Raw genomic sequence first — 57,671 nt, 5'->3', positions numbered from 1 at the left:
GAGGGTATTTCGCATTAACCGTTTCACAGTTAGCGTGCACACGTGGCCACCCACAGCGAGAATCTGCGCCACCGGCTGGACCGGGCAACCGCGCACCTCGATCCGCCGTACGCGGTGGTCGACCTCGACGCCTTCGACACCAATGCCGCCGCGCTCGTCGACCGGGCCGGCGGCAAGCCGTTGCGGGTCGCCAGTAAGTCGGTGCGCAGCCGCGACCTGATCACCCGCGCGCTGGCCCGGCCGGGCTGGCACGGGGTGATGGCATTCACCCTGCCCGAGGCGATCTGGCTGGTCCGCAGTGGGATCACCACCGACGTGCTGGTGGCCTACCCCACGGTCGACCGAGGCGCGCTTGCCGACCTGGGGGCCGATCCGGCGCTCGCCACCGCGATCACCCTGATGGTCGACGACACCGATCAACTGGACTTCTGCGACACGGTGTCGCCTTCCGGACGCCGGTCCGAGCTGCGAATCTGCCTCGATCTGGACGCCTCGTGGCGGCTACTCGGCGGGCGGGTGCACGTCGGCGTACGCCGTTCACCCGTGCACAGCGCCCGGGAGGCCGGGCGACTGGCCGCCACGATCGCCCGCCGACCGGGCTTCCGGCTGGTCGGGCTGATGTCGTACGAAGCGCAGATCGCCGGTTTGGGTGACGCGCCGCCTGGGCGGGCGGTGCTCGGCGGGGCGATCCGGCTGGCCCAGCGCGGTTCCTACCGCGAGTTGCTGACCCGCCGGAGCGCGGCGGTGGCCGCCGTACGCGAGCACGCCGACCTGGAGTTCGTCAACGGCGGCGGCACCGGCAGCGTGGCCGCGACCGGTGCCGATCCCGCGGTGACCGAGATCACCGCGGGATCGGGCCTGTACGGTCCGACGCTGTTCGACGCGTACCGCGCCTGGCGGCCCACCCCGGCGGCCTTCTTCGCCTGCGGGGTGGTCCGACGCCCGACACCCGACCTGGCCACCGTGCTCGGTGGCGGCTGGATCGCCTCCGGCTCGGCCGACCGCAGCCGACTGCCCCGGCCGTGGCTGCCCGCCGGGCTCAGCCTGCTCGACGTCGAAGGTGCCGGCGAGGTGCAGACCCCGCTTACCGGCTCGCCCGCTGCCCACCTGCGCATCGGTGACCGCGTCTGGTTCCGGCACGCGAAGTCGGGCGAGCTGTGTGAACGGGTGAACGAGCTGCACCTGGTGGAGGGCGACGAGGTGGTGGCCACCGTGCCGACCTACCGGGGCGAGGGCCGAGCCTTCCTCTGACCGAACGGCCGCCCGACACCCGTCGGGGTCGGTCCTACCGATCTAAAGTGCCCGGTCAGGCCGGCTGGGCCTCCGGCTGCGCCGGCTCGGCGTCGGCGACGATTTTGTCGTCGGCCGGCTTCGCGGGCTGCACCACCGGCCGACGGCCGGCGTCCCCCCTCGCGTTGACCTGCCGGTGCAGGTACTCCCGGATGAGCGCCTTCGCCTCGGTCAGCACCCGGTCGTCGCCGTCCGGCTTCCGCCGGAAGGCCAGCTTGATCAGGGCGTCGGCCGCCTCCACCGCGATCTCCAGGTGGAATCGCAGGTCCGGCACGTCGGCCAGCCCGAACCGCTCGGTGAGCACCCGGGCCAGCTGGTCGGCGATCACCCCGTTGTTGTCCCGCTGCTCATCGAGCAGATGCAGGTCGACCACGTCGCCGAAGTGCAGGGTACGGAACCCGGGAACGGTGCGGTGCATCGTGATGTATTCATCGATCCCCGCGTCGACTCCGTCCCACCAGTGGGTCAGGTCGTCCGAGGCGAAGCGTTCGTCGAGCCGCTGGAGATAGGACTCCATCGTGCGCAGCGTGAGCGCCTGCACGATCGCCCGCTTGTCCGGAAAGAACTGGTAGACCGACCCGATCGCCACCTCGGCCCGCTCGGCGAGCAGGGTGGTGGTCAGCCCCTCGTACCCCACCTCGTCGACGAGTTCGGCGCAGGCGTCCAGCATCCGCTGGACCCGCGCGACACTACGACCCTGCACTGGTACTCGGCGCAGTGGCCCGGTCGTGGCGGCTGAAGTGGACACTCGCCACCCCCTCTCGACGGATGAACATATCTGCACGTCACGAGTCCGTGACTACCGGTACAACGAGCGGACCTCGATTGCGGTGTTTACCAGGGACAACGTTCCTGATATGAATTCGGTTCACATTCATCTCCAGGGAGTCGGACCATGGTCGAGAGCACCGCCACCGAGACCGCCGCCTGGTCCAACTGGGCGGGCAACCAACGCGGCGTAGCCACCGCCGTGCTCCGGCCGTCCTCGGTCGACGAGGCCGTCGCACAGATCCGCCGGGCCACCGAGACCGGTGCGCGGATCCGCCCGGTCGGCAGTGGTCACTCCTTCACACCCGTCGCGGTCAGCGACGGACAGCGGATGGACCTGACCCGACTCGCCATCGACGTACGCGTAGACGTCGATCGACGCCTCGTCACCGTACCGGCCGCGATGACGTTACGGGGGGTGAACGCGCTACTCGCCCAACACCGGCTGGCCCTGCCCAACCTCGGTGACATCGACGCGCAGACCGTGGCCGGGGCCATCTCCACCGGTACCCACGGCACCGGCGCGGCCTACGGCGGTCTGGCCACCTTCGTCGAGGCGCTGACCCTGGTCACCGGCACCGGCGAGGTGCTGCGCTGCTCCGCCGAGGAGCATCCGGAGGTGTTCGACGCCGCCCGCGTCTCCCTCGGCGCGCTCGGCGTCCTGGTCGAGGTGACCCTGCGCTGTGTGGACGCCTTCGTCCTACTGGCGCACGAACGCCCGGCATCGCTGGACGCCGTGCTCGCGCAACTGCCCGACCTGGTCGCCGCCCACGACCACCTGGAGTTCTTCTGGTTCCCCTACACCAGCCGCGTGCAGCTCAAGACGAACGACCGAGTAGCGGTCGACGACCGCCCACTGTCCCGCTGGCGCAGCTGGCTGGACGACGACTTCCTGGCCAACACCGTCTTCGCCGGGGCCTGTCGGCTCGGTCGTGCCGCGCCGGGCCTGGCACCCGGCATCAGCGCGATCTCCGCGCGGGCGCTCACCGAACGGCGCTACACCGGTCGCTCCGACGCGGTCTTCTGCACCCCGCGCCGGGTCCGCTTCCTGGAGATGGAGTACGCGCTGCCCCGCGAGGCCCTGCCCGAAGCGCTGGACGCGGTGCGTCGGATCATCGACGGGCTGCCGTTCAAGGTGCTCTTCCCGGTCGAGGTGCGCTTCGCCGCCGGTGACCCGATCTGGCTGTCCCACTCCCACGGCCGCGACTCGGCATACGTCGCCCTGCACCAGTACGTCGGCATGCCCTACGAGCCGTACTTCCGGGCCTTCGAGGAGGTGGCGACCGGGCTGGGTGGCCGACCGCACTGGGGCAAGCTGCACTGGCGTGACGCCGCCTCGCTCGCCCCCGCCTATCCGCGCTGGGCTGATTTCCAGGCCGTCCGCGCCCGCCTCGACCCCCACCGCATCTTCACCAGCCCGCACCTCACCGCCGTCCTCGGCTGACCCGAGAACGTCCCGGCCCGAGAACGCCCCTCCTGGGGCGGTTTCGGGCTTCGGCGACGTCAGTCGGCGGTGCGGGTGGCCTTGGTCGCCTTGGCGGCCTTGGCGGCGGTCGCCTTCGTCGCCTTCGCGGCCGTGGACTTGGTCGCCTTGGTGGCGGTGGACTTAGCGGCCTTCGCGGCGGTAGCCTTGGTGGCCTTGGTGGCCTTCTTGGCCGGGGCCTTCTTGGCGGCGGCCTTCTTCTTCGGGGCCGGGCCCTTCGCCCGCTTCTCGGCGAGCATCTCGGAGGCTTCCTCAATGCTCAACGCCTCGGGCGTCTGCCCGCGCCGCAACGAGGCGTTGGTCTCCCCGTCGGTGACGTACGGGCCGAACCGGCCGTCCTTGATGACCAGCGGCTTCTCGGTCAGCGGGTCGACACCCATCTCCCGCAGCGGCGGAGCAGCCGCCCGACGCTGGCGGGTCTTCGGCGCGGCCAGCAGCGCCAACGCCTCGTCCAGCGTGATGGTGAACATCTTCTCTTCCGAGTCCAGCGAGCGGAACTCGTCACCACGCTTGACGTACGGGCCGTAGCGGCCGTTGTTGGCGTAGACCTCCGCGCCGTTCGGGTCGACCCCGATCAACCGGGGCAGGCTGAGCAGCTTGAGCGCCTCGTCGAGGGTGAGCGAATCCGGCGACTGCGAACGCAGCAGCGACGACTTGCGCTCCCCACTGGCCACGTACGGCCCGAACCGGCCGGATTTGAGCACGATCGGCTCCCCGGTCGACGGGTCGTCACCCAGCTTGCGTTCGCCCCCGCCGCCGAGGAACAGCTCGTGCACCTTCTCCGGGGTCAGCTCGTCCGGCGCCAACCCTTCCGGGATCGGTGCCCGGTCACCCGGGCTGGCGCCCTCCTCGCCCTCCGCCGCGGGTGCCTGCTCCTCACCCGGCACCCGGCGCTGCAGGTACGGCCCGTAGCGGCCGACCCGCACCACCACCTCACGCCCCTCGTCGTCGGTGAACAGCGGGATGGAGTTGACGCTGCGCGCGTCGATGTCGCTGAGGTTCTCGGTGACCAGCTTCTTCAGCCCGCCGGAACGGGCGATGTCCTGGTCACCGGCACCGTTGGTGGTGCCGAAGTAGAACGCGGTGAGGAAGTCGACGGCGGCGTGGTCGCCACCGGCGATCTCGTCCAGCTCGTTCTCCATGCTCGCGGTGAAGTCGTAGTCGATCAGGCGCGGGTAGTGCCGTTCCATCAGCCCGATCACCGCGAAGGCCAGGAACGACGGGATCATCGCCTGACCGCGCTTGAAGACGTACCCCCGGTCCTGGATCGTCTGCATGATCGACGCGTACGTCGAGGGACGGCCGATGCCCAACTCCTCCAGGGCCTTGACCAGCGACGCCTCCGTGTAGCGGGCCGGCGGCTGGGTGTGGTGCCCCTGCGCGGCCAGTTCCTCGGCGGTCAGCGGCTGGTCCTTGACCAGGTTCGGCAGCCGACGTTCGGCATCCTCGGCCTCGGCGTTCTCGTCGTCGCTGGACTCGACGTACGCCCGCAGGAAGCCCGGGTCGGTGATGGTCTTGCCGGTGGCGCCGAAGTCCGCCTCCTCGCCACCGGAGGTGGTCGCCCGGATGCGGACCGAGACGCTGGAGCCGACCGCGTCGGTCATCTGCGAGGCGATGGTGCGCCGCCAGATCAGCTCGTAGAGCTTGAACTCCTCGGCCGACAGCTCCTTGGCCACGTCACCGGGGGTGCGGAAGTTGTCCCCGGCCGGGCGGATCGCCTCGTGCGCCTCCTGCGCGTTCTTCACCTTGCCGGTGTAGCGGCGCGGCTCCGGCGGCACGCTGCGCTCGCCGTACAGCTCGACGATCTGCCGACGGGCCGCCGCGATGGCGGTCTCCGACAGGTTCACCGAGTCGGTACGCATATAGGTGATGTAGCCGTTCTCGTAGAGCCGCTGCGCGGTACGCATCGTCTGCTGCGACGAGAACCGCAGCTTCCGGGCCGCCTCCTGCTGGAGGGTGGAGGTGATGAAGGGGGCGTACGGGCGGCGTCGGTAGGGCTTCTCCTCGACCCGGGTGACGGTGAACGGCCGCCCCGCCAACCGGGCGGCGAGCCCTCGGGCCCCGCCCTCGTCGAGGTGGACCACACCGGCGCCGGGCTTGACCCGACCGGTGGTCGGCTCGAAGTCCTTGCCGGTGGCGATCCGGTCACCGTTGAGCGCCACCAGGGTGGCGTTGAAGCTGCGTGGCCCCTCGCCCGGGTTGGTCACCGCGAGGGTGGCCAGGATGTCCCAGTACTCGGCGGTGCGGAAGGCCATCCGCTGCCGCTCCCGCTCGACCACGATCCGGGTGGCCACGGACTGCACCCGGCCCGCCGAGAGTTTCGGCATGACCTTCTTCCACAGCACCGGGGAGACCTCGTAGCCGTACAGCCGGTCGAGGATGCGCCGGGCCTCCTGGGCATCCACCAGATCCCGGTCGATCTCCCGTGGGTTGGCCACCGCCGCCTGGATGGCCGGCTTGGTGATCTCGTGGAAGACCATCCGCCGGACCGGCACCTTGGGCTTGAGCGTCTCCACCAGGTGCCAGGCGATCGCCTCGCCCTCGCGGTCCTCATCCGTGGCCAGGAAGATCTCGTCGACCTCCTTGGCCAGCTTGGTCAGCTTGTTGATCTGCTGCTTGCGGTCGGGGGAGACGACATAGAGGGCGTGGAAGCCGTTGTCCACGTCGACGCCGAGTCGGGCCCACGGTTCGCCCTTGTACTTCGCGGGCACGTCGGCGGCGTTGCGGGGCAGGTCACGCACGTGCCCGAAGCTGGCTTCCACAACGTACCCCGGGCCGAGGTAGCCCGAGATCGTCTTGGCCTTCGCCGGAGACTCGACGATGACCAGACGGGTGGTTCCAGCGTTACTCGGCACGTCTGTTTCGACCTCATTCCCACTCAATGGCCGCGCCTGGCCGGCTTGGGGCGCACTCGACCCACCGGTTCCCGGCGGTCCAGATGTCCAACGTAACGCGCCGTCCGTGTTTCTAGTTTCGCGGGCGGCGATCCGCCCGGGACGATCTGTGGTCACGCCGGACGGCGTCACCGTACACCCTGGGTAGGGTGTCGAGCGGGCCGCTGTGACCATGGCAGCCCCTCGGTGGAGGTCAAACCCGGCCGATTCTCCCGGTGTTCCCCGACATCCGGCTGTCTCCGATCGGACAGCCCCGCCTGCGGTCAGATCCGGCTCGGCCAGGCCGTGGGCGGGCTCGTCGGCGGGCGCTCGCCGACCAGTTCGGCCAGCCGCCGCGTCCAGCGACGGCCCGCGATCCGGTACGCGGGACCACCCGGTCCCGCCTCGGTCAGCTCACCGGTCAGCCCGGCCGCGGCCAGGGCGGCACCGACCACCGCCCACCGCTGTGGATCGCTGCCGCCGAGCTGGAGCAGGAAATCGGGCGGATCGGCCACACCGGCCGCAGCGAGCCAGAGGCGCAGCCGCCGACCGTCGAGCTGGAATCCCGGCGGGGGCTGCTGCGTCGGGCCGCGCAGCCAGGCCGCCGCGAGCGGCACCAACGACCGGGTGTACGCGGTCCGCACCAGGTAACCGTCGTCCTCGGTGGGTGCCCAGGTGCTCCGGACACCCCGCTGGGCCAGCTCACCGATGAGCACGTGGACCCGCCACGCCGCCGCCACCCGCACCGACAACCGGGCCGTGCCGCCCATCCGGTGCACCTCACCCGGGCCGGCGAGCAGCCCGGCGAGATCGGCTACCGACGGTTCCCCGGTCTCCGCGCCGAAGAAGACCAGTTGCCGTTCGGTGCCGGTCGCGTCGGGCGGTGGCGGCGGGTCGTCCCGGTGGTCGTCGGGCGGCAGGCTCACCGGGGCGGATCGGCGGCCGGGCATCCGGCGGCGGCGCGACCCCGACGGCGTCTCGACGGGCGGCGGGAAAGACACCGGCAGCGGTTGCGCCGCCGGTGTCTCACCGGAACCGCTCAACGGCATTCGGGTACCTCGTCGAAGGCACGCTTCAGCTCCTCCGAGTCCAGCCGGCTGGTGTCCAACGCGCTCGCGTCGTACTCCCGTTGGAGGACCTCCACCGCGTCCTGGACGCCTTCGTAGAAGGTGCTGGCCTCTCCGGTACCCAGACCGTCGATGGTGCTCCGGGCCCGGCCGTAGGCGTCCCGCATCGACGCGAGCGAGGCGCTGAATCCGGCGGAGACCTCCTCGCCGTGCTCGACCTCGGGCACCCCGGCCTGCTCCACCTTGCGTCGGGCGGTCTCGCTGGCCTGCTCCGCGCCGCCGAAGAGTCGCACCAGGTTCTCCTTGGCCTGTGCCGGCGTGGTCTGCGCGGTCATCTGCTGGTCGGTGCTACTGGTCAATTTGCTGATCTCGGCGCGCCAGGGGGTGAGCGCCGAGCAGACCGAGGCGGCCCAGGCCCGTGGACTGGGACCGCTGGAGCCGCACGCGGTCAGCAGCAACAGCGTGGCCAGGACCACCGTGAACTTTCCGGCGGCTGCCGCCCGGCACGTACGCATGCGTTGCAGCGTACGGCTTCTGCTGCCGGTCGGCACCGGTCGTCGGTACCGGGCCCACACAAGCGACCGGTCCCCGGTCGGCAGACGTCGCCGACCGGGGACCGGTGAGGTGGTACGCGTCAGGCCTTGATCTCCTCCGGACGCGGATCCCCGCTGCCGGAACCGCTGCCCGCGTCGTCGCCCATCGCGATGCTCTTGCGCTTGCTGAACACCACCGCCGCGACGACGATCAGCGTCGCCACGACCGCGATGGTGACCCGCAGGCCGACGTTGCGGTCGTCGCCCACGCTCCACGCCACCACGGCCGGTGCGATCAGCAGCGCCACCAGGTTCATCACCTTGATCAGCGGGTTGATCGCCGGGCCGGCGGTGTCCTTGAACGGGTCACCGACGGTGTCACCGATGACGGTCGCGGCGTGCGCCTCGGAGTTCTTGCCGCCGTACGCGCCGTCCTCGACCATCTTCTTGCTGTTGTCCCAGGCGCCACCGGAGTTGGCCAGGAAGACCGCCATCAGCGTGCCGGCACCGATCGCACCGGCCAGGTACGACGCCAGCGCGCCCGGTCCGAGACCGAAGCCGACCGCGATCGGCGCCATGATGGCCAGCAGACCGGGGGTGAGCAGCTCGCGCTGCGCGTCCCGGGTGCAGATGTCGACGACCTTGCCGTACTCCGGACGCTGCGTGCGGTCCATGATCCCGGGCAGCTCACGGAACTGCCGACGAACCTCCATCACCACGGCGCCCGCCGAGCGGGAGACCGCGTTGATGGCCAGGCCGGAGAAGAGGAACACCACCGCCGCGCCGATGATCAGGCCGACCAGGTTCTGCGGGTTCGACACGTTCAACGCGTTGAGGATCATGTCGTTCACGTCGCCGACACCCGCGTCCGCGTACGCGGTGCGCAGCGTGTCGGTGTAGGAGCCGAACAGCGCGGTCGCGGCCAGCACCGCCGTGGCGATCGCGATGCCCTTGGTGATCGCCTTGGTGGTGTTACCGACGGCGTCCAACTCGGTGAGCGTACGAGCACCGTGCTCGTCGATGTCGCCGGACATCTCGGCCACGCCCTGGGCGTTGTCGGAGATCGGGCCGAAGGTGTCCATCGCGACGATCACGCCGACGGTGGTGAGCAGACCGGTACCGGCCAGCGCCACGGCGAACAGCGAGAGGGTGATGGAGCCGCCGCCCAGCAGGAAGGCGCCGAAGACACCGGCGGCGATGAGCAGCGCCGAGTAGACCGCCGACTCCAGGCCGACGCTGATGCCGGCGAGGATGACGGTCGCCGGGCCGGTCTGGGAGCTCTTGCCGATGTCCTGCACCGGACGCCGGTCGGTCTCGGTGAAGTAGCCGGTGAGCGCCTGGATGGCGGCGGCCAGCACGATGCCGATGACGACCGCGCCGATGACCACGCCACGCGGGCCGAAGAGCGGGTCGCCGCCGTTGACGTTGAGGGTCTCCCGCCAGTCGTCGCCGAGCTGCGCCGCCCAGGACGGCTGAAGGTAGGCGAAGGTGGCCACCGCGACCAGCACCGCCGAGATCAGCGCGGAGAGGTAGAAGGCCCGGTTGATCGCGGTCAGACCGTTGCGGTCGGAGGTGCGCAGCCGGGTGATGAAGACACCGATGATGGCGACCAGCACACCGATCGTGGAGATGATCAGCGGCAGCACCAGGCCGTCGGAGCCGAACGCGGCCCGACCCAGGATCAGCGCGGCGACCAGGGTGACCGCGTACGACTCGAAGAGGTCGGCGGCCATGCCGGCGCAGTCACCGACGTTGTCACCCACGTTGTCGGCGATGGTGGCGGCGTTGCGGGGGTCGTCCTCGGGGATGCCCTGCTCCACCTTGCCGACCAGGTCGGCCCCGACGTCGGCGGCCTTGGTGAAGATGCCGCCACCGACCCGCATGAACATGGCCAGCAGGGCGGCGCCGAAGCCGAAGCCCTCCAGCACCGTCGGCGCGTCGCCCCGGAAGATCAGCACGACCAGCGCGGCACCGAAGAGGCCCAGGCCGACGGTGAGGAAGCCGACGACGCCACCGGTCCGGAAGGCGATCTTCATGGCCGACTCCCGGCCACCTTCACGCTCCCGGGCGGCGGCGGCCACCCGCAGGTTGGCCCGGGTCGCCAGCCACATGCCCGCGCCGCCGATGAAGGCGCTGAACAGAGCACCGACCACGAAGAAGAGCGAACGACCGATCTTCACCGCGACTTCACTGCCGTCGGTGTTGTGCACCGGCAGCAGGAACAGCAGAACCACGGCGATCACCACGAAGATCGCCAGGGTCCGGAACTGCCGGAACAGGTAGGCCGAGGCGCCCTCCTGCACGGCCCCGGAGATCTCCTGCATGTTGGTGGTGCCCTTACCGGCAGCCAGCACCGTCTTCGTCAACGCGGCGGCGAAGGCGAGCGCGACCAGCGCGATCACCGCGGCGATGACGACGTACGTGACATTGGCTCCGGTGAGGGAGATCCCGCCGCCCTCGGCGGCCAAGGTGTCGGACATCTGTGTCCTCCTGTGCCGAACAACGCGCCGGCCGGTGGAGACGCACCGCCCGGCGCCTGGATGCGAACTCGCAAGCGCGCGCCGATCCACCCGGCGAACCAGCGACTCCACGCCCATTTGCGCTGGCGGCCGGGTGGATCACTTGCTGACAACCCGCGTACTCTAGCCGTCCGCAGTGTTCGAGGTCACACCGAGGTGGCGGCAGGTCTGGATGATCTTTGTCGCTGTGTTATGAACCGAAATCTGATATAGCGACCGATCGTTGGCTCGGCGCGGCGGCCGGCCTGTGTCGGGTTCAGCGGCCGACCGGCCAGACCATCCGCACTTCGGTACCGATGCCCTCGTCGACCGGGCGGACCTGAAGGTCCTCGACGAATCCGGCGAGCAGGGCGAAGCCGACGCCGGTGGTCAGGTCGTCCTCGTTCAGCGCCTCGTTGGCCAACTGGTCGGCGTCGAGCGCGGCCAGACCGATGCTCGCCTCGATCGGCGCCCGGTCCACCACCCGCACCGAGTACGCGCCCGAGTCGGACATCTCCACCAGCACCGGATCGGCGACGCCGTACTGGCGGTGCAGGGCGACCGCCCGGGTGCACGCCTCGCCGATGGCGAGTCGGACCTCGTCGAGCAGATCCTCCCGAACCCCCGCGCGCCGGGCCACCGCGACACCGACCAGGCGGGCGGTACGAACGTGCACCGGCGCGGGCGAGAAGGAGAGCCGGACCGTGGCCATCACTGGCCGGCGCCGGTCGCCGCTTCGACCGTTGGATACAGCGGAAACACCTGGTCCAACGCGGTGATCCGGAAGATCTTGAGCAGTGGCTCCTTGTCGCAGACCAAGGCGAACGTGCCGTCGGCGGTCCGCAGCCGCTTGAGCGCGCCGACCAGCACACCCAGCCCGGTGGAGTCGAGGAAGTCCACCCGACCAAGGTCCACCACCACGTGCCGGGCTCCGGCGTCGATCAGTTCCAGGAGCCGTTCGCGTAGCCGGGGGGCGGTGTACACGTCCACCTCACCGCCGACCTCGAGCACCGTGTGCTCACCCACGGTGCGGGTCGCCAGTGACAGCTCCATCCGTCCTCCCTCAGGCAGCCGTAAACTCTTTTGGCATCTAACCACTACCCCAGGGCTCGGCCGACGACTCACGACGCAGTCCATCCGTACCCGGCCCGCCGATTTCCGATTTCCGAACACCAGTGCGAGAGTGCAGTACGTGACCTCGGCAGCCACCGTATCCGCCGGCAGCGACCCCGAGCGCACCACGGATGCCGGTCCGGCCGGCCCGCCGGTCGCGTCACCGGGGGACCTGCTGCGCCGGCTACGCCAGCGGCATCCCGCCGACCCGGTCACCCACGTCGAGCGGGTGCCGCCCCGGGCCGGGACCACGGCACCGTGGCCGTCCTGGACTCCGGAGGACCTACGCGCGGCGTACGCCCGGCGCGGGGTGACAGCGCCGTGGCGGCACCAGGCCGAGGCGGCCAGCCTGGCGTACGACCGGCGGCATGTCGTGGTGGCCACCGGCACCGCCTCCGGCAAGTCCCTGGCGTACCAGCTGCCGGCCCTGGCCACGCTGCTGGCCGACCCCCGCGCCACGGTGCTCTACCTGGCACCGACCAAGGCGCTCGCCGCCGACCAGTTGCGCGCCGTCGCCGCGCTGGAGATCGAGGGCGTACGCCCGGCCTGCTACGACGGTGACACCCCGCGCGCCGAGCGGGAGTGGATCCGGCGGCACTCCCGGTTCGTGCTGACCAACCCCGACATGCTGCACCACGGCATCCTGCCCGGGCACGCCCAGTGGTCCGGCTTCCTGCGCCGACTGGCGTTCGTGGTGATCGACGAGTGCCACGTCTACCGGGGCGTGTTCGGCTCGCACGTCGCCCACGTGCTGCGCCGGCTCCGTCGGCAGTGTGCCCGCTACGGCCGCACCGGCGGGCCGACGTTCGTGCTGGCGTCGGCGACGTCGGGCGACCCGGCCGCGGCGGCCGGCCGGTTGACCGGCCTACCGGTGACCGCCATCACCGAGGACACCTCGCCGCGCGCGGGAGTCACCTTCGCCCTCTGGGAGCCACCGCTGCTCCCCCCGGAGCCCTCCGCCGCCGCTGCCGGGTCGCCGAGCCCTTCCGCCGCCGCTGTGGTGTTGCCGGAGCAGGGCGGCCACCGGGCCGCCGGGGACACGCCACCCATGCCGGCACCTCGCCAGGAGTCGCCCACCGGGTCCGACCTCACCCAGGTCCGCCGGTCGGCGCTGCGGGAGACCGCCGACCTGCTCGCCGACACCGTCGCCGCCGGGGTACGCACGCTCGCCTTCGTCCGGTCCCGACGGGGTGCCGAGGTGGTGGCGACCAGTGCCCGACGCAGCCTCGACGAGGCGGTCCCCGGGCTCGGCGACCGGGTGGCCGCGTACCGGGGTGGCTACCTGCGCGAGGAGCGCCGGGAACTGGAGCGGGCGCTGCTGCACGGCGACCTGCTGGGGCTGGCCTCGACCAACGCCCTGGAGTTGGGCGTCGACCTGATCGGGCTGGACGCGGTGGTGATCTGCGGCTACCCGGGCACCCGGGCCTCGCTGTGGCAGCAGGCGGGCCGGGCCGGGCGCTCCGGCCAGGAGGCCCTCGCGGTGCTGGTGGCCCGGGACGATCCGCTGGACACCTACCTGGTGCACCATCCGGAGGCGGTCTTCGGGGCACCGGTGGAGGCCACCGTGCTCGACCCGGCCAACGCATACGTGCTCGGCCCGCAACTGGCCTGCGCGGCGGCCGAGGCGCCACTGACCCCAGCCGACCTGGAACTCTTCGGCGACGGTGCGAAACAGGCCGTGCGGGAACTGGTCGAGGCGGGCGCGCTGCGGCAACGGCCGACCGGTTGGTACTGGCGGCACCGGGAGCGACCCGAGGTCGATCTGCGCGGCGAGGGCGGCACTCCGGTCTGCGTGGTGGAGGCGGCGACCGGCCGGCTGCTCGGCACGGTCGACGGTGGTTCCGCCCATTTCCTGCTCCACCCCGGCGCGGTCTACCTCCATCAGGGCGTGTCGTACGTGGTCGACTCGCTCGACCTCGACGACGGGTGCGCGCTGGTGCACCCCGAGGAGCCGGACTGGTCCACCCACGCCCGCGACGTCACCTCACTGTCGGTGGTCTCCGTCCGCTCCTACGTGGACGCCGGACCGGTCGGGCTCTTCCTCGGCGAGGTGGATGTGACCAGCCAGGTTGTCTCCTACCAACGGCGGCGGATCGCCACCGGCGAGGTGATCGACACCCGCCCACTGGACCTGCCGGCGCGCGAGTTGCGGACGGTCGCGGTCTGGTTCACCCTCTCTCCCGAGTCGCTGCTCGTCGCCGGGGTCGATCCAGCCGACGTGCCGGGGGCACTGCACGCCGCCGAACACGCCGCGATCGGGCTACTGCCCCTGGTCGCCACCTGCGACCGGTGGGACATCGGCGGCCTCTCCACGGCGGTGCACCCGGACACCGAGGCCCCGACCGTCTTCGTCTACGACGGGCATCCGGGGGGTGCGGGCTTCGCCGAGCGGGCGTACGGCATGGCGGCATCCTGGCTGCGAGCCACCCGGGACGCGATCGCCGAGTGCGGCTGCGAGTCCGGATGCCCGTCCTGCGTGCAGTCACCCAAATGCGGCAACGGCAACAATCCACTGTCCAAACCGGACGCTATCCGGGTGCTTGACGTGGTACTCGACAACCTGCCGGAGGTCGCCCGGGTATGAAAACCGGGTCGGCCGGGCAATGATGGTGGGAGCGCTTCCATCGAGCGCCGTCCTTGCCGTTCCCTTGCCAGGATGGAGGAGAGGCCGTGGCCGACACCATCGCCGAGACCGTCGACCTGCTCTACACCATTGACCAAGAGAAGCTCGACACCAACCAACTGATCGCATTGGGAACCGCGCTCGCCACCCTCGCTCAGGCCGAGCGGTTGGAGCAGATCAACGAACGCCTGCGTACCATCCAGCAGCTGTTGACCACCATGACGCACCGGGCGGCCGTCGAGGGCGTCCGCTGACCCGAGGCCTTGCGCCAACTCGCTGACTTGCCGATTTGCTGGCTTGCCGGCTTGCCGGCATGTCTGCCCGGCTTGCCGGCTTCTCTGCCTGGCTTGCTGGCGGTCCCCGGGCGCGGCCGTTGTCCGGCTGTGCGACACTCCGGCGCACCACATTTGAGGAGTTCTCATGCAGCTCGATAGCTTGCAGGCGCAGCAGCGGTTCCACATCCGCCAGCGGGTGCGCTTCATGGTCAACCAGTACGAGGTGCACAGTGTCGCCCCGGACGGCTCCGAGGGCGAGCTGTTGGCGTTCGCCCAGCAGAAGCGGCTCGCGTTCAAGGAACAGGTGACGATCTACGCCGACGATTCCAAGCAGCAGCCGCTGCTCGGCTTCAAGGCCCGTCAGCGCCTCGACCTGGGTGCCACCTACGACGTCACCGATCACGCGGGCAACCCGATCGGCCTGTTCCGGAAGGACTTCGCGCAGTCCCTGCTCCGCTCGACCTGGCACGTCGAGCAGCCCGGCCTGCCCAACGTCACCGGCCAGGAGCGCAGCATGCCGGTGGCGTTGCTGCGCCGGTTCGTCGACTCGCTGTCCTGGTTGCCGTACCACTTCGACTTCGTCGCGGACGGCCAGCCCGTCTTCTCGGTGATCAAGAAGTGGGGCCTGCGGGACCGGTACGTCGTCGAGATCCAGAACCCGCAGATCGACCGCCGCATGGTGATCGCCATGGCCGTCGCTCTCGACGCCCTCCAGGGCCGCTGACGCCGAACCCACCACCTGACGCACTCCCCCGGTCCGGCTCGCTCGACACAGGCCCGAGCGAGCCGGACCCACCATTTCCAAGCGGCCCGCCGGTCGGTCGGTCGATCCGTTGGGCTGCCGGGCCGGTCCGGCGGTCAGCCGCTGTCGGACTGGTATGCGGTCCCGCGCAGCGGACCGGCCCTACTGGTGGCCCGGGCGGTCCGGGTCATCCCTGGTAAGGGCTCCACGACGACCTCCGTGGTGACCAGCACGTCCAGCCCGTCGAGCCGGCACCGCACCAGCCGGGCACCGTTCGCGACGACCAGTTCCCCAGCCCGGGTGCACGTCTCCGGCTCGCCCTGGAGGGCCCTCGCCGCCCCGGCCAGGGCACCGAGATCAGCGGCGACCCGGGCCTGCTGCCGTGCCAGCCGAGCCGTACCGACCCCTGCCCCGAACAGCCCGGCCACGACGAACAACAACCCCACGCCGAGCAGACAGATCGTCGCTCCTCCCCGGTCACCGCCCCCGGGCACCCACCGCCCCGCCGACCCACCGGCTCGACCGGACCAACCGGATCGACCGGGTCGGCCGGGTCGACCAGAGCGACCGGCTCGACCGGGTCGTCGGGTGAGCGGGCCGGATCCGGGGGCAGCGCAGCGAGCGGCGACGGCGCTCACGGTTGCGGCTCCGGCACACCCGGTTCGACCGCCGCTACGGCCGTGGCCACGACGCTGATCGCGGGCAGGTCGGCACCGAGGGCGCGAACGGAGGCGCGGACCGTCGCCCGGACGTGCTCACCGTCGTTGACCACCACGACCTCCGCACCCGGCGGGGCGTGTCGACCGCCAGCGGCGACGCCCGGCTGCCCCCGGGAGGCGGCGAGCGCTGCCTCCCGGGCCGCATCCAGGCACGCCGCCTTGGTGCTCACCGCGTTGATCGTGGTCAGCCCGGTGAGCAGGAGCAGCACCAGCGCCGGCAGGCCGGCCGCCATCTCGGCGGTGAACGACCCCCGGTCGCGGTCGGCCCGCCGGCGCCCGGTCACTTCAGCGCCCGGTCGATGACGGCAGTCAACGCGGACTGCACACTGTCGGAGGTCAGCACCTTGAGCAGGACACCGCCGAAAGCAACCGCGGCGAGCGTCCCGACCGCGTACTCCGCAGTGTTCATCCCAGCGTCCCCGCGAAGGCGGGCGAGGATTCTGCGCACGTGTTCGTCCTTTCTCGATGGGTCACAACACGTCGCCGAGAACGGCGACGATCACCGGCACCAAACCGGCGAGAATGAAGGCGGGCAGGAAGCAGAGCCCCAGCGGCAGCACGATCAGCACCCCCGAACGGCGAGCGGCCTCCTCAAGGTGGACGGCCCGATCCGCTCTCAGGTCGTCGGCGAGCCGGGTGAGTGCTCCCGCCAGCGCGGCACCACTGCTCGCCGAGCGGATCGCGGCGGTCGCCACCCGATGGGCTCCCGGAACCGTCGCCAGGTGCGCCCATGCCTCCTGGGGGCCACCGCCGAGTTGCAGCGTCCGGCCGACCCGGGCGAGTTGTCCGCCCAGCGGACCGCCGAGCGCGTCGGCCACCGCGAGCACCGAACGTTCCACCGGTGCCCCGGCCCGCAGGGTCGCCGCCAGCAGGTCGGCGGCGAGTGGCAGGTCGGCTGCGGCACGCAGCCGATGACGACGGACGGCCGGTGGCTCGATCCGCCGGAGCAGCCGGTCGAGCAGCACCACCGTGGGCAACGCCGCCACCGGACCGGCCCAGCCGCCGACAAGCACCGCCACCGCCAGCCCGGACAGCCCGGCGGCCAGCCGAACCAGATCGGGCCGCCACCGGTACGCCGACAGCTGTCCCGGGACACCGCCAACTCGCCCGCCGGACTGGACGACCGGCGACACCCTGCCGGACAGCCGACGCAGCCGACGCCGAGGCTGGTACCGGCTGACCACGAACGCGGCGAGCAGAGCAAGGGCGGCCAGACCAGAAGCGATTAGCGGTGTCCCGCGCATCAGCTGTCCCCGCCCGGAATGGTCGCGAGACGCTCCGACCAGAGCAGCCCGATCACCTGAAGGCCCACGGCAGCGATCGCGCACCCACCACCGACCGGCGTGTGCAGCAGTACCTGGAGCGGGTCCACCCCGATCCCGTAGCCGAGGCCGATCCCGCCCAGCGGCAGGGCAGCCAACAACCAGGCGGTGGCCCGAGCCCCGGATGCCTGGGCCGCCGCCGCAGCCAGCCCCCGATCCGTCGACCGGGCGTCCGCTTCGATCCGCTCCACCAGGTCGGCCAGCGGTGCCCCCGTACGCTCGGCCAGCCGTACCGCGGCCCCGGCCAGTCGCCCGAGGCGATCCTCGGATCGCCCGGGTGCGGCCTCTCTCGGCAGCGCGTGTTCAGCGCCGGTGAGCTGACCGTCGACGGTGGTTGCGTCCTCACTCAGACCGGCGGGAGACGGGCTGGTCAGCACCTGCGCGGCGGCCGGTACGGGTAGACCGACCCGTAGCTCCCCGGCCAGGGCACAGAGCTGGTCCAAGCGTTCCCTGCGGTCCTGAGCGGCCCGACCCACGGTCGCCCGGCGGAGCACCGCCCGCGCCCCCAGGACTCCGTATCCGGCCATAGCCGCTGCCGCCACCGGACCACCGAGCAGCCCACCGGCCCCCGCGCCGAGCAGACCGGTCAACAGCAGGATGCGCCGTGGTTTCGCCAACCGCGCTACCTGCCCGCCTGGCCCGGGTACGTGACCGTCGACCTGATCCCGGCGCTCGATGCCGGTCGTGGCGCTCTGCTCCTCGAACGGTGTCGGCACACCAATTGGCGCGGCCGTCGACCCTGCGACGGCAGCGGCCGTTCGCGAAGCGGCACCAGCGGGTGTGCCGCCGGGCCGGGCCGGTCGTCGACTCCCTCCCCGGCCCGGCGGACGAGACCCGGGCGGTGATGTCGGCGGCCCGGACGAGGGCAACGCGACCGGGACGGCCGGTCGCCTGCACGGGCGGGCCACGACCATCGGAGGCGGTGACCCGGGTGCCGACACCGGCGGGCGAGTCCCGGCCGGACGTCGCACCGCGCAGGTCGGACCGGCGACCCGGACCAGCGGGTCTACCGGATCGCTCCGCCACCCGAGGGCACTCGACCCGACCCGCCGGACAACCGTCGGATCAACCGGCCGCGCCGACTGCGCGTCACCGAGCCCGGACGCCCCGGTCACCGCCGGCCACCCGACACCTGTCGGTTCCCAACCGGGCGGCCTCAGGCCAGGTGGCGGCTCCTCCCCCTCACGCTGACCGCCCGCCTCGCGGAGCGTGGTGACCCACGCGACCAGCGGATCGTCAGCCGCTTTCCGGCCGCCCGGAGACCACGTCGGAACACGACGGCCACTCGTGCGGAATTTCCGGATCGCCACCAGCAGCGGCAACACCGCGACCGCCAGCCACCACCCGCCACTCATGACGACACCGCCGACGCGGGCCAGGGCTCGCACAGGATCGGCGGCACCGGCACGTCGCGGTTGTGGATCAGCGTGCCGAGCGCTCGGGCCGCCAGGCCGATCCCCCGACCACGAACCCAGGCGGGCACGGCGACCACCAGCCGGTCGGGGCCCTCCGGCAGGAGCAGGCAGATCGACTCCAGGACGCGGCCCTGCGGTGTGCGGCGGATCTGGAACACCACCTGTAGGGCCGCCGCTACCTGGGCGTGCAAAGCCGAGCGTGGCAGCCCGCCGAGCAGACCGAGCGCCTCCAGGCGGGCCGGTACGTCCGACGGAGTGTTGGCGTGCAGCGTCCCCGCCCCACCCTCGTGGCCGGTGTTGAGGGCAGCCAGCAGATCGACCACCTCCGCGCCTCGACACTCACCGACCACCAGCCGGTCCGGCCGCATCCGCAGCGCCTGCCGGACCAGCTCGCTCAGGCCGACGGCACCCGAGCCCTCCACATTGGCCGTACGCGTCTGAAGGCTCACCACGTGCGGATGCACCGGTCGCAGCTCGGCGGCGTCCTCGACCAGCACGATCCGCTCGGTGCCCGGCACCAGCCCGAGCAACGTGTTCAGCAGGGTCGTCTTGCCGGAACCGGTGCCGCCGATCACCAGATAGGCGAGCCGGGCGGCCACCACAGCGGCGAGCACCGGCGCGACCGGCCGAGCCACCGCGCCCTGGGCCACCAGTTCGTCGAGGCTGAACGGCCGCTGCCGGAAAGTGCGCAGCGACAGGTAGGGCCCTTCGGTCGCCACCGGCGGCAACACGGCGTGCAGCCGTGTCCCGTCGGCCAACCGCGCGTCGACGCACGGAGAGCCGTCGTCCAGCCGACGACCTGCCCCGGCCGCCAGTCGCTGCGCGAGTCGACGTACGTCGTCCGGGGTGCCCACCGGCACCGGGACCTGATGCAGCCCCTGCCCACGGTCGACCCAAACCCGCGCCCCGTTGACCAGCACGTCCGTCACCTCGGGGTCGGCCAGCAACGCGGCGAGCGGGCCAGCGCCGACCAGGTCGTCGCGTACCCGATCGGCGATCCGCAGCAGGGCGTTGTCACCCAGGACGGCGGCGTCGGGTTCGGCGCGTACCGCGGAGACGATCGCGGCCGGAGTGACCGGTGTCGTGGTGGCGGCGATCCGCTGCCGCACCCGGGCCGCGAGATTCTCCCCGGTCACGCCGCGCCCGCCGCAGGCTGGCCGGTGAGGTCGGTGACGATGCGCTGACACAGCTCGGCCAGCGGCCCGCGCCCACCCGCCGCCGGTGCCTCGCCCCGCTCCAGCCCCCGGCACAACCCGGGCTCCGGCCGCAGGGACGCGGCCAGGGGCAAGCCGAGCGCCTTGGCCACCTCGACGGCGCGAAGTCGCCCCGGTGCCGGACCTCGGACGATGACGGACAGGTCGTGACAGTGCGGTGCCGCCGCCGCCACCACCCGGGCCGCGGCGGCGGTCGCCCGCAACTCGGCGGGCACCACCACGAACGCCCGGTCAGCCGCCTGAAGCGCGGTCACCGCAGCGTCGTCGAGGTGTCGGGGCAGGTCCACCACCACGAAGTCCCGGCTCCTCCGGGCGGCGTCCACGGTGGCGGCCACCGCTTCGGCGGGCACGGCGATCAGGTCACCCCGATCCCAGGAGAGCACCACCAGATCACCCCGGCTGGGCAACGCCCGCACCAGGGCAGGTGCGTCGACCCGCCCGTCGGCCCCGGTCAACGCGGGCCAGCGCAGCCCTTCCATCTGCTCCCAGCCGAGCACCAGATCCAGACCACCGCCGAGCGGGTCGGCGTCGAGCAGGAGGGTGCGCAGCCGGGCCCGTGCGGCGGTGACGGCGAGACCACCGGCGAGGATGCTGGCGCCGGCTCCACCCCGGCCACCGACGAACGCGACCATGCGGGCTTGGGCCGTGGCCGTACCCTCGCCTCCGCAGTCAGCGAACCGGTCCACCAGCCACGGCTCGGCCGCCGGCAGCACGGCGACGTGTTCGGCGCCGAGCAGGTCGGCCACCTGCCATCCGGACTCGACGTCGTCGGCCCGCCCCACCAGGACCAGTCGGGCACGCCGGGGCAGCCGCGCCCGCAGGCAGGACTGCGCCTGGTCGCTGCCGACGACGACCAGCGGCGCCGGTCGCCAACGGGTGCGGGCGGCGGCCGGATCGGCGGCCACCTCCACCTCGACTCCTCCTGCGGCAGCGAGCCGGAGAAGGTCGTCGAGCAGGTCAGCGTCCGAGGTGACGACCAGCGGTGGACGTCGGTCCGGTGGGAGGGTCGTACGGGGTGGCATCGCGGCCTCCAAGCGGTCGGCGCGGGTTCACTGGGTCGAACCCTGCCGCCGCTGCCACCCCGAAGGCCGCCCCGGACGGCCAACCTGTGGACAACGAAGTGCTCTGTGGACAACGCCCACAACGGTCGTTGATCTGTTATGTGGACAGGCCGCGCAAGGCATCTGATCTCAACTCACACCACCCGTAGCGAGACGTGACGTGCACCACGCATAATCGACGTCCTGTGCCGTCGCCGAACGGTGTTCCTCGCCGGATCGAGGTCATGAACCAGTCGCCAGATCACGAAGATGGCCGTGTCGAACCGAGGCTGCGGGTCGGCCCCTGGCTGTTCGACCCGCGCACCCGCGCCAAGCAGTTGGCGGCGCCGCCGGTTCTGCGGGCGCTGCCACCGGCACCCACCCCCGGAGGCGACGCGTCGACCACACCACCCCCACCGGTACGGGAGCCGGTCGCGCCGTTCGAACCCGCGCACCGCGCGCCGGGCCGGATGTCGCACCGGCTGCTACTGGCCGGCCTCGCCACCGCCGTACTCGGTCTCATCCTCACCGTGCTCTGGCCCGCCGCCGGACCGCCGCCGGCCGCCGCACCGGACGTGCCGTCGGGCTGGGTTCCTCCGGCACCGGACAGCCGTGAGGGCGACCTTGGGGGCGTCGCCACCGCCGCCGCGTCGTCCCCCTCCCCGGCAGCCTCGTCATCCGTCGAGGGCGTCACCTCCTCCCGGCCACACCTGAGTCGCCGGGCGACACCACCACCGTCGGCCACCCGGACCAGCTCTCCGCCCAGGCCAACCACCCCAAGCACCCGCCCGGTCCCCCCACCGAGCCGACCGGCGGCCCCACCACCGACCACCCGGCCACCCGAGCCGCAGCACCTGACACCGCTACCGGCGTCGCGGGAACGCGGACTGCGGTCGACCGACGGTGGCAGCGAGACGAGCATCGAGTTCGTCAACCAGCGATCGCGACCGGTGACCGTGTACTGGCTCGACCATCGTGGACAGCGGAGGCAGTACGCCGTGCTGCCACCACGCCAGTCGTACCGGCAGCACACGTACGTCGGTCACCCATGGGTGGTGACCGACCGCCGGGGCCGCGCCCTGGCCTGCTTCGAGCCGACGCGTACGCCCGGCCGAGCCGTGATCAGGTAGGGCCATGGTCTTTCCAGCCGTCCGACTCACCGGCTGCTTTCCCGAAGCTCATGGCTTCGCCCTGCTCGGCCCCGTGCGTCTCGACCAACATTTGGGCACGGACAGCACGGGTCGTGACCTGCTGGACCTGTTCAGCACCACCGAGGCCGGTGACAGCTTGGGCGCGGAGAGCTACACCGTACTGGTGCGGCACGCCGCAGATCCTTGCCCGAGGTCCGCCGCCGCGTTCTCGTCGCCGGGCTGGATCCTCGGGTCGGCGACTGGTTCGCTGCTGCTCTGCGGCGTCGGGTACCTCCGTCACTGGCAACCGGACCATCCGGCACACCACCGCGTTGCAGTGCCACCCGACTGGTACGAGACCGAAGTCCGAGGGCACGCTCAAGCCGAGGGAGCCGACGACGGCACGTACGAATTCGTGCTGACCTCCACCCCGACCCGACCGGTCTGCCACGCTGATCCGGCTCAACGGTTCGCGATCCGCCACGGCGACCTCTGATGCACAGTCGGATGACCGGGCTGTCCGCTACGTGACAGCGCCCTGCCGGGGCCGCAGGACACGCCTACGCTGAGCGCACGTTCCGCCGGGCGACGCTGCGGAGGAAGCCGACATGCCGTCCATCCTCGTCACCGCTCTCCTCGCAGCCGCCATGACGGCGGCACCCGCACTCGCACCCACCACCGCCACCCCTGCTGCCCCGGCCCACTACCGCGTGGTGGACCTCGGCACGCTCGGCGGCGACAGCAGCTACGCCACCGCCATGAACGACCGTGGCGACGTGGTGGGCCGCGCCCAGGGCGCCGACGGCAGTTACCGTGGATTCCTCTGGCGGCACGGTCGGATGATCGATCTCGGCGACTTCAGCCCAGTCGACATCAACGACCGTGGCCAGATCGTCGGCAGCCGCGACGACGGCTCCGGCGCGTACATCTGGCATCGCGGCGTCCTGCGCCCGCTGGGTGACCCGTCCGCGCGGCCGGTAGCGATCAACAACCGGGGCCAGGTCGTCGGCCACACCGACGCGGGCCCCACCCTGTGGACGCGCGGCCGGGCCCGACCCTTGCCCCTCGCCGACGTGTCCGACATCAACGAGCACGGCCAGGTCTCCGGCGGCATGGCCCTGCCAGATGGTTTCCACGCCGCACTGTGGCACCGTGGCCGGATCACCGACCTCGGTGCCGGCCCTTTCAACCGCAGCAACACGTACGCCCTGAACGACCGTGGCTGGGCGATCGGCTGGCAGTTTTCGGCGGACCAGGACGAACGCGGCATCCTCTGGCGGCACGGCCGCGCCCTGGACCTCGGCACCCTCGGCGGCAGCTTCACCCGACTCAGAGCGATCAACAACCGTGGCGCGATCCTGGCCAGTTCCCAGGCCACCGACGGAAGCGAGCGACCCGCGCTGTGGCGACACGGCGTCCTGCACGACCTCAGCCTCGCCGGAATCAGCACGGAGGGCGAGGTCGTCGACCTCGATGACCACGGCCGCATCGTCGCCTCGATCCGCCCGGTCTTCGGCGTGAGCCGCGCCGTCGTCTACCACCCACGCTGAACCACCGACGATCTGTCGTGCCGAGGTACCAGAAAAGCCAGCAGTCAGCGGACCGGGCCCTCGCCGAACCGACCACCACTGATCACGGCGTCAGCCCCGATCTCGGCAGCCGTCCACACGTGGGAGCAGAAGTCGTCTACCGCCACACCGCCGTCCCTCAGGAGAGCGACAGCCAACGCCGCCAGATCCGCCCGACGCGGGAGCCGGTAGTTGATCTGCACGGGCCGAATCAGGCCGCCGACCGACAGCCTGCTCAAGGTCCGCGATGTCCTCCGGCTGACGTCGGGAGGGGAAAGGGACGACCCCCGTCGGGGGGAGACGGGGGTCGTCGAAGGTTCGGCTCCGGGGGGGTCGAGCCGAACCCACTCAGCGGTCACGGGGGGTGCAACCGCTGAGGGTCTGCCAGTTTGAGTGCTCGTGCTAGTGAACAAGTCTGCCTGAGCAGACCTGTGTACGTCGAGTGGTGTAGCCTCCACTCCCTGCGAAATCCTGTTCGCAGCGTGTGACTGCGGTCACTGTTCGCAGGCGGGCGGAGGTCGGCCCGCAGGTCCGAGTGCTCTTCAGGCCCCGGGCACCCGCCGACCATAGACCATCGGGCTAGACTTTCGCGCCGTGGGCCGAAGTGCCGCTTTTTTCGATCTGGACAAGACCGTCATCGCCAAGTCGAGCGCCTTGGCGTTCGGCAGGCCGTTCTACCGGGACGGCCTGATCACCCGGCGTGATGTGGTCAAGTCGGCGTACGCGCAGTTGATGTTCCGGCTGGGCGGCACCGACGAGCAGACCATGGCCCGGACCCGCGATTATCTCGCCACCCTCTGCAAGGGGTGGCGGGTGGAGCAGGTCCGTCAGATCGTCGCGGAGACACTGCACGAACTCATCAATCCTTACGTGTACGCGGAGGCCGCCGCGCTGATCGAGGAGCATCAGGCTGCCGGTCGGGACGTGGTGCTGGTCTCCGCCTCGGGCGAGGAGATGGTGCGCCCCATCGGTGCGCTGCTCGGAGTCACCGACGTGATCGCCACCCGGATGGGCGTGGTCGACGGTCGGTACAGCGGTGAGGTCGAGTTCTACGCCGCTGGGCCCAGCAAGGTCGAGGCGGTCAGCGAACTCGCCGCCGTCCGGGGGTACGACCTGGCCGACTCGTACGCCTACTCCGACTCGTACAGCGATCGCCCGTTGCTGGAGTGCGTGGGTCATCCGAGCGTGGTCAACCCGGACCGGCAGCTGCGTCGGCTGGCGGTGGAGAACGGCTGGCCGGTGCTTGAGTTCCGGCATCCGGTCCCGCTGGGTAGGCGGCTGCGTGAGCGGCCCGCCGTTCCGGTCGCCGCGGCGGCGCTCGGTGTCGGTGTCGGGGTGGCGATCGGCATCGCGTGGTACGGCCGGCATCGCCGTACCCGCGCCAGCGCCTCGCCGGCCTGACCTACCGCCCGGCCTGACCAGGCGGCCTGTCAGGCGGCCAGGGTCTCGTCTCCGATCGCGGTGAGCTGGTCGGCACCCACTTCCACGGCGGACATGTAGTGCCGCAGCCACGACCGCAACCCGTCAGGGGTGCCGGTGGCGAAGGCACCGGCCGCGCCGACGTACTCAGGCTCCCGCTCGCGGTGGCCGACGTCGACGGCGAGCAGGCCGCGCGGGTCGAAGCCGGTGGAGAGCAGTACGAGACGGGCCGCGCCCCGGGCCACCACACCGGAGGGGCCGGCGAACGGGCGCAGGTTGAGCAGTTCACCGTGTACGACGGCGGCCAGCACCAGCGGGCTGACCCGGGTGCCACCGGTCACCAGGTTGACCAGTACGTCGAGTCGGGCGGCGACCACCGGGTCGTCGACCGGGCGGCCCAGTTCCGCTTCGGTGGTCACCTCACGGGCGGCGAGCACGTGCAGTTTCGCCAGGACCTGTCGGGGGGCCGTGGACCAGAGTTCACTGAGCCCGGGTAGCGCTCCGGCGACCCGTAGCGCGCCCTGGAGCACCGGTTCGGTGACGGTACCGGCGCGTACCTCCTCCCGCTCATGGTCGTGGCCCTCCAACGCGGCGCTGGCCACCGCAGAGCGCAGACTGACCTCGGCCGCCACCTGGCCGCCATGGCGGCGCAACGCCCGGTGGCCGAGTGCGTGGTCGAAGTGGGTACGGGCCTGCTCGACGGCGTCGGCGACGTCGGTGAGCGCGAGCAGCGGCGCGAGCGGGTCGGAGTTCACCCCGCCACGCTAGCGACCAGGTCGGCGGCTTCGGGCACGAGTAACCGGCAACGCGACGCCCGCCACCCGTAGCGACGTGTTAGCAGGGGGCCCTTCCTCTACCGGAGGCGTTAACAAGGTGCCCTTCCTTGCGCCTCGGCGCGTGGGAGGGGCCGTTGGGCGACGGGTCGGTGAGGGTTCGGTCGCCTCGCTCGTGGGCCACGACTAACCTGCCCGGAAGAGACCCAGGTCACCCAAACGACGAGGAGTGTTGGCATGAGTGAGGCATTGGCCAATCTGCTGAACGAGACGCGTCAGTTCCCGCCGCCAGCCGAGCTCGCCGCTGACGCCAACGTCACCGCTGACGCGTACGCCGAGGCGGAGTCCGACCGGCTCGCCTTCTGGGAGCACCAGGCCGACCGGCTGGCCTGGGCGAAGCGGTGGGACCAGGTGCTCGACTGGTCCCGGCCGCCGTTCGCGCGGTGGTTCGTCGGTGGCCAGTTGAACGTGGCCTACAACTGTCTCGACCGGCATGTGGAGGCCGGCCAGGGTGACAAGGTGGCGATCCACTGGGAGGGCGAGCCCGGTGACACCCGCACCATCACCTACGCCGACCTGCACCGGATGACCTGCCAGGCGGCGAACGCGCTCACCGACCTCGGGGTGACCGCCGGTGACCGGGTGGCGATCTACCTGCCGATGATCCCGGAGGCCGCGGTCGCGATGCTGGCCTGCGCCCGGATCGGCGCGACGCACAGCGTGGTCTTCGGTGGCTTCTCCGCCGACGCGTTGACCAACCGGATCCAGGACGCCTCGGCCAAGGTCGTGATCACCGCCGACGGCGGCTACCGGCGGGGCAAGCCGTCCGCGCTCAAGCCGACCGTCGACGAGGCGGTGGCGAACTGCCCGTCGGTCGAGCACGTGCTGGTGGTTCGGCGTACCGGTGGGGAGGTGGGCTGGTCCGAGCGGGACCATTGGTGGCACGAGACGGTGGAGCAGGCGTCAACCGAGCATTCCGCCCAGCCGTTCGACGCCGAGCATCCGCTGTTCATCCTCTACACCAGCGGCACCACCGCCCGCCCGAAGGGCATCCTGCACACCACCGGCGGCTACCTGACCCAGGCGGCGTACACCTCGCACGCGGTCTTCGACCTCAAGCCGGAGTCCGACGTCTACTGGTGCACGGCGGACATCGGTTGGGTGACCGGCCATTCCTACATCGTTTACGGTCCGCTCTCCAACGGCGTGACCCAGGTGATGTACGAGGGCACTCCGGACACTCCACACAAGGGCCGTTTCTGGGAGATCGTCGACCGGTACGGGGTGACCATCCTCTACACGGCACCGACGTTGATCCGCACCATGATGAAGTGGGGCGAGCAGATTCCGGCGGAGTACGACCTCTCGTCGTTGCGGCTGCTCGGCAGTGTCGGTGAGCCCATCAACCCCGAGGCGTGGATGTGGTACCGGCAGCACGTGGGGCACGGTGAGCTGCCCATCGTGGACACCTGGTGGCAGACCGAGACCGGCAGCATGATGATCTCGCCGTTGCCGGGCGTGACCGCCGCCAAGCCCGGTTCGGCGATGACTCCGCTGCCGGGTGTCGTCGCGGACGTGGTGGACGACCAGGGCCAGTCGGTGCCCAACGGCGGGGGCGGTTACCTCGTGCTGCGCGAGCCGTGGCCGTCGATGTTGCGCACCATCTGGGGCGACGACAACCGGTTCATCGAGACGTACTGGTCGCGGTTCGGCGCGGGCGCGAGCGGTAACGCCGACGACCCGTGGATCTACTTCGCCGGTGACGGTGCGAAGAAGGACGACGACGGGCACATCTGGCTGCTCGGCCGGGTCGACGACGTGATGCTGGTGTCGGGGCACAACATCTCCACCACCGAGGTGGAGTCGGCGCTGGTGTCGCACCCGTCGGTGGCGGAGGCCGCGGTGGTCGGTGCCACCGACCCGACCACCGGGCAGGCGATCGTCGCGTTCGCCATCCCACGGGGCAGCACCGAGATCTCCGGTGAGGCGGGCGAGCAGCTGATCGCCGAGCTGCGTAACCACGTGGCGAAGACGCTCGGCCCGATCGCCAAGCCGCGCCAGATCATGCTGGTGCCGGAGTTGCCGAAGACCCGCTCCGGCAAGATCATGCGGCGGCTGCTGCGGGACGTGGCGGAGAACCGTTCGCTGGGTGACGTGACCACCTTGCAGGACTCGTCCGTGATGGAGCTGATCTCCGCCGGGATGAGCGGCGGGAAGTCCGACGAGGACTGACGGCAGGCGTACGACTCGAAGGGTGGCGGTCCGAGATCGGGCCGCCACCCTTCGTCATGGGCGGGTACGTCCCGACCTGATCTGAATGTGACAGCCCGAGCGCCCGGCAAAAACTATCTGCAACAAATTCGGCCTGGCTCTTCCCACCGGCCCCTCCAGTGCCTAAGTTCACCACTGGCCCCATTTACGGGGGCCTTTTTCACCGGCCCACAACCCCCGACGGGCCGGTTCCCTCAATCCGGAGGTACCACGTGCGGAAAGTCGCAGTGGGTCTGCTCGGGCTCTCGTTGACGGCGACAGGACTGACGGTCGGCTCATCCGCCGCCGCCGCGCCGCAGCTGGAGACGCCGGCGGCCGCGCCGTCCATCGCGGAGCCCGCCCACGCCGAACACGACCTACCGAACCCGCTGGAGGCCAAGCGTCGCGCCCTGCGTCAGGAGGGCCTCAGCGAGGTGCTCTCGGGCCGAGCCAAGGCCGAACGGATCAACGGCAGCACGGTCGTCAAGGTCGGCGAGCGGGCCACCCGTGGCGGCAAGGCCGGTCGCAACGCCAAGGCCACCAAGGGTGGCCGGGGCCCCACCGAGAAGCAGTACGTCGAGTTGTCCCGGGAGAAGACCGACCGGATCTTCGTGATCCTCGCCGAGTTCGGCAACGAACGGCACCCGGACTACCCCGACCAGGACACCGACCCGGATGTCCCCGGCCCGACGAAGTTCGACGGGCCGCTGCACAACGAGATTCCCGAGCCGAACCGGTCGGTGGACAACTCCACCGTCTGGCAGGCAGACTACAGCGCCGAGCACTACCGGAAGCTCTACTTCGGCACGGGCCCCGGTGACGAGTCGGTCAAGCAGTACTACGAGGCCCAGTCCTCTGGTCGGTACAGCGTCGACGGCGTGGTCACCGACTGGGTGAAGGTCCAGTACAACGAGGCCCGCTACGGCCGCTCCAGCGGCTACCCGTGCGCCGGGATCGTCTGCAGCAACGTCTGGGCGCTGGTGCGCGACGCGGCCAACCAGTGGGTCGCCGACCAGAAGGCGGCCGGGCGGTCCGACGAGGAGATCGCCGCTGACGTCCGGGCGATGGACCAGTGGGACCGGTACGACCACGACGGTGACGGCGACTTCAACGAGCCGGACGGCTACATCGACCACTTCCAGATCGTGCACGCCGGTGGCGACATGGCCGACGGTGACCCGATCCAGGGCGAGGACGCCATCTGGAGCCACCGCTGGTACGCGTACGCCTCGGACCAGGGTCGCACCGGTCCGCCGAACTTCCCGGCGGGCGGCACCCAGATCGGTAACACCGGCGTGTGGATCGGCGACTACACCATCCAGCCGGAGAACGGCGGTCGCAGCGTCTTCTACCACGAGTACGCTCACGACCTCGGCCTGCCGGACGACTACAACGTCCTCAGCGGTGGCGACAACAACAACGAGCACTGGACGCTGATGGCCCAGAGCCGCCTCGGTGCCAGCAACGACGGCGGCATCGGCGAGCGCGGTGGCGACCTCGGCGCCTGGAACAAGCTCCAGCTCGGTTGGCTCGACTACGAGGTGATCGTGGCCGGGCAGAAGCGGACGCTGACCCTCGGCCCACAGGAGTACAACACCAAGGAGGCCCAGGCCGCCGTGGTGGTGCTGCCCGAGCGGGAGTACACCTTCGACAACGGCGCGCCGTTCGAGGGTGACAAGCAGTTCTTCTCCGGCAACGCGGACGACCTCAACAGCACGATGACCCGGACGTTCGACCTGACCGGGAAGTCGTCGGCGACCTTGTCGATGAAGGGCCGCTACAGCATCGAGGAAGACTACGACTACCTCTTCTTCGAGACCTCGGTCGACGGCGGCCAGAGCTGGACGTCGCAGCCCGGCACCGCCGACGGTACGCCGCTGAAGGAGATCTCCCCCGGCCGGTTCGCACTGGACGGCAGCTCCGACGACGAGTGGGTCGACATCGAGATCCCGCTGGACGAGTTGGTCGGCAACAGCGTCGCGTTCCGGTTGCGCTACCAGACCGACGGTGGTGTCTCCGAGGGTGGCTTCTTCGGTGACGCGGTCACCCTGACCGCCGATGGCGAGACGGTCTTCACCGACGGTGCGGAGTCCGGCGCGGCAGGCTGGACGCTGGCCGGCGGGTTCGAGGTGGTCGAGGAGACGTACACCAAGAGCTTCGCGAACTACTACATCGCGGGCACCCGGCAGTACATCTCGTACGACAAGTACCTGAAGACCGGCCCGTACTTCTTCGGCTACACGAACACCAAGCCTGACTACGTGGACCACTACGCGTACCAGGAGGGGCTGCTGATCTCGTACTGGAACACCCGGTGGGCGGACAACGACACGTTCGCGCACCCGGGCGAGGGCCGGAACCTGATCATCGATGCCCACCCGCGGCCGATCTACAACCTGACCGGGCAGCCCTGGCGGGCCCGCGTCCAGGTCTACGACGCGCCGTTCAGCCTCAAGAAGGCGGACTCGTTCACGCTGCACCTGAACAGCCAGCCGCAGTACATCCGTGGCCAGGACGCGCAGCCGCTGTTCGACGACACCAAGCAGTACTGGTACCCGGAGCTGCCGAACCACGGCGTCAAGCTCCCGGCCACCGGCACCAAGATCAAGGTGGTCTCGCAGAACGGCATCTACACCAAGGTCAAGTTCTCCTGATCGCTGAGTGACAGCAACGATGCCCCGGGCAGGTGACCTGCCCGGGGCATCACGCTGTGCGGCACCGTGACGGACCCGGCCAGGTGGGAACCGGCACGACGCCGCTCACGTCGTACCCTCGTGTCCACCACCGTCCGCACCCGAGCGTCAGCGGCCGGTCTCGCCCTGCTGCTGGCGGTGGCCGGGTGCGCCGAGTCGGACCGGGGAGGCACCGTGACCGCCGACCAGAGCCCCACCGCGCCCGGCGGCTCCCCGACGGCGAGCCCCGGCGACGCCCCTGCCGACGACACCGCCGCCGGCCAGCCACCTTCCGGTCGTACCGGCCAGACGCTGTCGCCGACCGAACCACCGCTGATCGGCACCCCGACGGCCCCACCGAGTCATCCGACCGAGCTGCGCAAGGCGAACGTCCTCGCCGGCCGGCTCAGCCGTGGCGGCAGCGGCCCCTGCTACACCCTGGTCACCGACGACGGCCGGGAGTACGCCCTGCACGGCAGGGACAAGGGCACCTTCGCCACCGGGACCTGGGTGCGGGTGACCACCGCTGCGGCGACGACCGAGGTGGACTGCGACGGCCCGGGCATCCCGGTCGACATCATCAAGATCCTCCCGGTCGGTTGACCGTCCGGACCCGACCTCCGCCCGCCGCACAGCCAGGTCTCGGCCCGACCGACGCCGTCGACACAGGGCCTAGGCTGTGGTCCATGACCGAGCAGCGTGGCGATGCCGTCGACGAGTCCTGCGTACTCACCGAGGGGCCGTGGACGCACCGGTTCGTGGGTGCGAACGGCAGCCGCTTCCACGTCGTGGAGGCGGGTACCGGCCCGATGGTGCTCTTCCTGCACGGCTTCCCGGAGCACTGGTGGGCCTGGCACCAGATGCTGCCGGCCGTCGCCGACGCCGGCTTCCGCGCCGTCGCGATGGATCTGCGGGGCTACGGGGCCAGCGACAAGCCACCCCGGGGGTACGACGGCTACACCCTGGCCGCCGACGTCGCCGGGCTGATCCGGGCGCTGGGCGAGCGTTCGGCCACCCTGGTCGGCACCGGTGCCGGCGGGATGATCGCCTGGACCGCGGCGTCGTTCCACCCCAACCTGGTACGCCGCCTGGTGGTGCTCGCCGCCCCGCACCCGCTGCGGCTACGGGCCGCCATCTTCGCCGACCCCCGAGGCCAGTTCGCCGCCTCGACACCGGCGCTGAAATTCCAGCTGCCCCGATACGAACACCTCCTCACCCGCGACAACGGCCGCGCGGTGGAGGAGATCCTGCGCCGCTGGGGTGGCCCGCGCTGGGTCAGCGGCCCGGACTTCACCGACTACGCACGGCGCTACCGGGAGGCCATGCGGATCCCGCAGGCCGCCTTCTGCGCGCTGGAGGGTTACCGGTGGGCGTTCCGGTCGGTCCTTCGGCTGCACGGCTACCGCTTCGTCAAGCTGATGCAGCGCCCGCTGACCACACCCACCCTGCAACTGCACGGCGCGCGGGACATGGCGTCGTTGCCGCGTACCGCCCAGGGCTCGGGGCGTTACGTCAGCGCGGCGTACGAGTGGCGGCTGCTCGACGAGGTCGGGCACTTCCCACACCTGGAGACCCCGGAACTGGTGCTCGGCGAGATCCTCCGGTGGGCGAAGACCTGACCTGGACGGCCGCGCTCAGACCCGCTGCTCACGCACCTCGGTGACCTCGCCGACGGGTGCCCAACCCTGGTAGACGCCGAAGTCGAAGGCCTCCAGCCGCATCGCCTCCGCGACCGGCCACCGCCCGCCGGTGTACTCGACCCGCAGCCATCCGTCATGCTCGGCCAGCACGATGAACGGCTGTCCCTTCCAGGTGCAGGTCGTCCGGACGTACGCCAACTCCTCGATCTCGTTGGCCGGCACGACCCGGACGTACCGGCCGGGCCGCACCTCGGTGAAACCCTCGGTGGCCTCCGCCTGGTAGAGACGGACCTCGCTGCCGTCCGGGCTGGCCTGGTACTCCCGCCCGCGCCAGCGGGCCACGTAGCCGTCGCGCATCACCGCTCACCGACCTGTTGCCAGGAGAGCGTGTCGGTGTCGAGCACGGCGATCAGCCGCTCGGTGCCCGAGGCGTCGATGCGTACCAGCTGGGCACCGTGCGGCAGCCGGACGCTGTCCACTTTGAACTCGGCGAGCACGTCGCTGCCCTCGCCGGGGGCGAAGCCGTTGCCCCGGAACGGGGGCCGTTCGATGACCCAACCCTCCATCGCCCGCATGGCCGCCTCGTTCTGCCCGCCGTACGGAATCCGGTACAGGCTCGGCCGGTACGCGGGCCAGCGGAGCACGTAGATCTGCTCGGCGTCCGGTGCGAAGGGCGAGTCCGGGTGGTTGAGGCCGAGCGCCCGGTAGAGGGCCGCCGGGGTGGTGAGGTGTGCCAGCTCGCTAGCCCGGTGGACGAATCCGGAGACCCGGTCGTAGCCCCGTTCCAGGTAGTAGCCGAGTTGGCTCGGGGCGATCGCCTTCTGCATCACGATCGGCCGGGCCAGGTCGCCCGCCGGTGCCGCCTGCCGGGGGCTGCTCGCCGGGGCGGGAGTCGTGACGGTCGGCTCGGGTTCGCCCTCGACATCGTCACCGAGACCGAGTTCGGCCGCCCAGTTGGCCAGCCCGACGATCTGCTCGCCGGGCAGCTTCGCACCGACCGGGGTGCCGGGGTTGACCGCGAACGACCACGACAGGTCGGGCCATCGACGGATCAGCTGGACGAACCGGACCTGGACCGTCTCGGCCGCCGGATCGGTGTGGTCGGCGAGGCGTTGCGGGGAGGTGTAGGCCACCACGTAGGTCTGCCCGTCCAGTTGCACGGTCGGCCAGACGAAGCCGGGTTCCCCGGGGCGGCTGCCAGGAGCGGAATCGGCGGCCACCGGCATCAGGACCCGGGCCAACAGCAGCGTGGAGAGGAAGGTGTCGGTGCTGCCGGCGCTGGCGGCACCGTACAGGTCTTCCTCCACCTCGTTGGCGGGTTCGAAGGGCGGCGCGGCGGTGACCGGTGTGGTGCTGCTGCCGGACGAGGGCTCGGTTACCGGGGAGCCGGCAGCCGCCGCTTCCCCCACCGGCGACGCGGTCGGGGGCTCGGCCGACGCGGGCGGCGGCGCGGGTGATGCGGCCGACCCGGGCGGTGGCGCGGGTGATGCGGCTGGCTGCGCGGAGACCGGCGTGAACAGCGAGGGCGTATCCGCCGGGTGGGGGGCGGTCAACGGCACCGTAGCCGCGTCGGTCTCCGACTGGACCTGGCTGGACAGCTCCGGGGTAGCCGTCGGAACCGGCACCGTCGGCTCAGCATCCGACCCCGTCGGAACCGGCACCGTCGGCTCAGCATCCGACCCCGTCGGAACCGGAACCGTCGGCTCGGATTCGGTGGTCGGGAGGCGTACCGTCGCCGCCTCCGGCGCGGGCGCGGCGAGCGGGGCCGTCACCTCGGTGTCCTCGGCTGCCGTCGCAGTCGACGGCATCGCCTGGGTCGGGCGCTCTCCTTCGTCGTCCGGTGTCGGCGGGCCACCGCTGCCGTTGGTCAGGGTGAGGTCCCGGGCCTCGATGATCGTGCCCTCTATCACGATCGGGGTGAAGCCGCGACGTGGCGCGGGCGGACCGGAGACCGGTTCAGCCACCGAGGTCGGCTCCTCCTCCACCGGCTGACGGCGGGGCAACGCCTGCGTCGGATCACCGCCACCACCGGCGGTCGGAGCCCCGCCGCCAGGTGCCGCCCAGCCTGCGGGAGTGCTCACCCGCAGCGGTCGTACCGGCCCGTCAGGGGCCGGTAGCGGCGCGGTGGCCTCCTCGTTCGGACCTGTCCGCGTACCGGTGTTGGCCTGGTCGTTCTCGCTGAAGACGAAGGCACGGGTCGGCCCCTCGGACGGCGGTTCGCCAGCCGGGCCACGCCGGGGAAACGGCTGACCACCTCGGAACCGCGACGGTGGGGCGGCCCGCTCGGTGAGGCGGTCGCCACGCTGCGTCAGGCGGTTGTGCGCGGGTTCGAAGAAGGATCGCGGACCCGTCTGCTCGGCACCGGTCGAATGTCCGTTGGTGGCTCCGGGCTGCTCTGGGGGCCAGCCCGGCCCGGCGGACGCGGGTTCCTCGTTGCGGCCGGGCGGCGGGCGGCGTGATGTCAGGCCGCCCAGCGGGCCCGGTGCGTCGGATCGCGCACCACCGAGTCCACCCGGTCGTTGCTGACCGGCAGCCGTGGCACGGCCCACTCCGCCGCCGTCGGGTTGGCTCGGGCGCGGCGGTACGGGTGGCCGGTCGGCGGGCTGCGGTCGCGGGCCGGTGATCGTACGCGACGCCTGCGGTGGCACCTCGGGAAGGTGGAAGGCCGCCGGCACCACCGGAGGGGCCGGGGGAAGCTGGGTCGGTCGGCCCGGTCGCGGCGGTCGCGGCTGGGCGTTCGCCGCCGCGTCCGGTGGCGACGCGGCGGCGTCACGGACCCGGTTCAGTGCCTCCACCCGTTCCAGCCGGGCGCGGGCACCCACCGTGCGCCCGGGTAGCCGGACGTCACCTCGGGACAACTGGGCCACGTACCAGGCGGGCAGGTAGCCCTCGATGGGCAGGCCCGGGTTCACCGCCAACCACCACTCGTGGTTGGGCCAACTGGCGGCCAGTTCCGCGTAGCCGGTGCGCCGGCTCGGGCCGACGTGCTCGCCGAGGCAGGCGCGCATCGCCTCGGCGGAGGTGAACGCCAACACGTGGGTCCGGCCACCGGTCGTCCAGGTGCCCCAGCCCACCGGTGTCCGCCCGGCGGCAGCCTGCGCGGAGACCGGCAGCAACAGCTCGACGCCGGACAGGATACGGAAGTAAAGCTGCTGGTCATTGCCGTGCAGCGCGTCGCGCATCGCCGCCTCAGCCGCGGTGGCCGGCTCCCAGTCGGTCACGGCCACCCCTCCTCCCGGGCACAGGCCATAGGTATCGGATACAACCTACAAGGTGATTACAAGATCACAATCCCAGCCCGGCGGCTGCCCGCCCGGCCCACCAGCAGCCGATAACATCGCGTGTCGCTGTCGACACGATGCGGAGGCGGTCGATGTCCCGGCCACTTTGGGTCCGGCGCGCAGGGCGACGCTGGTCGTGCCCGCTCGCCGGTCTGGCCGCGATCCTGCTGGTCGGCCCGATGGTGGCGGTCGGCGTGGCACCGGCCCGAGCCGCACCGCGCTGCGCGTCGCCGCCGCAGCCCGCCGGGCCGGTCTCGGTCTCCGCGATCCCCTGGCCCCAGCAACGGTACGCACCACAGCGGCTCTCCCGGCTGGCCACCGGCGCCGGGGTGATCGTGGCGGTGGTCGACTCGGGTGTCGACCGTCGGCATCCCCAACTGGCCGGGCGGGTGCTCGCCGGCATCGACCTGCTCGACCCCGACGGTGACGGCGGCCTCGACTGTGTCGGGCACGGCACCGGGGTGGCGAGCATCATCGCCGCCGTGCCACGCGACGGGACCAGCTTCCGTGGGCTGGCGCCACAGGCCCGGATCCTGCCGGTCCGGGTCAGCGAACAGCAGGTGGTGGACGGGCAGGGGACGGGGCGCGCGGCGACACCGGAGGATCTCGGCCGGGCGGTCCGTTGGGCGGTCGACCGTGGCGCGGCCGTGGTCAACCTCTCCGTCGTGCTCTACGCCGACCATGCCGCCGTCCGCACGGCGGTCGCCTACGCGGTCGACCGTGACGTGGTCGTGGTGGCCGCCGCCGGTAACCTGACCGGCGACGGCGGTCCGCTGCCCTATCCCGCCGCGTACGACGGGGTGCTCGGGGTCGGCGCGATCGGCGCGGACGGGCTGCGCGCCGATTTCTCGCACACCGGCGCCCACGTGGATCTCGTCGCTCCCGGTGTCGACGTGCTGGTCGCCAACCCCGGGCAGGGACACCGCAGCATCGACGGAACGAGCTTCGCCGCGCCTTTCGTCGCCGCCACCGCCGCCCTGCTGCGCCAGTACCGTCCCGACCTCAGCGCGGTCGAGGTGACTCGGCGGCTCGTCGCGACAGCTGATCCGGCACCCGGTGGCGGGTACGGCGCGGGAGTGCTGAACCCCTACCGGGCGGTGACCGAGACCGGATCGACGCCGGGGCGCGCCCAGCCACCCAGCGGGCTGAGCGAGCACCGACCCGATCCGGCGCTGTTGGCGCAGCAGGATCGTCGCGGCGACGCCCTCGCCCGCGCGCTGCTGCTGGCCGGCGTGGTGGGGCCGCTGACCGGCGCCGTCGTGCTGGCGGCGACGGTGGTGCCTCGGGGGATGCGCCGACGATGGCACCCGGCCGGCCAGGACCACGACGCGGGGTGACACCGTTCGGCGCCACCCCGCGCTCGACGTGGAAAGGTCACTGGAAGAGGTTGGTGTTCCGCTTCTCGGTGTCGAGATAGTCGGCTGCGGACTCGTCCACCGCGAGCTTGATGTCGCGCAGCATCGCCTGGAGGTCCTGCGAGGCGTTGCGCCACCGCGTCTGCCGCTGCTCGTACGCCTGCTGGGCGGCACCGGACCAACTGGCGACCAGCGGCGCGGCATCTCGTTCCAGCTGGCCGAGCTGTGCGTCGAGCGTGTTCAGCGCCCGCTGGATGTCCGCGCTGGCCTGTTGCAACGCGGCGAAGTTGACGACCAGCACACCGTGCTCCATCGGTCTCTGTCTCCCTGGGTCGTGGGCTAGAGCGGCAGTCGGATACCGCCGCGCGTGGTGGCGGCGACTCGGGTAGCCGCCTCGGAGTCCGAGGCGTCGTACCGCGTGCCGGCGGTGCGGATCGCACCCGCCGTCTCCCGTAGCGCCTGTTGCAGCCCGGCCTGATCCTCCGCCCACTTCCGCTTGACCTGCTCGAACGACCGCCCGCCCGCCCCGCGCCAGGCCTGTTGCAGGATCTCCAGCTGGACCAGCAGTCCACTGAGCATCGACTGCAACGACTGGTCGGTCTGCTCGAACTTCGCCGCGGTCTGCTGCATCACCGCGGCCTCTGCCTGGGTCTGGGACACCTGGGACGTCACCTCGTCTCCTCGATCGTGGCTGGCCCTTCGGCGGAAAACGCCCCACCCACGACGCCGGAGGGCGTGCACGACGCGGGATGGGCCAACGAGAACTCGTCGCTGACAGTAGCGACACGATCGCAATTCTGCTACCCCTTGCTACTCCCCTGTGGACAACGTAAACCCGTGTCGGCGATTACGATGGGCGGTTGTCGATTCGCGAAGGGTGACCGGTCTCCAGGGAGGTGCGGTGACGACGGTTTGCGCTCCGCCCCGCCCGAGCACGAGCGACCAATCCCCTGCCGACGGCCTTCCTCTCCCCTCCGGGCAGCGGATCCGGCCGGTCGCCGCCCGGTCACGGTCCGGGCGCCGGTGGCGATCCCCGCGGATCGGTGCCGGCCAGGTCGTCACCACCCAGGTGGCGGCGGCGGGGCTCGTCGCTGTCGCGGGCCGGGGCCTACCGGCGATCGCCGGCACGGCGCTGGCGGCGCTCGGGCTACTCGTCGTGACCTGGTTCCGGGTACGTCGACGGTGGTTGTACGAGTGGTTGGCCATCGGCTTCGGTTATCTGGCCCGCCGACGGGCGAGGAGATCACTGTCCACTGCGGCCGAGTTGCTCGACCTGGTGGCCCCGCACGCCGTGGTCCGCACCGTCGAGTGGGAGGGTGGCCCGGCCTCGGTGCTGGACGACCCGGATGGACTGGTGGCACTGCTGGAGGTCGGCGATCCGGCCGAGCTGCTCGGTGACGGCGGGCAGCGCGTGGGCTCACCGGCGTCGCTGCTGGCCGACGAGACCGACCAGGCACCGCCCGTACGCGTACAGCTTCTGCTGACCGGCACACCCACACCGGCGGTCGCTGCCGGTGACGGCGCGGCGGCCGCCTCCTACCGTCAGCTCGGCGACCAGCGACTGGCCGGCTGGGAGCGGACGGTGCTGGCGGTACGGGTGTCGCGGGCCCGGGGTTGGCCGGAGGAGACGCTGGGGAATGCCCTCGCCGGTGTCGTCCGCCGGATCGCCCGGCGGCTGCGCCCTGTGTCCGTGCGACCGCTGGGCGAGCAGTCGGTCCGCCGGGTGCTCGCCGAGTTCGCCCACCATGACGGGCGACCGGTTCGCGAGTCCTGGCAGACGGTCCGGTGTGGTGGCCTGCTCCAGACCAGCTTCCGGTTGAGCGGGTGGCCGGTGGGGGAGGCGATGTTCCCCCGACTGTGGGGGCTGCCCGCGACCGCGATCACGGTGTCGCTGCACAGCGCGACCGGACGACCGACGGCGGGCAGCGGCCGGGCCGGGCCGTCGGCCGGGCTGGTCGTACGGCTGGCCGCCGCGACGCCCGCCGAGTTGGCGAACGCGGCCCGACAGTTCCGACGGACGGTGGCCCTGGTCGGCGCGACGGTGGAGCGTCTCGACGGCAGGCAGGTGACCGGCTTCGCCGACACGCTGCCGCTGGCACTGCCCACGGCATCGCCCCCGACCAGTGCCGGGCATCCGGAGCTGACCGTGCCGTACGGCAACGCCGGGTTGCAGCTCGGCGTCAACCGGCACGGCCACGCCGTCACCGTCCGCCTGTTCCGGCCGGAGAGCACCCGGCTGGTGCTCGGCGGCGGGGTACCCGTCGCCCAACTGGTCGCCGTACGGGCGCTGGCGCTCGGTGCCCAGGTGGTCGTGCAGACGACCCGCCCGCACGCCTGGGACCGCTTCCTCCGGGGCGTTGGTGTGCCGGGCGCGCCCGTACGACTGGCACCGCCCGACCGGCCGGTGACGCGGGGCTCCGGGACGCCGCTCGCACCGGTGCTCGTGGTGCTGGACGCACCACCGCCGCCGGGTCCGCGACCGGGCACCGCGTGGCAGACCACGCTGCTGGTCCGCGACGCGCTGACCCCGTCGGACACGGACCCGTTGGGCCGGGCCGACCTGGCGGTCCTCCCCCCGCTCAGTCAGGCGGAAGCCACGGTCGCCGGTGCGGCGCTGGGGCTCGGCGACGCGGCGCACCTGTTGACCCGGATTCGGCCCGGTATGGTCGCCGTGGTCAACCGACGGGCCCTGCGCTGGGCGCTGCTCGTCCCCACCCCGATCGAGGCGCAGCTCATCGGTGCCGACATCCACCGTCATGCCGGATGATCTCGCGGGTTCCGCCCGCGCGTCGGCCGTGACACCATGCCCGCCATGGGTTTTCTGAAAGGTCTACTGATCCGGGTCGGCGCCACGGCGGTGGCCTTCTGGCTGGCCACACTGATCATCCCCGGGATCTCGCTCGACACCGACTCGGTCTCCGAGACGGTGCTGACGCTGGTCCTCGTCGCGGTCATCTTCGGTGTGGTCAACGGGGTGCTACAGCCGATCATCAAGACCGTCGGCTGCGGTTTCTACCTGCTCACCCTCGGCCTGATCGCACTGGTCGTCAACGGTCTGCTGTTCCTGCTCACCGGCTGGATCGCGGACCAGGCGGGGCTGCCCTTCGACGTCGACGGCTTCTGGCCGGCGGCGGTGCTCGGGGCGCTCTTCGTCGGCATCGTCACCTGGATCCTCGGCGCCATCCTCGACCGCGACTGACCGTCCTCGGCGATCCTGCCGGCGGCCACACATCGGTGACCGCCGGCAGGATGCGGTAACGCTGGCCATATCGCGGGAATTGGCTGCCGAGGCGCGCGCCGCCAGGCAGTAGCGTCGACAGGGTGTTCACCCTTACCCGCGACGACGGCTACACGATCAGCACCGACCCCACCCGGCTTGACCTTGACCTGGTACACGGTTGGCTCAGTCTGGACGCGTACTGGGCGCTCGGGCGTGACCGGGAGACGGTCGCGCGGGCGTTCGCCGGTTCGATCGGGTTCGGGGTGTACCGCCCGGCGGACGGCCGGCAGGTCGCGGTCGCCCGGGTGATCACCGACCGGGCCACCTTCGGCTACCTCTGCGACGTCTACGTCGACCGGGCCGAACGGGGTCGCGGGCTGGGCACCTGGCTGGCGGGCGCGGTCCGTGACCACCTGGCGGAGCTGGGCGTACGCCGAATCCTGCTGGCCACCAACGACGCACACGGGGTGTACGAGAAGGTCGGCTTCAACTGCGTACCCCCCGACCGGTGGATGGAACTCGACAGGCGCGACCCCCAACCGGTGAGCCCGCTCACCGGCAAGGACCGGATGGCCGACCCGGCGCTTACGGTTGAGCCGTGACGTCGCTCCGCCTCGGATACCTCTACGGCCTCGGCGCCTACCTGATGTGGGGGTTCTTTCCGCTCTACTTCAAGCTGCTGCGCCCGGCCGGGCCGATGGAGATCCTGGCCCACCGGGTGGTGTGGTCCGTCGCGTTCGTCGCGTTGCTGCTCCTCGCGCTGCGCAACGTCGGCTTCCTCCGTGCCCTGCTGCGCCAGCCCCGGACCCTGGCCGGGATCGGCGCCGCCGCCGCACTGATCGGCGTCAACTGGTTCACCTACATCTACGGCGTGAACACCGACCGGGTGGTGGAGACCGCCCTCGGATACTTCATCAACCCGCTGATCGTGGTCCTGCTCGGGGTGCTGGTGCTGCGGGAGCGACTGCGCCCGGCGCAGTGGTGGGCGCTCGGCGTCGGCGCGTTGGCGGTGGCCGTGCTCACCATCGACTACGGACGACTGCCGTACCTCGCGCTCATCCTGGCCTTCTCCTTCGGCGGGTACAGCCTGGTGAAGAAGCGCCTCGGCCTGCCCGCCGCAGAGGGCCTGTTCGTCGAGTCGGCAGTGTTGTCGCTGCCCGCGCTGGGCTACCTCGGCTGGCTCGCGGCCACCGCAGACCTGGCCTTCGGCCACGTCTCGGCCGGGCACACGGCCCTGCTGGTGCTCGCCGGAGCGTTGACCGCCATCCCGTTGCTGATGTTCGCCGGGGCCGCCAACCGGCTACCACTGACCGCCCTCGGCATGCTCCAGTACGTGGCGCCGATCCTCCAGCTCGGCTGCGGTGTGCTGATCTTCCACGAGCCGATGCCACCGGCCCGACTGGCCGGCTTCGCCCTGGTCTGGCTCGCCCTGATCGTCTTCACCGCCGACGCCGTACGCCAGGCCCGGCAGACCCGCCGCCAGCGCCTGGCGGACCCGGTGCCGCCCACGGCGGCGGTCGCCGGTAGCCGTTGAGGCCCGGTCAGCGGACCTCGTAGGCGAGCACCGCGGTGCCGTCCGCACGGATCAGCTCCAGCCGGACCAACTCGGCGTTGGTGAACCGGGTCGCGCCGGTGATCCGCAGGTCGTCGCCGGGGGCGGCCAGCCAGGAACCGATCTGTTCCTGCGAGCCGTCCCCGGCGTACGCGACCAGCCGGAATGCGGTCGCCTTGCCGTACCCGGCCCGCTGGTCGTAGCCGCAGTCCATGGTCACCTGGGTACCCCAGTTGGTGCCGGTCAGCCCGATCTCGGCGTGCACCGGCACCGTCCCGGCGACCGGTTGCATCTGCACCATCCGCACCTGGGCCACCGGCGGGTTCTGCTGCCCGGGCAGCATCATGGCCCCTCCGAAGCCGACCACCAGGGCGAACGCGGCGGCGGCCAGCCCGATCACCGCGTACCGCAGTCGGCTGGCCTGCCGCTCGCGGCGGCGGCGTTCCCGGGCGGCGTTGAGCAGCTCCGGCACCCGGGGGTTCTCCGGCTGCGGCAGGAGCTGTTCCAGGCTGGCCGGATCCAGCCGGCCGAGCAGGCCGGGCAGCACCGCGATCTCGGAAACCGACTGCTGGCAGGCCGGGCAGTCGACGAGGTGCCGTTCGTATGCCACCCGGTCGGCGGGGGAGAGCGCGCCCAACACGTATGCCCCGTCGTCGAACGCGAACTCGCACCGGTTCATCCGGTCACCCCCATCTCGGCCAGGACCAGCCGCAGGGAGCGCAGCGCATAGTGGGTGCGGGACTTCACCGTGCCCGGCGGCACCCCCAGTCGGGAGGCTGCCTCGGAGACCGACCGCCCCTGGTAGAAGCACTCCACCAGGACATCGCGGTGCGACGGGCTGAGCCGGTTGAGCGCCTCCGCGACCGTCCACGCCTCGACGGCCCGCTCGGTCTCGTCGACGACCGGCGGCTCGGGAAGTTCGTCGCTGTAGACCTCGCCGACTCGGGTCGACCGTCGCCGCCAGGCGTCGATCGCCAGGTTGCGCGCGGTGGTGAAGAGCCAGGCGCGTACCGAACCGCGTCGGGGGTCGAGCGACTCCGGATGCCGCCAGGCTCGCAGCAGCGTCTCCTGCACCAGATCCTCGGCGCGCTGCCGGTCGCCGTTGACCAGCCGCAGCGCGTGCGCGTACAGCGCCTCGGCATGCTCGTCATGCAGGGCACGCAGCAGGTGGGCGTCGTGGTCGCTGATCGTTCTCTCCTCGCTCTCACCGACGAGCGGGCGCGGTGTTACGACCGGAGATACGTGCGGTCACGCCGATCGGTTCATTCCCAGCTCGAACCCGGGATTCCCGAGGTGGAGTTCATCGCTGATTCACATCGACGCTGACCCGCGCTCACCACGCCGCCCTAGCGTCCGGCGGGTACGCGTCGGTGACCTGAGCCGACGTGCACCGACCCTCAGGAGGATCCTCCCCATGAGCGACCGTCCCCGGCTGCTCCCGCTGCTGGGCACCCCCCGCCACGGCAGCCGCGACGCCATGACCTGCCGCTACCGCTGCGGCAACGCCTGTGACCATCCGGTACCCAACACCTCCGACAACGCGTACTTCGGTGACGTGGTGAACGCCGAGGTCAGCCGCCGCGGTGTGGTCCGCGCCGGGGCGGTCGGTGCCCTGGTGCTCGGATTCAGCGGCGCTGCGGCCGGCGCGCTGGCCGGCGCGGCTCCCGCCGCCGCAGTCCCGGTACCCCCGGTGCCCCCGGCCGGTCAGCCGGCGGCAGCCGGCCGTCGCCCGGGCAACGGTGCCCTGAGCTTCACGCCGATCCCGCCGAACACCCTGGACACGTTCGTCGTCCCGAACGGCTACGACCACGCCGTGGTCATCCGCTGGGGCGACCCGGTGGTGCCCGGCGCGCCGGAGTTCAACCCGCGCCGGCAGACCGCCGCCGCGCAGAGCAAGCAGTTCGGCTACAACAACGACTTCGTCGGCGTGCTGCCGCTGGACAAGCGCGGCAAGCGGGCGCTGCTCGTGGTCAACCACGAGTACACCAACGAGGATCTGATGTTCCCCGGCTTCACCAGCCAGGACGCGCTCAGCGTCGAGCAGGTGAGGGTGGCGATGGCCGCACACGGCATGTCCGTGGTGGAGATCGAGCGGGTCGCCGGCACCGGCCAGTGGCAGGTCGTCGACTCCGGCCGCCGTCCGTACAACCGCCGCGTCGACGCGCTGAGCAGCAAGTTCGAGCTGACCGGGCCGGCCGCCGGCTCGTCGTTCGTGAAGACGGCCGCCGACCCGAAGGGTCGTACGGTCATCGGCACGCTGAACAACTGTGCCGGCGGCGTCACGCCGTGGGGCACCGTGCTGTCCGGGGAGGAGAACTTCAACCAGTACTTCGTCGGCGGCGATGCGGCGCCGGAGTCGGACAAGGCCCGGCTGGCGCGCTACGGCATCTCCACCACGGCCCGCTACCCCAGTGGCAGCCGCAGATGGGACCGGGCCGCCGAACGCTTCGACCTCGCCAAGCACCCCAACGAGGCCAACCGGCACGGCTGGGTCGTGGAGATCGACCCGTTCGACCCGGAGAGCCGCCCACGCAAGCACACCGCGCTCGGCCGGTTCAAGCACGAGGGCGCGAACGTCATCGTCGCACGCAGCGGGCACGTCGTGGCGTACATGGGCGACGACGAGCGCTTCGACTACCTCTACAAGTTCGTCTCGGACAAGAAGTTCATGAAGGGTGACTCCCGGGTCGCCCGCAAGCACAACCTGACGCTGCTGGAGTCGGGCACCCTCTACGTCGCCAAGCTCGACCAGACCAGCGCCGGTGAGATCGACGGCTCCGGCACGCTGCCCAGCGACGGCGCCTTCAACGGCAAGGGCCGCTGGATCAAACTGGTCAGCGGTCACCGCTCCTACGTGAACGGGATGACCGCCGCCGAGGTGCTGACCTTCACCCGGTTCGCCGGTGACAAGGTCGGCGCGACCAAGATGGACCGCCCGGAGGACGTCGAGCCGAGCCCTCTCACCGGGAAGGTGTACGTGGCGCTGACCAACAACACCAGCCGGGGGGTCGGCAGCAACCCGGGGCCGGACGAGGCCAACCCGCGTACCGCGAACCGGCACGGGCAGATCCTGGAACTGGTCGAGGACCGGGGGGACAACACCTCAGACACGTTCCGGTGGTCACTGCCGATCGTCTGCGGCGACCCGGCGGACCCGTCGACCTACTTCTCCGGGTACGACAAGACCAAGGTCTCGCCGATCTCCTGCCCGGACAACGTGGCCTTCGACGCCACCGGCAACCTCTGGATCTCCACCGACGGCAACGCGCTAGGAAGCAACGACGGCCTCTTCGCCACCGCGACCGAGGGTCCCGAGCGCGGTCACCTGAAGCAGTTCCTGACCGTGCCGGTCGGTGCGGAGACCTGCGGTCCGTTCATCACCGAGGACAACCGCTCGCTCTTCGTCGCAGTGCAGCACCCCGGCGAGATCACCGGCGCCACCATCGACAACCCGGCTTCCACCTGGCCGGACGGCGACTACGCCAAGCCGGGCGTGGTGGTGACCTGGCGGCTGGACGGCGGACCGGTCGGTAGCTGACCCCGCTCCGGCATCGCGCCGGCCGCCCATCCGACGGCCCTCTCCCCACCAGGGAGGGGGCCGTCCCGGCGTACGGCGTGGGTCAGCTGTCGGCGGCCAGCCCTTCGGCGATGGCACGCGCGGCGGTGAGCAGTTTCGTCCGTACCACTCGGGCGGAGGTCATCATCTCGCTGGCCGGCAGCGTGCAGGCCAGCACCGTCCGCCGTTCCATGTCCTTGTCCGGGCACACCAGGACGGCGGCGCAGGCCACCCCCTGCCGGAACTGGCCCAGTTCCAGCTGCATCCCGCGCCGTTCCCCGGCGGTGAGGTCGGCCTCGAAGGCTTCCGGGGTGGTGAGGGTGGCGCTGGTGAACGGGCGCATCCCGTACTCACGCAGGTAGCGCTGGCGTTGCTCGGTGGTGAGCGTGGCGAGCAGCGCCTTGCCGAGTGCGGTCGCGTGCGCGCCCTCGTCGAAGCCGGGGACGAGATCTTCCAGGTACGGCGATCGACTCCCCTCCGCCACGGCGGTGATCGCCACCTGGCCGCCCACGAACCGGCCCAGGACGTGGCTCCAGCCGGTCTCCAGGGCCACCCGACGCAGGCTCTCCCCGACGGCTGGTGAGCGGAACGCGGCGACCAGCTCGCGGTAGCGGTCGGCGACCTCCAGACCCACGATGTACGTGCCGTCCTCCCGACGGATCACGTAGCCCTCGTACGCGAGGGTGCGGACCAGGTGGTAGGTGGTGGCCACGGTCAGCTCACATCGGCGAGCGATCTGTTTGACCGTCAGGCCCCGAGGGGCACGACCGACCGACTCAAGCACTCGAAGCGCGCGGGAGACACTTCGGATCAGGTCCGAAGGTTCCGCCAGGGGGTCACGCACAACCACCTCCGCTACCGGGGACTTACACCATATGAAAAAGTGGCCCGCCGCGAAATGCCTGATCGGGTGAGCTGACCAAGATCGTCCGATACGGCATGTGAGGTGGAACGCACTTTCCGTCGCCGATCTGTGGCTGACGTAGGTTGGGCCCCACCATGACCCACATCGCCCCTCCGCCCACCTCGGCGACCGCCGCACGGCCCGTCCGGGCCAGTCTGGTGGCGGTCACCGTCACGATCGCCTGCGTACTGCCGGTCTTCCTGGTCGGTGGTCTCGCCGTGCAGATGCGGGAGGAGTTGGGCTTCTCCCCCGCCGGTCTGGGGCTCGTGGTGGCGGTCTACTTCGCTGTCGGTGCCCTCGCCTCGGTCCCCTCCGGCGCGCTGGTCGAACGGTGGGGTGCCGCCCTGGTGGCCCGGACCGGCATCGTGGTCTCCGCAGGCAGCCTGCTCGCCGTGGCGGTGGCGGCCCGCTCCTACCCGGTGCTGGTCGGCCTGCTCGCGGTTGCCGGCACTGCGAACGCCCTCGGTCAACTGTCCAGCAACGCGCTGCTCGCGCGGCACGTTCCGCCCCGTCGGCAGGGCCTGTCCTTCGGCGTCAAGCAGGCGGCCATCCCGCTGTCCACCCTGCTCGCCGGCGTGGCGGTACCCACCCTCGCGTTGACCGTCGGCTGGCGCTGGGCCTTCGTGGCCGCAGCCGGGGCGGCACTGGCCGCGCTGCCGGCCGTACCGTCGGATGGCACCGCGCCCACCGCGCGGCGGACCGGGCGCACCGGCCGGGCGAACCCGGGGCTGATCCTGGTCGGGGTGGCCGCGACGCTGGCCGCCGGGGCGGCGAACGCGCTGGGCACCTTCGTGGTCGACGCCTCGGTCGACCGGGGTCTGGGCCCCGCGATGGCCGGGCTGACGCTGACCCTGGGCAGCGCGGTCTGCGTGACGGCCCGGGTCGGGGTCGGCTGGTTGGCCGACCGCCGCACCGGTGGCCACATCGCGGTGATCGCCGGGCTGCTGGTGGCCGGGGCGGCCGGGCTGGCCCTGCTCGCCACGGCGGGCCCCGGCCCGCTGGTGGTCGGCGTGGTGCTCGGCTTCGGGCTCGGCTGGTCCTGGCCCGGCCTGATGAACTTCGCCGTGGTCCAGCTGCATCCGCAGGCCCCGGCCGCAGCCACCTCGATCACCCAGACCGGGGTGTACGCGGGCGGCTGCCTCGGCCCGCTCGCCCTGGGTCCGCTCGCCGCCGCGGCCGGCTATCCGGCGATGTGGCTGACCGCCGCTGCGGCCATGCTCATCGCCTCCGCCCTCATGCTCACCGCCACCCGCCTACTCCCCACCCGAAACCCCGCCCCCACCAGTTGATCAAGAAGTTTTGGTCAGGATTCGCGCGTACGGCGACCAAAACTTCTTGATCAACGCGGGGGGACGCGGGGTGGGACGCGCGGTGGGAGGGGGTTAGCTGGTGCGGTCGGCGATGTGGTCGCAGAGGGATTCGAGCGCGCGACGGGCCGGACCGTCCGGCAGGGGCGCCAGTTGGGCGCGGGCGTCCTCGGCGTAACTGCGGACGGTCTCCCGGGACCGCTTGAGCGCCGGGCTCTCCCGGAGCAGACCGAGCGCCTCGGCGTGCAGGGCGTCGTCGGTCAGCGGGCCGGTGGCCAGGATCTCCCGCAGCCGCACGGAGGAGGCGTCCGCGTCGTCGGAGCCGAGAGCGTAGAGCACCGGCAGGGTGGGCACGCCCTCCCGCAGATCGGTGCCGGGTGTCTTGCCCGACTCGACGGACTCGCTGGCGATGTCGAGCAGGTCGTCGGAGAGCTGGAAGGCCACCCCGATGGTCTCGCCGTAACCGGCCAGCGCCGCCACGTGCTCCGGCGTGGCCCCGCTGAACTGGCCGCCGAAGTGGGCGCTGGTGGCGATCAGCGAGCCGGTCTTCTCGGCGATCACCCGCAGGTAGTGCGCCACCGGGTCGTCACCGGCCCGAGGACCGACCGTCTCGGCGATCTGACCGTGCACCAGGCGGGCGAACGTGCGCGCCTGAAGGCGTACCGCCTCCGGGCCGAGCTCGGCGGCGACGTCCGCGGCTCGGGCGAAGAGGTAGTCACCGACCAGGATGGCAACCGAGTTGGTCCACCGGGAGTTGGCGCTGGGGGCGCCCCGGCGCACCGGCGCCTCGTCCATCACGTCGTCGTGGTAGAGCGTGGCCAGGTGGGTCAACTCCACCACCACGGCCGCCGAGACGACCTCGGAGCGGGCCGGGTCACCGAACTGTGCGCCCAGGGCCACCAGGAGCGGCCGGAACCGCTTCCCGCCGGCCTCCACCAGGTGCCGCGCCGCCTCGGTGACGAACGGGTCGGCGCTGGCGACACTGGCCAGCAACTCCGCCTCCACCGCCGTCAACACGCCGAGGACGGACTCCTCGCTGTGAGGGTCGGCGAGGTGAAGGCCGAGCGCGCCGAACTGAGCCGCGCCAGCCCGGCTCCGGCGACCACCGGAGCCGGTGACACCTGAACCCTCGCCACCCCTAATCACCACGCCTCCACCATGCCACACACGTTCTACCTGGGCCGGACCGGGTGGATACGCACGAGGGCCGGCCCACAGTCACGTGGGCCGACCCTCAAGCCGCAGGTCAGCAGCTATCGAACGAAATCGGCGGCCGACGACGCGAGGTCGAGCAGCGGTGCCGGTACCACGCCGAGCGCCAGCGTGGCGAGCACCCCGATAACCAGGGCCGCCGAGGTGAACGCACCGGGTACGGCCACCGTCGGCGTGCTGTCGCCCGGCTCGGAGAGCCACATCAGCACCACGACCCGCAGGTACGGGAAGGCCAGCACCATGCTGGTCAGCACACCCGCGATGACCAGCCACACCTGCCCGCCGTCCAACGCCGGGGCGAAGACCGCGACCTTGCTCATGAAACCGCTGGTGAGCGGGATACCCGCGAAGGCGAGCAGGATGAAGGTGAAGACGGAGGCGTACACCGGCGACCGTCGGCCCAGCCCGGCCCAGCGGGACAGGTGGGTGGCCTCGCCGTCGGCGTCGCGCACCAACGTCACCACGGCGAACGCGGCCAGCACCGTGAAGCCGTACGCGACCAGGTAGAACATGGTGCCGGAGAGCCCCTCGCTGCCCGGTGCGAGCACACCGACGAGCAGGTAGCCGGCGTTGGCGATCGACGAGTACGCCAGCAGCCGCTTGATGTCGGTCTGGGTCACCGCGAACAGCGCGCCGACCACCATGGTGAGGACCGCCACAGCGCCCAGCACCGGGGTGAAGTCCCACCGAGCGCCCTCGAACGCCACGTGGAACACCCGCAGCAGGGCACCGAACGCGGCGACCTTGGTGCAGGCCGCCATGAAGCCGGTCAGCGGCGTCGGAGCGCCCTGGTAGACGTCCGGCGTCCAGACGTGGAAGGGCGCGGCAGCCGCCTTGAACAGCAGACCGATGGCGACCAGCGCCATACCGGCGAACAGCAGCACCGGGCTGGCCGTCGAGTTCGCCACGGCCGCGTTGACGGTGGCGAAGTCCACGCCGGACGCCCGGTCACCGAGGCCGGCGGTGAAGCCGTAGATGAGCGCCAGCCCGAACAGGAAGAAGGCCGAGGCATACGCACCGAGCAGGAAGTACTTCATCGCCGCCTCCTGGCTCAGCAGCCGGCGACGACGCGCCAGCGCGCAGAGCAGGTAGAGCGGCAGCGAGAAGACCTCAAGCGCGATGAACATGGTCAGCAGGTCGTTCGCCGACACGAAGATCAGCATGCCCGCGATGGCGAACGTGGTCAGCGGGTACACCTCACCCGCGCCACCGGCGCTCTCCGCCTGCCGACGGTCCTCCGGCGAGTCGGCGGTCACCGCGGCCTGGGCGACGAAGGCCCCTCCGCGCTCGACCGCCCGCTCGCCGAGCAGCAGCAGTGCCACCGCCGACAACGCGAGGATCGAGCCCTGGAGGAACAGGGTCGGCCCGTCCACGGCGATGACCCCGATGGTGATGACCCGCTTGTCGGCGTTGACGACCACCATCGTCAACGCCGCGAGCACCGCCAGCAGCGCCAAGGGCAGCTGCACGGGGTGCCGCAGACGCCGAGGCACGAACGCCTCGACCAACACACCGACCACCGCCGCACCCAGCATGATCAGGATCGGTGCGATCGCCGCGTAGTCGATCGGCGGCAGTTCAAGCTCGGTCACTGGGCCAGCCTTTCGTTCGCGACTGCGGGGCTCGCAAGCTCACTCCTCGCGCTCACCCAACCAGCCTTTCGACCCGCGACTGCGGGGCTCGCAAGCTCACTCCTCGCGCTCACCCAACCAGCCTTTCGAATCCCGACTGCCGGGCTCGCAAGCTCAGTTCTCGCGCTCACCGGCTCGCCTCCTGGACGGTGCCTGCCGACGGCGCCGGGTCGGTGCGGCCGACGTCCTCCATGGTCGCCTGGATGGCGGGGTTGATCACGTCCGTGACCGGCTTCGGGTAGAAGCCGAGCACCAGGATCAGCGCGATCAGCGGGGCCACGACGACCTTCTCGCGGAGGTTGAGGTCGCGCTTCATCCCGTCGATCTCGGTCAGCGCCGGGTTGAGGGTGCCCTGCGTGGTGCGCTGGACCATCCACAGCACGTACGCCGCCGCCAGGATGATGCCCAGCGTGGCGATCACGGCGACCGGCTTGTTCACCGTGAACGTGCCGATCAGCACCAGGAACTCGGAGACGAACGGCGCGGTGCCGGGCAGCGCCAGCGAGGCGAGACCGGCGAAGAAGAACACGCCCGCCAGCACCGGCACCAGCTTGCCCGCGCCACCGAAGTCACTGACCAGCGCCGAGCCTCGGCGGACGACCAGCATCCCGACCACCAGGAAGAGCAGCCCGGTGGCGAGGCCGTGGTTGAGCATGTAGAGCACGGCTCCGGTACCGGCCTGCGTGGTGAAGGCGAAGATGCCGACGCCGATGAAGCCGAAGTGGGCGATCGACGTGTACGACACCAGTCGCTTCAGGTCGTTCTGCCCCACGGCCAGCAGTGCCGCGTAGATGATGCCGACGACCGCCAGACCCAGCGCCCACGGTGCGAACCACTGGGCGGCGTCGGGGAACAGCGGCAGGCAGTACCGCAGGATGCCGAAGGTGCCCACCTTGTCGAGCACGCCCACCAGCAGTGCGGCGGCACCGGCCGGTGCCGCGCCACCGGCGTCCGGCAGCCAGGTGTGGAAGGGGAAGAACGGCGCCTTGATCGCGAAGGCGATGAAGAAGCCGAGGAACAGCCAGCGCTCGACTCCGGTGGAGATGTCCACCTGCGACAGCGCCACCCAGTCGAAGGTCTTGCCGCCGACCACCCAGAGGCCGATCACGGCGGCCAGCATGAACAGACCGCCGACCAGCGAGTAGAGGAAGAACTTGACCGCCGCGTACTGCCGCTGGTGGCCGCCGTAGCTGCCGATCAGGAAGTACATCGGCACCAGCATGACTTCGAAGAACACGTAGAACAGGAACACGTCGGCGGCGGCGAAGACGCCGATCATCGTGCATTCGAGGACGAGCAGCAGCGCGAAGTAGACCGGCACCGAACGCTTCGAGGACTCGGCGTCGTGCCAGGAGGCCAGGATCACCAGCGGCACCAGCACGGCGATCAGCATCAGCATGACCAACGCGATGCCGTCGGCGGCGAAGGTGAAGTTGACCCCCCAGTTCGGGATCCACGGGTACGACTCGCGGAACTGGAACCGGTCGCCGTCGACCTGGAAGGTCACCCACATGACCACCGACAGCGCCAGCACCAGCAGCGACCAGCCGAGCGCGACCTGCTTCGCCAGCGTCGGCCGACTGCGCGGCAGGAAGGCGACGACCACGGCACCGACCAGCGGCGCCACGGTGAGCACCGAGAGGAACGGGAAGTCGGACATTATGCGGCCTTACCTCCGTCGTCACTGTGCGGTCCGCCGGCGACGGCCGCCTGAGAGGCCGACAGCCTCCTGAGGTCGATCACGCCAACCACCCCGCCTGTACGGCCAGGAAGGCGGCCACCACCAGCAGCGCGCCGGTCAGGATCGAGGTGGCGTACGACCGGACGAAGCCGGTCTGCAGCCGCCGGAGCCGACCCGATCCACCGCCCACACCCGCGGCCAGGCCGTTGATCAGCCCGTCGATGCCCCGGTTGTCGAGGTAGACCAGCGCCCGGGTGAGGAAGATGCCCGGCTTCTCGAAGACCGCCTCGTTGACCGTGTCGGTGTAGAGGTTCTTCCGGGCGGCGGTCACCAACACCCCGGCCGGCTGCGGCTCGGTAGCCGTACCGTTGCGGAACAGGTACCAGCCCAGCAGCGCGCCGATCACGGTGACCCCCAGCGACAGCACGACGATCGCCCAGTGCGGCAGCACCGCGTCGTGGTGCCCCTCGGTCGAGGTGAGACCGGCGGTGGCGGTCAGCCAGTCCGGCACCGAGGTGGCCAGCAGCCAACCGGCACCGATCGAGCCGATGCCGAGCAGGATCAGCGGGATGGTCATCAGCGGCGGGGACTCGTGCGGGTGCTCGATGTCCTCCGTCCACCGCTTCGGGCCGTGGAAGGTGAGCACGAACAGCCGGGTCATGTAGAAGGCGGTCAGCGCGGCACCGAGCACCGCGGCCCCACCGAACAGCCAGGCCGTCCAGCCCTCCCGCTCGAAGGCGGCGGCGATGATCGGCTCCTTGGAGAAGTACCCGGAGAACGGGAACATGCCGATGATGGCCAGCCAGCCCGCACCGAAGGTCAACCAAGTGATCTTCATGTACTTGGACAGGCCACCGAAGCGGCGGATGTCCACCTGGTCTTTCATGCCGTGCATGACCGAGCCCGCACCGAGGAACATGTTGGCCTTGAAGAAGCCGTGCGCCAGCAGGTGCACGATGGCCAGCGCGTACGCCGCGCCGCCGAGGCCGACGCCGAGGAACATGTAGCCGATCTGGCTCACCGTCGACCAGGCCAGCACCCGCTTGATGTCGTCCTTGGCGCAACCGATGATCGCGCCGACGAGCAGGGTCAGCGCACCGACGCTGACCACCACCAGCTGCAACGTGGAGTTGGCCGAGAAGATGATGTTGGAGCGGGCGATCAGGTAGACACCGGCGGTGACCATCGTCGCGGCGTGGATCAGCGCCGACACCGGGGTCGGGCCCTCCATCGCGTCCGGCAACCACGCCTGGAGCGGGAACTGGCCGGACTTACCGGTCGCGCCGAGCAGCAGCAGCAGGCCGAGCACCAGCACCGTGCCACCGGCCAGCGCGCTGACGCCGTTGAACACCTCGTCGTACTGGGTGGTGCCGAGGGTGGCGAACATGATGAAGATGGCGATGGCCAGACCGGCGTCACCGACCCGGTTCATCAGAAACGCCTTCTTGCCCGCGGTGGCGGCGGCCGGCTTGGTGTACCAGAAGGAGATCAGCAGGTACGACGCCAGACCGACGCCCTCCCAGCCGAAGTACAGCATCACGTAGTTGTTGCCCAGCACCAGCAACAACATCGCCGCGATGAACAGGTTGAAGTAGGCGAAGAACCGACGCCGTCCCGCGTCGTGCGCCATGTACTCGACCGCGTACAGGTGGATCAGGAAGCCCACGCCCGTGATCAGCAGGACGAAGACCCCGGACAGCGGGTCGAACAGCAGACCGAAGTCCACGTGCAGGCCGCCGACCGCGATGAAGTCCCAGAGGCTCAGCTGGACGGACTTGTTGTCCAGGCCACGTAGCCCGAGGAAGTAGCTCAGGCCGAGCAGGAAGGCGGCACCGACCGCGGCCACCCCGAGCCAGTGGCCCCACCGGTCGGCCCGTCGACCGAGCAGCAGCAGGATCGCCGCGCTGACCAGCGGGATCGCCACCAGCAGCCAGACGCTGCTCAGCAGCCCGTCCGCCGTCGCGTACGAGACGGTCTCGGCCGGAGCAGCCTGGGCGTACGTCAAGATTTCGTCCACCGGTGGGCCCCTCTAGTACTTCAGCAGGTTGGCGTCGTCGACGCTGGCGGAGCGTCGGGTGCGGAAGATCGCCATGATGATGGCCAACCCGACCACGACCTCGGCCGCCGCCACCACCATCACGAAGAACGCCATGATCTGGCCGTTGAGGTCACCGTTCATCCGGCTGAAGGTGACCAGCGCCAGGTTGGCCGCGTTGAGCATCAGCTCGACACACATGAACAGCACGATCGCGTTGCGCCGGACCAGCACCCCGGCCGCGCCGATGGTGAACAGCACCGCGGCGAGGACCAGGTAGTAGTTCGGCTCGACCGAGAAGAAGTCACTCATTTCTCAGTGCCCTTCAGCGTGGTCTCCTCGGCGGTCAGCTCCCGCACCGGCAGGATGTCCGGCGTACTGCGGTCGCTCAGCCGCCCGTCCGGCAGGCGGGCCGGGGTGGCGACCGACGAAGAGGTGGCGAAGACACCCGGGCCGGGCTTCGGGCCGGGGTAGTTGCCGGGCCGGAAGCGGGCCTTCATGGTGGCAACCTGGTCGCGCTTGTCCTCCTTGCGCCGTTCGACGTGCGCGAGGATCATGCCGCCGATGGTGGCGGTGATGAGCAGCGCCGCAGTCAGCTCGAAGGCGAAGACGTAGTCCGTGAAGAGCAACCGGGCGATGCCCTTCACGTTGCCGCCCGCGTTGGCCTGCTCCAGACCAGCCGGGATGCTGCCCTGCGTGGCCCGGTAGACCCCGCTGCCGAGCAGGCCGGCGAAGCCGATCCCCAGCCCGAGCGCCGCGATGCGCTGGCCGCGTAGCACCTCGATCAGTGAATCGGAGGACTCCCGACCGACCAGCATCAGCACGAACAGGAAGAGCATCATGATCGCGCCGGTGTAGACGATGATCTGCACCATGCCGATGAACGGTCCCGCCTGGAGCACGTAGAACACGCCGAGGCTCAGCATGGTCAGCACCAGCCACAGCGCCGAGTGCACCGCGTTGCGGGCGGCGACCATGCCGATCGCACCGGCCAGTGCGAGCGGGGCGAGGATCCAGAAGGTCACCGCCTCGCCGCCGGAGACCGCACCGGAGGCGGCGAGCAGCGTCGAGGTGGTCATTCCGACTCTCCCTTCTCCGCCGCGGCCCGCTGGGCGGCCTGCTCGGCACCGGGGAAGGTGACCCCCGGGTGCTCGTCCACCTGGTAACGACCCGGACCCATCGGGGAGCGCTCCGCCCCGGCGGAGGTGCCCGGGTTGGTGAGGCTGCCGACGTAGTAGTCCTTCTCGCTGTCACCCAGCCGCATCGGGTGCGGCGGCTGCTCCATCCCCGGCAGCAGCGGCGCCAGCAGCTGCTCCTTGGTGAAGATCAGATCCTTGCGGTTGTCCCGGGCCAACTCGTACTCGTTGCTCATGGTCAACGAGCGGGTCGGGCAGGCCTCGATGCAGAGTCCGCAGAAGATGCAGCGGGCGTAGTTGATCTGGTAGACGCTGGCGTACCGCTCGCCCGGCGAGAAGCGCTGCTCGTCGGTGTTGTCGCCACCCTCGACGTAGATCGCGTCCGCCGGGCAGGCCCAGGCGCACAGCTCGCAGCCGATGCACTTCTCCAGGCCGTCCGGGTGCCGGTTGAGGATGTGCCGCCCGTGGTAGCGCGGCGCCGGCTTCGGCGGCGAGAACGGGTAGTCGGTGGTGACGACCTTCCTGAACATGTGCGAGAAGGTGACCCCGAAGCCCTTGAACGTTCCGGTGATCGCGCCCACGTCACACCTCCTCAGAGTCCTGGCCGGCGGGAGCGTTGGCCGGCTCCCGCTCGGCGACCATGCGCCGGGTGCGCGGGCTCGGTGGTACCTGGAGATCCATCGGGGGCAGCGGGAAGCTGCCCGGCGGCCGGTTCTCGACCTGCTCGGCGAGCGTCGGCTTCGGCGTCGGCTTGCGGCTCGGCCAGAACAGCGTGGCGAGCAGCACGATGCCGGCGGGGATGCCGATCGCGTACAGCCGGCTCCGGGTGTCCCAGTCGTCGACCGTGCGCAGGCCGGCGAGGACCACGATCCAGACCAGGCTGATCGGGATGAGCACCTTCCAGCCGAGTCGCATGAACTGGTCGTACCGCAACCGGGGCAGCGTGCCACGCAGCCAGACGAAGACGAAGACCAGCAGGATGACCTTGCCGAAGAACCAGAGCAGCGGCCACCAGCCGGAGTTGGCGCCCGACCACATGGTGATCGGCCATGGCGCGTGCCAACCGCCCAGGAAGAGCGTCACGGTGAAGGCCGACATGGTCACCATCGCGACGTACTCGCTGAGCATGATCAGCGCGAACTTGAGCGAGCTGTACTCGGTCATGAAGCCGGCGACCAGCTCCGACTCCGCCTCCGGCAGGTCGAACGGCGGCCGGTTGGTCTCGCCGACGATGGAGATGAAGAAGACCACGAAGCTCGGGAAGAGCAGCACCGCGTACCAGCCCGGTGCCGGGATGTCGACGCCGAACAGGCTCAGCTGGGTGCCGCTGCCCTGGGCGGCCACGATCTCACTGGTGGACATCGTGCCGGCGAGCATGAACACCGCCACGATGGACAGCCCCAGCGCCACCTCGTACGAGATCAGCTGAGCGGCGGAGCGCAGGCCGCCGAGCAGCGGGTAGGTCGAGCCGGACGCCCAACCGGCCAGCACGATGCCGTAGACCGCCATCGACGAGCAGGCCAGCACCACCAGCACCGCCACCGGGACGTCGGTGACCTGCAACGGCGTCTGGTGGCCGAAGATGCTCACCATCGGGCCGAACGGGATCACCGACAGCGCGGTGACCGCGCAGATCACCGAGATCGCCGGGGCGAAGAAGTAGACGACCTTGTCCGCCGCCTTCGGGAGGATGTCCTCCTTGAAGGCCATCTTCAGACCGTCGGCGAGCGTTTGCAGCAGGCCGAACGGGCCGAGCTGGTTCGGTCCGGGCCGCACCTGCATGAAGCCGACGACCCGCCGCTCGAACCACACGCCGAGCAGCGTGCCGAGCAGGGCGACCACGAACGCGAAGACAATCTTGCCGAGGATCAGCCACCACGGATCGTGGCCGAAGTCGGTCAACGACGGCGCCTGCGCCAGCGGGTTCATGCGACACCCCCGGAGGAGTTGAGGATCGGGCCCGGCCGGTCGGCCGCGTCGGCGGCGACCGGCTCAGTGGTGCCGGGTGCCGAGATCCGTACCACCGCACCGGAGGTCGCGCCGAGGCTGCGCCGCACGGTCGAACCGGGCGAGTTGGTGGGTAGCCAGACCACACCGTCCGGCATCTCGGTGATCAGCGCCGGCAGGGTCACCGCGCCCCGGTCGGTCCCCACCGTCACCGGTTCGCCGTCGGCGACACCGAGCGTCTCCGCGGTGCCCTTGCCGAGCCGGACCACCGGCGGTCGGGCGGTGCCGCCCAGGTGCTCGTCGCCGTCGGTGAGGCTGCCCAGGTCGACCAGCTGGTGCCAGGTCGCCAGCACCGCCTCACCGGCGGCCGGCGCGGGCACCGCCGCGGGTGCCACGGTCGGCGCGGCCGGACGGCTCACCCGGGTCG

At 71.0% G+C, this 57,671-nt stretch carries 52 protein-coding genes (1 of these 52 running past the window's edge); 20 read left to right on the top strand and 32 right to left on the bottom strand.

What is annotated here, in order from left to right; all coding sequences use genetic code 11:
- The first annotated feature begins 42 nt into the window (after window positions 1-42).
- A complete protein-coding gene (locus tag FF096_RS12195; RefSeq protein ID WP_309223151.1) occupies window positions 43-1,251 on the top strand; it encodes an amino acid deaminase/aldolase in 1,209 nt (402 codons plus the stop codon).
- Window positions 1,252-1,306: 55 nt separating this feature from the next.
- Here the strand turns inward: FF096_RS12195 and FF096_RS12190 are convergent, their stop codons facing one another.
- Window positions 1,307-1,960 (bottom strand): TetR family transcriptional regulator, encoded by a 654-nt coding sequence (locus FF096_RS12190; protein ID WP_155217698.1) that lies wholly within the window; start codon window positions 1,958-1,960, stop codon window positions 1,307-1,309.
- Between the two features lie 225 nt (window positions 1,961-2,185).
- Between FF096_RS12190 and FF096_RS12185 the strand changes: the two genes are divergently transcribed.
- Entirely contained in the window at window positions 2,186-3,502 is a 1,317-nt protein-coding gene (locus tag FF096_RS12185; protein ID WP_155217403.1) for a D-arabinono-1,4-lactone oxidase, read from the top strand.
- 59 nt (window positions 3,503-3,561) lie between these two features.
- Here the strand turns inward: FF096_RS12185 and topA are convergent, their stop codons facing one another.
- The 6 genes from topA to FF096_RS12155 all read right to left on the bottom strand — a co-directional run bounded on the left by topA (window position 3,562) and on the right by FF096_RS12155 (window position 11,565).
- Window positions 3,562-6,396, bottom strand: a complete 2,835-nt coding sequence (gene topA, locus FF096_RS12180; RefSeq protein WP_309223150.1) for a type I DNA topoisomerase — start codon at window positions 6,394-6,396, stop codon at window positions 3,562-3,564.
- Between the two features lie 302 nt (window positions 6,397-6,698).
- On the bottom strand, window positions 6,699-7,463 hold the full coding sequence (locus tag FF096_RS12175) for a hypothetical protein (protein WP_196222514.1): 765 nt from the start codon (window positions 7,461-7,463) through the stop codon (window positions 6,699-6,701).
- Window positions 7,454-7,996: a hypothetical protein gene (locus tag FF096_RS12170; protein ID WP_155217399.1), complete on the bottom strand. Its 543-nt coding sequence runs from the start codon at window positions 7,994-7,996 to the stop codon at window positions 7,454-7,456. Before FF096_RS12170 ends, FF096_RS12175 begins: the two co-directional genes overlap by 10 nt.
- Window positions 7,997-8,115: 119 nt before the next feature.
- Entirely contained in the window at window positions 8,116-10,494 is a 2,379-nt protein-coding gene (locus FF096_RS12165) for a sodium-translocating pyrophosphatase (protein ID WP_155217397.1), read from the bottom strand.
- A gap of 295 nt (window positions 10,495-10,789) precedes the next feature.
- The gene (locus tag FF096_RS12160) at window positions 10,790-11,224 is read right to left on the bottom strand and encodes an ATP-binding protein (protein WP_155217395.1); all 435 of its coding nucleotides are present in this window, start codon (window positions 11,222-11,224) and stop codon (window positions 10,790-10,792) included.
- On the bottom strand, window positions 11,224-11,565 hold the full coding sequence (locus tag FF096_RS12155) for an STAS domain-containing protein (RefSeq protein WP_099847876.1): 342 nt from the start codon (window positions 11,563-11,565) through the stop codon (window positions 11,224-11,226). The genes FF096_RS12160 and FF096_RS12155 overlap by 1 nt, the downstream gene beginning before the upstream one ends.
- 139 nt (window positions 11,566-11,704) lie before the next feature.
- On the opposite strand from FF096_RS12155, the gene FF096_RS12150 reads away from it, so the two are divergent.
- The 3 genes from FF096_RS12150 (at window position 11,705) to FF096_RS12140 (ending at window position 15,247) form a co-directional block, all read left to right on the top strand.
- A complete protein-coding gene (locus tag FF096_RS12150) occupies window positions 11,705-14,209 on the top strand; it encodes a DEAD/DEAH box helicase (protein WP_155217393.1) in 2,505 nt (834 codons plus the stop codon).
- An 86-nt stretch (window positions 14,210-14,295) separates the two neighbouring features.
- Entirely contained in the window at window positions 14,296-14,502 is a 207-nt protein-coding gene (locus FF096_RS12145; protein ID WP_230462569.1) for a hypothetical protein, read from the top strand.
- Window positions 14,503-14,668: 166 nt separating this feature from the next.
- Complete coding sequence (locus FF096_RS12140; RefSeq protein ID WP_155217389.1) at window positions 14,669-15,247, top strand: hypothetical protein; 579 nt, start codon at window positions 14,669-14,671, stop codon at window positions 15,245-15,247.
- Window positions 15,248-15,381: 134 nt separating this feature from the next.
- Here FF096_RS12140 and FF096_RS12135 read toward each other — a convergent pair whose 3' ends face one another.
- The 7 genes from FF096_RS12135 to ssd form a co-directional block, all read right to left on the bottom strand.
- The gene (locus FF096_RS12135) at window positions 15,382-15,759 is read right to left on the bottom strand and encodes an Rv3654c family TadE-like protein (protein WP_309223149.1); all 378 of its coding nucleotides are present in this window, start codon (window positions 15,757-15,759) and stop codon (window positions 15,382-15,384) included.
- Window positions 15,760-15,899: 140 nt separating this feature from the next.
- Window positions 15,900-16,268: a TadE family type IV pilus minor pilin gene (locus FF096_RS12130; RefSeq protein ID WP_309223148.1), complete on the bottom strand. Its 369-nt coding sequence runs from the start codon at window positions 16,266-16,268 to the stop codon at window positions 15,900-15,902.
- Window positions 16,265-16,393, bottom strand: a complete 129-nt coding sequence (locus FF096_RS12125; protein ID WP_155217386.1) for a DUF4244 domain-containing protein — start codon at window positions 16,391-16,393, stop codon at window positions 16,265-16,267. Before FF096_RS12125 ends, FF096_RS12130 begins: the two co-directional genes overlap by 4 nt.
- A 61-nt stretch (window positions 16,394-16,454) precedes the next feature.
- Window positions 16,455-17,228, bottom strand: a complete 774-nt coding sequence (locus FF096_RS12120) for a type II secretion system F family protein (RefSeq protein WP_155217384.1) — start codon at window positions 17,226-17,228, stop codon at window positions 16,455-16,457.
- A complete protein-coding gene (locus tag FF096_RS26635; RefSeq protein ID WP_375335327.1) occupies window positions 17,228-18,220 on the bottom strand; it encodes a type II secretion system F family protein in 993 nt (330 codons plus the stop codon). The genes FF096_RS12120 and FF096_RS26635 overlap by 1 nt, the downstream gene beginning before the upstream one ends.
- Before the next feature lie 437 nt (window positions 18,221-18,657).
- Entirely contained in the window at window positions 18,658-19,857 is a 1,200-nt protein-coding gene (locus FF096_RS12110) for a TadA family conjugal transfer-associated ATPase (RefSeq protein WP_309223146.1), read from the bottom strand.
- The gene (ssd, locus tag FF096_RS12105) at window positions 19,854-20,957 is read right to left on the bottom strand and encodes a septum site-determining protein Ssd (RefSeq protein ID WP_155217382.1); all 1,104 of its coding nucleotides are present in this window, start codon (window positions 20,955-20,957) and stop codon (window positions 19,854-19,856) included. The genes FF096_RS12110 and ssd overlap by 4 nt, the downstream gene beginning before the upstream one ends.
- A 263-nt stretch (window positions 20,958-21,220) precedes the next feature.
- Here ssd and FF096_RS12100 point away from each other — a divergent pair, with 263 nt between their 5' ends.
- From FF096_RS12100 to FF096_RS12090, 3 genes are all read left to right on the top strand, one after another.
- Window positions 21,221-22,105, top strand: a complete 885-nt coding sequence (locus FF096_RS12100; RefSeq protein ID WP_155217380.1) for a hypothetical protein — start codon at window positions 21,221-21,223, stop codon at window positions 22,103-22,105.
- A gap of 4 nt (window positions 22,106-22,109) precedes the next feature.
- Window positions 22,110-22,601, top strand: a complete 492-nt coding sequence (locus FF096_RS12095; protein WP_155217378.1) for a hypothetical protein — start codon at window positions 22,110-22,112, stop codon at window positions 22,599-22,601.
- A gap of 112 nt (window positions 22,602-22,713) precedes the next feature.
- Window positions 22,714-23,655 carry a hypothetical protein gene (locus FF096_RS12090; protein ID WP_155217376.1) on the top strand — a complete coding sequence of 314 codons (942 nt, stop codon included), beginning with the start codon at window positions 22,714-22,716 and terminating at the stop codon, window positions 23,653-23,655.
- Window positions 23,656-23,699: 44 nt separating this feature from the next.
- On the opposite strand, the gene FF096_RS12085 is transcribed toward FF096_RS12090, so the two are convergent.
- Window positions 23,700-23,912 (bottom strand): hypothetical protein, encoded by a 213-nt coding sequence (locus tag FF096_RS12085; protein WP_230462523.1) that lies wholly within the window; start codon window positions 23,910-23,912, stop codon window positions 23,700-23,702.
- Window positions 23,913-24,267: 355 nt separating this feature from the next.
- Here FF096_RS12085 and FF096_RS12080 point away from each other — a divergent pair, with 355 nt between their 5' ends.
- Entirely contained in the window at window positions 24,268-25,074 is an 807-nt protein-coding gene (locus tag FF096_RS12080) for an HAD-IB family hydrolase (RefSeq protein ID WP_309223145.1), read from the top strand.
- A gap of 29 nt (window positions 25,075-25,103) precedes the next feature.
- On the opposite strand, the gene FF096_RS12075 is transcribed toward FF096_RS12080, so the two are convergent.
- Window positions 25,104-25,847: an oxidoreductase gene (locus FF096_RS12075; RefSeq protein WP_309223144.1), complete on the bottom strand. Its 744-nt coding sequence runs from the start codon at window positions 25,845-25,847 to the stop codon at window positions 25,104-25,106.
- Window positions 25,848-26,102: 255 nt separating this feature from the next.
- Between FF096_RS12075 and acs the strand changes: the two genes are divergently transcribed.
- The 4 genes from acs (at window position 26,103) to FF096_RS12055 (ending at window position 32,406) form a co-directional block, all read left to right on the top strand.
- Window positions 26,103-28,097 (top strand): acetate--CoA ligase, encoded by a 1,995-nt coding sequence (gene acs / locus FF096_RS12070; RefSeq protein ID WP_155217374.1) that lies wholly within the window; start codon window positions 26,103-26,105, stop codon window positions 28,095-28,097.
- 266 nt (window positions 28,098-28,363) lie between these two features.
- Complete coding sequence (locus FF096_RS12065) at window positions 28,364-30,769, top strand: immune inhibitor A domain-containing protein (protein WP_309223189.1); 2,406 nt, start codon at window positions 28,364-28,366, stop codon at window positions 30,767-30,769.
- Window positions 30,770-30,889: 120 nt separating this feature from the next.
- A complete protein-coding gene (locus FF096_RS27275) occupies window positions 30,890-31,390 on the top strand; it encodes a DUF5818 domain-containing protein (RefSeq protein ID WP_155217372.1) in 501 nt (166 codons plus the stop codon).
- A gap of 83 nt (window positions 31,391-31,473) precedes the next feature.
- On the top strand, window positions 31,474-32,406 hold the full coding sequence (locus FF096_RS12055) for an alpha/beta fold hydrolase (RefSeq protein WP_155217370.1): 933 nt from the start codon (window positions 31,474-31,476) through the stop codon (window positions 32,404-32,406).
- Window positions 32,407-32,421: 15 nt separating this feature from the next.
- On the opposite strand, the gene FF096_RS12050 is transcribed toward FF096_RS12055, so the two are convergent.
- Window positions 32,422-32,787 (bottom strand): hypothetical protein, encoded by a 366-nt coding sequence (locus FF096_RS12050; RefSeq protein ID WP_309223143.1) that lies wholly within the window; start codon window positions 32,785-32,787, stop codon window positions 32,422-32,424.
- On the bottom strand, window positions 32,784-35,648 hold the full coding sequence (locus FF096_RS12045) for an SseB family protein (RefSeq protein ID WP_309223142.1): 2,865 nt from the start codon (window positions 35,646-35,648) through the stop codon (window positions 32,784-32,786). The genes FF096_RS12050 and FF096_RS12045 overlap by 4 nt, the downstream gene beginning before the upstream one ends.
- Before the next feature lie 152 nt (window positions 35,649-35,800).
- Between FF096_RS12045 and mycP the strand changes: the two genes are divergently transcribed.
- The gene (mycP, locus tag FF096_RS12040; protein ID WP_155217366.1) at window positions 35,801-37,045 is read left to right on the top strand and encodes a type VII secretion-associated serine protease mycosin; all 1,245 of its coding nucleotides are present in this window, start codon (window positions 35,801-35,803) and stop codon (window positions 37,043-37,045) included.
- Between the two features lie 37 nt (window positions 37,046-37,082).
- Here mycP and FF096_RS12035 read toward each other — a convergent pair whose 3' ends face one another.
- Both FF096_RS12035 and FF096_RS12030 read right to left on the bottom strand, forming a co-directional pair.
- Window positions 37,083-37,376: a WXG100 family type VII secretion target gene (locus FF096_RS12035; protein ID WP_155217364.1), complete on the bottom strand. Its 294-nt coding sequence runs from the start codon at window positions 37,374-37,376 to the stop codon at window positions 37,083-37,085.
- A 26-nt stretch (window positions 37,377-37,402) separates the two neighbouring features.
- On the bottom strand, window positions 37,403-37,723 hold the full coding sequence (locus tag FF096_RS12030) for a WXG100 family type VII secretion target (protein WP_309223188.1): 321 nt from the start codon (window positions 37,721-37,723) through the stop codon (window positions 37,403-37,405).
- 409 nt (window positions 37,724-38,132) lie between these two features.
- Here FF096_RS12030 and eccE point away from each other — a divergent pair, with 409 nt between their 5' ends.
- From eccE to rarD, 4 genes are all read left to right on the top strand, one after another.
- Window positions 38,133-39,830, top strand: coding sequence for a type VII secretion protein EccE (gene eccE, locus FF096_RS12025; RefSeq protein ID WP_375335326.1), 1,698 nt, complete (start codon window positions 38,133-38,135; stop codon window positions 39,828-39,830).
- Window positions 39,831-39,875: 45 nt separating this feature from the next.
- Window positions 39,876-40,262, top strand: a complete 387-nt coding sequence (locus tag FF096_RS12020; protein WP_155217362.1) for a phage holin family protein — start codon at window positions 39,876-39,878, stop codon at window positions 40,260-40,262.
- 122 nt (window positions 40,263-40,384) lie between these two features.
- The gene (locus FF096_RS12015) at window positions 40,385-40,885 is read left to right on the top strand and encodes a GNAT family N-acetyltransferase (RefSeq protein WP_309223140.1); all 501 of its coding nucleotides are present in this window, start codon (window positions 40,385-40,387) and stop codon (window positions 40,883-40,885) included.
- A 44-nt stretch (window positions 40,886-40,929) separates the two neighbouring features.
- Window positions 40,930-41,817 carry an EamA family transporter RarD gene (rarD, locus tag FF096_RS12010; protein WP_155217678.1) on the top strand — a complete coding sequence of 296 codons (888 nt, stop codon included), beginning with the start codon at window positions 40,930-40,932 and terminating at the stop codon, window positions 41,815-41,817.
- A 7-nt stretch (window positions 41,818-41,824) separates the two neighbouring features.
- Here the strand turns inward: rarD and FF096_RS12005 are convergent, their stop codons facing one another.
- Both FF096_RS12005 and FF096_RS12000 read right to left on the bottom strand, forming a co-directional pair.
- A complete protein-coding gene (locus FF096_RS12005; protein WP_155217358.1) occupies window positions 41,825-42,514 on the bottom strand; it encodes an anti-sigma factor in 690 nt (229 codons plus the stop codon).
- Complete coding sequence (locus FF096_RS12000) at window positions 42,511-43,002, bottom strand: sigma-70 family RNA polymerase sigma factor (RefSeq protein WP_155217356.1); 492 nt, start codon at window positions 43,000-43,002, stop codon at window positions 42,511-42,513. The genes FF096_RS12005 and FF096_RS12000 overlap by 4 nt, the downstream gene beginning before the upstream one ends.
- A 247-nt stretch (window positions 43,003-43,249) precedes the next feature.
- Between FF096_RS12000 and FF096_RS11995 the strand changes: the two genes are divergently transcribed.
- Complete coding sequence (locus FF096_RS11995; RefSeq protein ID WP_155217354.1) at window positions 43,250-45,373, top strand: PhoX family phosphatase; 2,124 nt, start codon at window positions 43,250-43,252, stop codon at window positions 45,371-45,373.
- Between the two features lie 82 nt (window positions 45,374-45,455).
- On the opposite strand, the gene FF096_RS11990 is transcribed toward FF096_RS11995, so the two are convergent.
- A complete protein-coding gene (locus FF096_RS11990; protein ID WP_309223138.1) occupies window positions 45,456-46,235 on the bottom strand; it encodes an IclR family transcriptional regulator C-terminal domain-containing protein in 780 nt (259 codons plus the stop codon).
- A 155-nt stretch (window positions 46,236-46,390) separates the two neighbouring features.
- On the opposite strand from FF096_RS11990, the gene FF096_RS11985 reads away from it, so the two are divergent.
- The gene (locus FF096_RS11985; RefSeq protein ID WP_155217352.1) at window positions 46,391-47,584 is read left to right on the top strand and encodes an MFS transporter; all 1,194 of its coding nucleotides are present in this window, start codon (window positions 46,391-46,393) and stop codon (window positions 47,582-47,584) included.
- A gap of 93 nt (window positions 47,585-47,677) precedes the next feature.
- Here the strand turns inward: FF096_RS11985 and FF096_RS11980 are convergent, their stop codons facing one another.
- From FF096_RS11980 to FF096_RS11940, 9 genes are all read right to left on the bottom strand, one after another.
- Window positions 47,678-48,748, bottom strand: coding sequence for a polyprenyl synthetase family protein (locus FF096_RS11980; RefSeq protein WP_375335330.1), 1,071 nt, complete (start codon window positions 48,746-48,748; stop codon window positions 47,678-47,680).
- Window positions 48,749-48,855: 107 nt separating this feature from the next.
- Complete coding sequence (gene nuoN, locus FF096_RS11975; RefSeq protein ID WP_309223136.1) at window positions 48,856-50,406, bottom strand: NADH-quinone oxidoreductase subunit NuoN; 1,551 nt, start codon at window positions 50,404-50,406, stop codon at window positions 48,856-48,858.
- 166 nt (window positions 50,407-50,572) lie between these two features.
- The gene (locus FF096_RS11970) at window positions 50,573-52,105 is read right to left on the bottom strand and encodes an NADH-quinone oxidoreductase subunit M (protein ID WP_155217350.1); all 1,533 of its coding nucleotides are present in this window, start codon (window positions 52,103-52,105) and stop codon (window positions 50,573-50,575) included.
- A gap of 79 nt (window positions 52,106-52,184) precedes the next feature.
- Window positions 52,185-54,143 carry an NADH-quinone oxidoreductase subunit L gene (nuoL, locus tag FF096_RS11965; protein WP_309223135.1) on the bottom strand — a complete coding sequence of 653 codons (1,959 nt, stop codon included), beginning with the start codon at window positions 54,141-54,143 and terminating at the stop codon, window positions 52,185-52,187.
- 12 nt (window positions 54,144-54,155) lie between these two features.
- Window positions 54,156-54,473, bottom strand: a complete 318-nt coding sequence (gene nuoK / locus FF096_RS11960) for an NADH-quinone oxidoreductase subunit NuoK (RefSeq protein ID WP_013731028.1) — start codon at window positions 54,471-54,473, stop codon at window positions 54,156-54,158.
- On the bottom strand, window positions 54,470-55,240 hold the full coding sequence (locus FF096_RS11955) for an NADH-quinone oxidoreductase subunit J (RefSeq protein ID WP_155217348.1): 771 nt from the start codon (window positions 55,238-55,240) through the stop codon (window positions 54,470-54,472). The genes nuoK and FF096_RS11955 overlap by 4 nt, the downstream gene beginning before the upstream one ends.
- Window positions 55,237-55,878, bottom strand: a complete 642-nt coding sequence (nuoI, locus tag FF096_RS11950; RefSeq protein WP_309223134.1) for an NADH-quinone oxidoreductase subunit NuoI — start codon at window positions 55,876-55,878, stop codon at window positions 55,237-55,239. Before nuoI ends, FF096_RS11955 begins: the two co-directional genes overlap by 4 nt.
- Before the next feature lies 1 nt (window position 55,879).
- Window positions 55,880-57,226 (bottom strand): NADH-quinone oxidoreductase subunit NuoH, encoded by a 1,347-nt coding sequence (gene nuoH, locus FF096_RS11945; RefSeq protein ID WP_155217346.1) that lies wholly within the window; start codon window positions 57,224-57,226, stop codon window positions 55,880-55,882.
- Window positions 57,223-57,671, bottom strand: the 3' end of a protein-coding gene (locus FF096_RS11940; RefSeq protein ID WP_309223133.1) for an NADH-quinone oxidoreductase subunit G. The gene runs 2,047 nt beyond the window's last position; 449 of the gene's 2,496 nt are visible here — the last part of the coding sequence; its start codon lies off the right edge, out of view — the gene reads right to left on this strand; the stop codon is at window positions 57,223-57,225. The genes nuoH and FF096_RS11940 overlap by 4 nt, the downstream gene beginning before the upstream one ends.

This window comes from Micromonospora sp. CP22, assembly GCF_009712475.1.
In the GTDB taxonomy this organism is placed as follows: Bacteria; Actinomycetota; Actinomycetes; order Mycobacteriales; family Micromonosporaceae; genus Micromonospora.
Note: the sequence above shows the minus strand (reverse complement) of the source record. Positions and strands in the feature narration are given on the sequence as shown.

Coding starts and splice junctions, on each gene's coding strand:
- FF096_RS12055 (WP_155217370.1), top strand. CDS start 31,474: ATGACCGAGCAGCGTGGCGATGCCGTCGACGAGTCCTGCGTACTCACC.
- FF096_RS12140 (WP_155217389.1), top strand. CDS start 14,669: ATGCAGCTCGATAGCTTGCAGGCGCAGCAGCGGTTCCACATCCGCCAG.
- FF096_RS12090 (WP_155217376.1), top strand. CDS start 22,714: ATGCCGTCCATCCTCGTCACCGCTCTCCTCGCAGCCGCCATGACGGCG.
- FF096_RS12100 (WP_155217380.1), top strand. CDS start 21,221: ATGAACCAGTCGCCAGATCACGAAGATGGCCGTGTCGAACCGAGGCTG.
- FF096_RS12190 (WP_155217698.1), bottom strand. CDS start 1,960: ATGCTGGACGCCTGCGCCGAACTCGTCGACGAGGTGGGGTACGAGGGG.
- FF096_RS11970 (WP_155217350.1), bottom strand. CDS start 52,105: ATGTCCGACTTCCCGTTCCTCTCGGTGCTCACCGTGGCGCCGCTGGTC.
- acs (WP_155217374.1), top strand. CDS start 26,103: ATGAGTGAGGCATTGGCCAATCTGCTGAACGAGACGCGTCAGTTCCCG.
- FF096_RS12160 (WP_155217395.1), bottom strand. CDS start 11,224: ATGGCCACGGTCCGGCTCTCCTTCTCGCCCGCGCCGGTGCACGTTCGT.
- FF096_RS12095 (WP_155217378.1), top strand. CDS start 22,110: ATGGTCTTTCCAGCCGTCCGACTCACCGGCTGCTTTCCCGAAGCTCAT.
- nuoH (WP_155217346.1), bottom strand. CDS start 57,226: ATGAACCCGCTGGCGCAGGCGCCGTCGTTGACCGACTTCGGCCACGAT.
- FF096_RS12185 (WP_155217403.1), top strand. CDS start 2,186: ATGGTCGAGAGCACCGCCACCGAGACCGCCGCCTGGTCCAACTGGGCG.
- rarD (WP_155217678.1), top strand. CDS start 40,930: ATGTGGGGGTTCTTTCCGCTCTACTTCAAGCTGCTGCGCCCGGCCGGG.
- FF096_RS12005 (WP_155217358.1), bottom strand. CDS start 42,514: ATGAACCGGTGCGAGTTCGCGTTCGACGACGGGGCATACGTGTTGGGC.
- FF096_RS11985 (WP_155217352.1), top strand. CDS start 46,391: ATGACCCACATCGCCCCTCCGCCCACCTCGGCGACCGCCGCACGGCCC.
- FF096_RS12035 (WP_155217364.1), bottom strand. CDS start 37,376: ATGGAGCACGGTGTGCTGGTCGTCAACTTCGCCGCGTTGCAACAGGCC.
- FF096_RS26635 (WP_375335327.1), bottom strand. CDS start 18,220: ATGGTCGTGGCCCGCCCGTGCAGGCGACCGGCCGTCCCGGTCGCGTTG.
- mycP (WP_155217366.1), top strand. CDS start 35,801: ATGTCCCGGCCACTTTGGGTCCGGCGCGCAGGGCGACGCTGGTCGTGC.
- FF096_RS12165 (WP_155217397.1), bottom strand. CDS start 10,494: ATGTCCGACACCTTGGCCGCCGAGGGCGGCGGGATCTCCCTCACCGGA.
- FF096_RS12170 (WP_155217399.1), bottom strand. CDS start 7,996: ATGCGTACGTGCCGGGCGGCAGCCGCCGGAAAGTTCACGGTGGTCCTG.
- ssd (WP_155217382.1), bottom strand. CDS start 20,957: ATGCCACCCCGTACGACCCTCCCACCGGACCGACGTCCACCGCTGGTC.
- FF096_RS12175 (WP_196222514.1), bottom strand. CDS start 7,463: ATGCCGTTGAGCGGTTCCGGTGAGACACCGGCGGCGCAACCGCTGCCG.
- FF096_RS11955 (WP_155217348.1), bottom strand. CDS start 55,240: ATGACCACCTCGACGCTGCTCGCCGCCTCCGGTGCGGTCTCCGGCGGC.
- FF096_RS11995 (WP_155217354.1), top strand. CDS start 43,250: ATGAGCGACCGTCCCCGGCTGCTCCCGCTGCTGGGCACCCCCCGCCAC.
- FF096_RS12020 (WP_155217362.1), top strand. CDS start 39,876: ATGGGTTTTCTGAAAGGTCTACTGATCCGGGTCGGCGCCACGGCGGTG.
- FF096_RS12155 (WP_099847876.1), bottom strand. CDS start 11,565: ATGGAGCTGTCACTGGCGACCCGCACCGTGGGTGAGCACACGGTGCTC.
- FF096_RS12125 (WP_155217386.1), bottom strand. CDS start 16,393: ATGAACACTGCGGAGTACGCGGTCGGGACGCTCGCCGCGGTTGCTTTC.
- FF096_RS12120 (WP_155217384.1), bottom strand. CDS start 17,228: ATGCGCGGGACACCGCTAATCGCTTCTGGTCTGGCCGCCCTTGCTCTG.
- nuoK (WP_013731028.1), bottom strand. CDS start 54,473: ATGAGTGACTTCTTCTCGGTCGAGCCGAACTACTACCTGGTCCTCGCC.